The sequence below is a fragment of the Listeria sp. ILCC797 genome (genome assembly GCF_900186185.1).
GTDB lineage: Bacteria > Bacillota > Bacilli > Lactobacillales > Listeriaceae > Listeria > Listeria goaensis.
Map to the genome: position 1 here is coordinate 115344 of NZ_FYBS01000006.1, position 57671 is coordinate 173014.

At 40.0% G+C, this 57671-nt stretch carries 61 protein-coding genes and 1 pseudogene (2 of these 62 cut by a window edge); 6 read left to right on the forward strand and 56 right to left on the reverse strand.

The window, feature by feature from the left end; all coding sequences use genetic code 11:
* Together BN1609_RS07925 and BN1609_RS07930 are read right to left on the reverse strand one after the other, a co-directional pair.
* A protein-coding gene (locus BN1609_RS07925; protein ID WP_088838997.1) for a DegV family protein crosses the window boundary here: on the reverse strand, nucleotides 1–414 show its 5' end (the start). It extends 441 nt beyond the left edge of the window; the window shows 414 of its 855 coding nt (coding positions 1–414); the start codon lies at nucleotides 412–414; its stop codon lies beyond the left edge, outside the window.
* A gap of 18 nt (nucleotides 415–432) precedes the next feature.
* Complete coding sequence (locus BN1609_RS07930; protein WP_088809728.1) at nucleotides 433–1119, reverse strand: response regulator transcription factor; 687 nt, start codon at nucleotides 1117–1119, stop codon at nucleotides 433–435.
* Nucleotides 1120–1484: 365 nt separating this feature from the next.
* On the opposite strand from BN1609_RS07930, the gene BN1609_RS07935 reads away from it, so the two are divergent.
* The 3 genes from BN1609_RS07935 (at nucleotide 1485) to BN1609_RS07945 (ending at nucleotide 3939) form a co-directional block, all read left to right on the forward strand.
* Complete coding sequence (locus tag BN1609_RS07935) at nucleotides 1485–2117, forward strand: YigZ family protein (protein ID WP_088809727.1); 633 nt, start codon at nucleotides 1485–1487, stop codon at nucleotides 2115–2117.
* A gap of 4 nt (nucleotides 2118–2121) precedes the next feature.
* The gene (locus BN1609_RS07940; protein WP_088809726.1) at nucleotides 2122–2664 is read left to right on the forward strand and encodes a GNAT family N-acetyltransferase; all 543 of its coding nucleotides are present in this window, start codon (nucleotides 2122–2124) and stop codon (nucleotides 2662–2664) included.
* A 219-nt stretch (nucleotides 2665–2883) separates the two neighbouring features.
* Complete coding sequence (locus BN1609_RS07945; protein ID WP_088809725.1) at nucleotides 2884–3939, forward strand: LCP family protein; 1056 nt, start codon at nucleotides 2884–2886, stop codon at nucleotides 3937–3939.
* Nucleotides 3940–3975: 36 nt separating this feature from the next.
* On the opposite strand, the gene BN1609_RS07950 is transcribed toward BN1609_RS07945, so the two are convergent.
* From BN1609_RS07950 to BN1609_RS08080, 26 genes and pseudogenes are all read right to left on the reverse strand, one after another.
* Nucleotides 3976–5025 carry a glycosyltransferase family 4 protein gene (locus BN1609_RS07950; RefSeq protein WP_088809840.1) on the reverse strand — a complete coding sequence of 350 codons (1050 nt, stop codon included), beginning with the start codon at nucleotides 5023–5025 and terminating at the stop codon, nucleotides 3976–3978.
* A gap of 20 nt (nucleotides 5026–5045) precedes the next feature.
* A complete protein-coding gene (gene menC / locus BN1609_RS07955) occupies nucleotides 5046–6158 on the reverse strand; it encodes an o-succinylbenzoate synthase (RefSeq protein ID WP_088840728.1) in 1113 nt (370 codons plus the stop codon).
* A complete protein-coding gene (locus BN1609_RS07960; protein WP_088809723.1) occupies nucleotides 6155–6895 on the reverse strand; it encodes a WecB/TagA/CpsF family glycosyltransferase in 741 nt (246 codons plus the stop codon). The genes menC and BN1609_RS07960 overlap by 4 nt, the downstream gene beginning before the upstream one ends.
* A gap of 129 nt (nucleotides 6896–7024) precedes the next feature.
* A complete protein-coding gene (locus BN1609_RS07965; RefSeq protein ID WP_088809722.1) occupies nucleotides 7025–7387 on the reverse strand; it encodes a single-stranded DNA-binding protein in 363 nt (120 codons plus the stop codon).
* Between the two features lie 261 nt (nucleotides 7388–7648).
* The gene (gene fabZ, locus BN1609_RS07970) at nucleotides 7649–8080 is read right to left on the reverse strand and encodes a 3-hydroxyacyl-ACP dehydratase FabZ (RefSeq protein ID WP_088815780.1); all 432 of its coding nucleotides are present in this window, start codon (nucleotides 8078–8080) and stop codon (nucleotides 7649–7651) included.
* Nucleotides 8081–8093: 13 nt separating this feature from the next.
* Nucleotides 8094–9083: a rod shape-determining protein MreB gene (mreB, locus tag BN1609_RS07975; RefSeq protein ID WP_088809720.1), complete on the reverse strand. Its 990-nt coding sequence runs from the start codon at nucleotides 9081–9083 to the stop codon at nucleotides 8094–8096.
* A gap of 134 nt (nucleotides 9084–9217) precedes the next feature.
* Nucleotides 9218–10516, reverse strand: a complete 1299-nt coding sequence (murA, locus tag BN1609_RS07980) for a UDP-N-acetylglucosamine 1-carboxyvinyltransferase (protein WP_088809719.1) — start codon at nucleotides 10514–10516, stop codon at nucleotides 9218–9220.
* Nucleotides 10517–10695: 179 nt separating this feature from the next.
* Entirely contained in the window at nucleotides 10696–10929 is a 234-nt protein-coding gene (locus BN1609_RS07985; RefSeq protein ID WP_088809718.1) for a DUF1146 family protein, read from the reverse strand.
* 103 nt (nucleotides 10930–11032) lie between these two features.
* Nucleotides 11033–11434, reverse strand: coding sequence for a F0F1 ATP synthase subunit epsilon (locus BN1609_RS07990; RefSeq protein ID WP_088809717.1), 402 nt, complete (start codon nucleotides 11432–11434; stop codon nucleotides 11033–11035).
* 21 nt (nucleotides 11435–11455) lie between these two features.
* A complete protein-coding gene (gene atpD, locus BN1609_RS07995; RefSeq protein WP_088809716.1) occupies nucleotides 11456–12877 on the reverse strand; it encodes a F0F1 ATP synthase subunit beta in 1422 nt (473 codons plus the stop codon).
* Between the two features lie 55 nt (nucleotides 12878–12932).
* Nucleotides 12933–13805: a F0F1 ATP synthase subunit gamma gene (locus tag BN1609_RS08000; protein ID WP_088809715.1), complete on the reverse strand. Its 873-nt coding sequence runs from the start codon at nucleotides 13803–13805 to the stop codon at nucleotides 12933–12935.
* A 38-nt stretch (nucleotides 13806–13843) separates the two neighbouring features.
* The gene (atpA, locus tag BN1609_RS08005; protein WP_088809714.1) at nucleotides 13844–15358 is read right to left on the reverse strand and encodes a F0F1 ATP synthase subunit alpha; all 1515 of its coding nucleotides are present in this window, start codon (nucleotides 15356–15358) and stop codon (nucleotides 13844–13846) included.
* A gap of 27 nt (nucleotides 15359–15385) precedes the next feature.
* The gene (locus BN1609_RS08010) at nucleotides 15386–15925 is read right to left on the reverse strand and encodes a F0F1 ATP synthase subunit delta (RefSeq protein WP_088809713.1); all 540 of its coding nucleotides are present in this window, start codon (nucleotides 15923–15925) and stop codon (nucleotides 15386–15388) included.
* On the reverse strand, nucleotides 15922–16431 hold the full coding sequence (gene atpF, locus BN1609_RS08015) for a F0F1 ATP synthase subunit B (RefSeq protein WP_088840729.1): 510 nt from the start codon (nucleotides 16429–16431) through the stop codon (nucleotides 15922–15924). The genes BN1609_RS08010 and atpF overlap by 4 nt, the downstream gene beginning before the upstream one ends.
* A gap of 96 nt (nucleotides 16432–16527) precedes the next feature.
* Complete coding sequence (gene atpE, locus BN1609_RS08020) at nucleotides 16528–16746, reverse strand: F0F1 ATP synthase subunit C (protein WP_003723467.1); 219 nt, start codon at nucleotides 16744–16746, stop codon at nucleotides 16528–16530.
* Nucleotides 16747–16797: 51 nt separating this feature from the next.
* Nucleotides 16798–17514 carry a F0F1 ATP synthase subunit A gene (gene atpB / locus BN1609_RS08025; protein WP_088809711.1) on the reverse strand — a complete coding sequence of 239 codons (717 nt, stop codon included), beginning with the start codon at nucleotides 17512–17514 and terminating at the stop codon, nucleotides 16798–16800.
* Between the two features lie 6 nt (nucleotides 17515–17520).
* A pseudogene (locus BN1609_RS08030) lies at nucleotides 17521–17921 on the reverse strand (ATP synthase subunit I).
* Nucleotides 17922–18676: 755 nt separating this feature from the next.
* Nucleotides 18677–19816 carry a non-hydrolyzing UDP-N-acetylglucosamine 2-epimerase gene (gene wecB / locus BN1609_RS08040; protein WP_088809708.1) on the reverse strand — a complete coding sequence of 380 codons (1140 nt, stop codon included), beginning with the start codon at nucleotides 19814–19816 and terminating at the stop codon, nucleotides 18677–18679.
* Nucleotides 19817–19833: 17 nt separating this feature from the next.
* The gene (gene upp / locus BN1609_RS08045) at nucleotides 19834–20463 is read right to left on the reverse strand and encodes a uracil phosphoribosyltransferase (RefSeq protein ID WP_088809707.1); all 630 of its coding nucleotides are present in this window, start codon (nucleotides 20461–20463) and stop codon (nucleotides 19834–19836) included.
* Between the two features lie 136 nt (nucleotides 20464–20599).
* Nucleotides 20600–21841: a serine hydroxymethyltransferase gene (glyA, locus tag BN1609_RS08050; RefSeq protein ID WP_088840730.1), complete on the reverse strand. Its 1242-nt coding sequence runs from the start codon at nucleotides 21839–21841 to the stop codon at nucleotides 20600–20602.
* A 154-nt stretch (nucleotides 21842–21995) separates the two neighbouring features.
* A complete protein-coding gene (locus BN1609_RS08055; RefSeq protein WP_088809705.1) occupies nucleotides 21996–23024 on the reverse strand; it encodes an L-threonylcarbamoyladenylate synthase in 1029 nt (342 codons plus the stop codon).
* A 320-nt stretch (nucleotides 23025–23344) separates the two neighbouring features.
* Entirely contained in the window at nucleotides 23345–24202 is an 858-nt protein-coding gene (gene prmC / locus BN1609_RS08060; protein ID WP_088825730.1) for a peptide chain release factor N(5)-glutamine methyltransferase, read from the reverse strand.
* Nucleotides 24192–25268, reverse strand: a complete 1077-nt coding sequence (gene prfA, locus BN1609_RS08065; RefSeq protein ID WP_088809703.1) for a peptide chain release factor 1 — start codon at nucleotides 25266–25268, stop codon at nucleotides 24192–24194. The genes prmC and prfA overlap by 11 nt, the downstream gene beginning before the upstream one ends.
* A 16-nt stretch (nucleotides 25269–25284) precedes the next feature.
* Nucleotides 25285–25863 (reverse strand): thymidine kinase, encoded by a 579-nt coding sequence (locus BN1609_RS08070; protein WP_088809702.1) that lies wholly within the window; start codon nucleotides 25861–25863, stop codon nucleotides 25285–25287.
* Between the two features lie 190 nt (nucleotides 25864–26053).
* Nucleotides 26054–26488, reverse strand: a complete 435-nt coding sequence (locus BN1609_RS08075; protein ID WP_088840731.1) for a hypothetical protein — start codon at nucleotides 26486–26488, stop codon at nucleotides 26054–26056.
* 4 nt (nucleotides 26489–26492) lie between these two features.
* Nucleotides 26493–27884, reverse strand: coding sequence for a DUF2974 domain-containing protein (locus BN1609_RS08080; protein ID WP_088840732.1), 1392 nt, complete (start codon nucleotides 27882–27884; stop codon nucleotides 26493–26495).
* 63 nt (nucleotides 27885–27947) lie between these two features.
* On the opposite strand from BN1609_RS08080, the gene BN1609_RS08085 reads away from it, so the two are divergent.
* Nucleotides 27948–28376: a DUF1433 domain-containing protein gene (locus BN1609_RS08085; RefSeq protein ID WP_088840733.1), complete on the forward strand. Its 429-nt coding sequence runs from the start codon at nucleotides 27948–27950 to the stop codon at nucleotides 28374–28376.
* Nucleotides 28377–28559: 183 nt separating this feature from the next.
* Here the strand turns inward: BN1609_RS08085 and thrB are convergent, their stop codons facing one another.
* The 19 genes from thrB to BN1609_RS08175 all read right to left on the reverse strand — a co-directional run bounded on the left by thrB (nucleotide 28560) and on the right by BN1609_RS08175 (nucleotide 48722).
* The gene (gene thrB, locus BN1609_RS08090) at nucleotides 28560–29426 is read right to left on the reverse strand and encodes a homoserine kinase (protein ID WP_088825731.1); all 867 of its coding nucleotides are present in this window, start codon (nucleotides 29424–29426) and stop codon (nucleotides 28560–28562) included.
* Complete coding sequence (gene thrC / locus BN1609_RS08095; RefSeq protein WP_088809700.1) at nucleotides 29426–30481, reverse strand: threonine synthase; 1056 nt, start codon at nucleotides 30479–30481, stop codon at nucleotides 29426–29428. The genes thrB and thrC overlap by 1 nt, the downstream gene beginning before the upstream one ends.
* A 5-nt stretch (nucleotides 30482–30486) precedes the next feature.
* The gene (locus BN1609_RS08100) at nucleotides 30487–31773 is read right to left on the reverse strand and encodes a homoserine dehydrogenase (protein ID WP_088815787.1); all 1287 of its coding nucleotides are present in this window, start codon (nucleotides 31771–31773) and stop codon (nucleotides 30487–30489) included.
* A 203-nt stretch (nucleotides 31774–31976) separates the two neighbouring features.
* On the reverse strand, nucleotides 31977–32222 hold the full coding sequence (locus tag BN1609_RS08105; RefSeq protein ID WP_007476851.1) for a type B 50S ribosomal protein L31: 246 nt from the start codon (nucleotides 32220–32222) through the stop codon (nucleotides 31977–31979).
* 103 nt (nucleotides 32223–32325) lie between these two features.
* Nucleotides 32326–33597: a transcription termination factor Rho gene (gene rho, locus BN1609_RS08110; protein WP_088840734.1), complete on the reverse strand. Its 1272-nt coding sequence runs from the start codon at nucleotides 33595–33597 to the stop codon at nucleotides 32326–32328.
* Between the two features lie 100 nt (nucleotides 33598–33697).
* Entirely contained in the window at nucleotides 33698–34969 is a 1272-nt protein-coding gene (locus tag BN1609_RS08115) for a UDP-N-acetylglucosamine 1-carboxyvinyltransferase (protein WP_088809697.1), read from the reverse strand.
* An 82-nt stretch (nucleotides 34970–35051) separates the two neighbouring features.
* Nucleotides 35052–36095, reverse strand: coding sequence for a lysylphosphatidylglycerol synthase transmembrane domain-containing protein (locus BN1609_RS08120; protein ID WP_088809696.1), 1044 nt, complete (start codon nucleotides 36093–36095; stop codon nucleotides 35052–35054).
* Nucleotides 36096–36101: 6 nt separating this feature from the next.
* Nucleotides 36102–37121, reverse strand: coding sequence for a glycosyltransferase family 4 protein (locus BN1609_RS08125; protein ID WP_088839001.1), 1020 nt, complete (start codon nucleotides 37119–37121; stop codon nucleotides 36102–36104).
* Complete coding sequence (locus BN1609_RS08130; protein WP_088809694.1) at nucleotides 37114–38394, reverse strand: glycosyltransferase family 4 protein; 1281 nt, start codon at nucleotides 38392–38394, stop codon at nucleotides 37114–37116. The genes BN1609_RS08125 and BN1609_RS08130 overlap by 8 nt, the downstream gene beginning before the upstream one ends.
* A gap of 288 nt (nucleotides 38395–38682) precedes the next feature.
* Nucleotides 38683–39537 carry a class II fructose-1,6-bisphosphate aldolase gene (gene fba / locus BN1609_RS08135; protein WP_088809693.1) on the reverse strand — a complete coding sequence of 285 codons (855 nt, stop codon included), beginning with the start codon at nucleotides 39535–39537 and terminating at the stop codon, nucleotides 38683–38685.
* Between the two features lie 168 nt (nucleotides 39538–39705).
* A complete protein-coding gene (locus tag BN1609_RS08140) occupies nucleotides 39706–40635 on the reverse strand; it encodes a diacylglycerol kinase (RefSeq protein ID WP_088840745.1) in 930 nt (309 codons plus the stop codon).
* Nucleotides 40636–40937: 302 nt separating this feature from the next.
* A complete protein-coding gene (locus BN1609_RS08145; protein ID WP_088840735.1) occupies nucleotides 40938–42101 on the reverse strand; it encodes an ImmA/IrrE family metallo-endopeptidase in 1164 nt (387 codons plus the stop codon).
* A gap of 17 nt (nucleotides 42102–42118) precedes the next feature.
* On the reverse strand, nucleotides 42119–42847 hold the full coding sequence (locus BN1609_RS08150; protein WP_088840736.1) for a hypothetical protein: 729 nt from the start codon (nucleotides 42845–42847) through the stop codon (nucleotides 42119–42121).
* A 145-nt stretch (nucleotides 42848–42992) separates the two neighbouring features.
* The gene (locus BN1609_RS08155) at nucleotides 42993–44585 is read right to left on the reverse strand and encodes a CTP synthase (protein WP_088809690.1); all 1593 of its coding nucleotides are present in this window, start codon (nucleotides 44583–44585) and stop codon (nucleotides 42993–42995) included.
* Nucleotides 44586–44941: 356 nt separating this feature from the next.
* Nucleotides 44942–45484 (reverse strand): DNA-directed RNA polymerase subunit delta, encoded by a 543-nt coding sequence (gene rpoE / locus BN1609_RS08160; protein ID WP_088809689.1) that lies wholly within the window; start codon nucleotides 45482–45484, stop codon nucleotides 44942–44944.
* 117 nt (nucleotides 45485–45601) lie between these two features.
* Entirely contained in the window at nucleotides 45602–45751 is a 150-nt protein-coding gene (locus BN1609_RS13985; RefSeq protein WP_162859622.1) for a hypothetical protein, read from the reverse strand.
* A gap of 131 nt (nucleotides 45752–45882) precedes the next feature.
* Nucleotides 45883–47553: an arginine--tRNA ligase gene (gene argS / locus BN1609_RS08165; RefSeq protein WP_088815791.1), complete on the reverse strand. Its 1671-nt coding sequence runs from the start codon at nucleotides 47551–47553 to the stop codon at nucleotides 45883–45885.
* On the reverse strand, nucleotides 47550–47990 hold the full coding sequence (locus tag BN1609_RS08170) for a DUF1934 domain-containing protein (RefSeq protein ID WP_088809687.1): 441 nt from the start codon (nucleotides 47988–47990) through the stop codon (nucleotides 47550–47552). Before BN1609_RS08170 ends, argS begins: the two co-directional genes overlap by 4 nt.
* Nucleotides 47991–48065: 75 nt before the next feature.
* Nucleotides 48066–48722, reverse strand: coding sequence for a site-2 protease family protein (locus BN1609_RS08175; RefSeq protein WP_088825734.1), 657 nt, complete (start codon nucleotides 48720–48722; stop codon nucleotides 48066–48068).
* Nucleotides 48723–48796: 74 nt separating this feature from the next.
* Here BN1609_RS08175 and BN1609_RS08180 point away from each other — a divergent pair, with 74 nt between their 5' ends.
* Nucleotides 48797–48982: a 2-hydroxymuconate tautomerase gene (locus BN1609_RS08180; protein WP_088809685.1), complete on the forward strand. Its 186-nt coding sequence runs from the start codon at nucleotides 48797–48799 to the stop codon at nucleotides 48980–48982.
* A gap of 95 nt (nucleotides 48983–49077) precedes the next feature.
* Here BN1609_RS08180 and BN1609_RS08185 read toward each other — a convergent pair whose 3' ends face one another.
* The 9 genes from BN1609_RS08185 to BN1609_RS08225 form a co-directional block, all read right to left on the reverse strand.
* Nucleotides 49078–50394: an HD domain-containing protein gene (locus BN1609_RS08185; RefSeq protein WP_088809684.1), complete on the reverse strand. Its 1317-nt coding sequence runs from the start codon at nucleotides 50392–50394 to the stop codon at nucleotides 49078–49080.
* A gap of 15 nt (nucleotides 50395–50409) precedes the next feature.
* On the reverse strand, nucleotides 50410–51243 hold the full coding sequence (locus BN1609_RS08190) for a biotin/lipoate A/B protein ligase family protein (protein ID WP_088809838.1): 834 nt from the start codon (nucleotides 51241–51243) through the stop codon (nucleotides 50410–50412).
* A gap of 294 nt (nucleotides 51244–51537) precedes the next feature.
* Complete coding sequence (locus tag BN1609_RS08195) at nucleotides 51538–51720, reverse strand: hypothetical protein (protein WP_088809683.1); 183 nt, start codon at nucleotides 51718–51720, stop codon at nucleotides 51538–51540.
* Nucleotides 51721–51741: 21 nt separating this feature from the next.
* Entirely contained in the window at nucleotides 51742–52065 is a 324-nt protein-coding gene (locus BN1609_RS08200; RefSeq protein ID WP_088809682.1) for a YxeA family protein, read from the reverse strand.
* A 196-nt stretch (nucleotides 52066–52261) separates the two neighbouring features.
* The gene (locus BN1609_RS08205; protein ID WP_088840737.1) at nucleotides 52262–53911 is read right to left on the reverse strand and encodes a peptide ABC transporter substrate-binding protein; all 1650 of its coding nucleotides are present in this window, start codon (nucleotides 53909–53911) and stop codon (nucleotides 52262–52264) included.
* Between the two features lie 149 nt (nucleotides 53912–54060).
* A complete protein-coding gene (locus tag BN1609_RS08210) occupies nucleotides 54061–54675 on the reverse strand; it encodes an SdpI family protein (RefSeq protein ID WP_088809680.1) in 615 nt (204 codons plus the stop codon).
* A 23-nt stretch (nucleotides 54676–54698) separates the two neighbouring features.
* Nucleotides 54699–55331 (reverse strand): nicotinamidase, encoded by a 633-nt coding sequence (locus BN1609_RS08215; RefSeq protein ID WP_088825736.1) that lies wholly within the window; start codon nucleotides 55329–55331, stop codon nucleotides 54699–54701.
* A 2-nt stretch (nucleotides 55332–55333) separates the two neighbouring features.
* A complete protein-coding gene (locus tag BN1609_RS08220; RefSeq protein ID WP_088809678.1) occupies nucleotides 55334–55852 on the reverse strand; it encodes a dihydrofolate reductase family protein in 519 nt (172 codons plus the stop codon).
* Nucleotides 55842–56855, reverse strand: coding sequence for a zinc-binding alcohol dehydrogenase family protein (locus BN1609_RS08225; RefSeq protein WP_088840738.1), 1014 nt, complete (start codon nucleotides 56853–56855; stop codon nucleotides 55842–55844). The genes BN1609_RS08220 and BN1609_RS08225 overlap by 11 nt, the downstream gene beginning before the upstream one ends.
* Before the next feature lie 358 nt (nucleotides 56856–57213).
* On the opposite strand from BN1609_RS08225, the gene BN1609_RS08230 reads away from it, so the two are divergent.
* A protein-coding gene (locus BN1609_RS08230; protein WP_088809676.1) for a Crp/Fnr family transcriptional regulator crosses the window boundary here: on the forward strand, nucleotides 57214–57671 show its 5' portion. Its footprint extends 220 nt past the window's final position; only the first 458 of its 678 coding nucleotides appear in the window; its start codon is at nucleotides 57214–57216; the stop codon falls past the right edge of the window.

The following is a 57671-nucleotide window of genomic DNA, read 5'->3' on the forward strand; positions in this document are numbered from 1 at the left end:
AACCATTTGAGCGGCACTTAATACGATTGAGCCTTGAGCCATGCAAGCAATTCCCGAATCAATGCCGATAACTTCAATGCCGTCAACCGAGTTGCCTGCAGTCACTGCATTTTGGTAGGTCCCACTAATTCCACTTGTTAAGTGGATAGTAAGCACTTTGTTATAACCTTCTTGCTTGAGGGTTTCAAAAAGTGTAATGAAGTCCCCTGGCGCAGGCTGTGAAGACGTAGGGAAATTGGTTGATTCTTTTACCTTTTTATAAAAATCGGCTGTACTTAATTCTACTTCTTCTTTATAGGCAACGCCATCAATGATGACCGAAAGAGGCACCACATGAATTTGGTACTTTTCAATCAATTCGGCTGGTATATAGGCTGTGCTATCTGTGACAATTGCAATTTTTTCTTTTGACATGGCTTCCCCCTGAACCTTTTAACGGATGTAAACCCAGCCATTTTTTATGGCTGTTACAACAGCTTGCGTCCTATCGTTCACTTTCATTTTTTGCAAAATACTGCTAACGTGGTTTTTAACCGTTTTTTCACTTATAAATAGAGTTTCTCCAATACCACGGTTACTTTTTCCATCTGTAAGTAATTGGAGAACTTCGCATTCTCTATGCGTTAAAATATGGAGTGGCATTTTCACTTCGGGTTGTTGATAACCATAAATGCCTTGCGCTGTATTTGTGCTTGCTAAATGGCGATATTCACGAATAAGCTTAATTGCAGCTTTAGGGTGAATGTATGCGCCGCCCGCATCTACAATTTTAATGGCATCCACAAGTTCTTTTGCATCCATTTCTTTTAGTAAATACCCCACTGCACCGGAGCGAAGAGCTTCGGTAACATATTCATCTGAATCATGGATAGTTAATACGATTACTTTAATACTTGGAAATTGTCTTACTAACATTTCTGTTGCATCTAAGCCGTTAACTGTTGGCATGTTAATATCCATTAGGACGATATCTGGTTTGTATTCTCTAACTTTCGCAACGATATTTTTTCCATTTTCTGCTTCTGCAATGACATCAAACGAGTCTTCTAACTCTAAAATTCGTTTAATTCCTTCGCGAAACAATTGGTGATCGTCGACAATCATAATTTTGAGAGTCATATAAATACTTCCTCCTCTGATTTAACCAAAATTCATTTACCGTTTGTAATCATTGTTGGTTTTCTAGCCCTAAAGTATCCCCTTAAATACACCTATAGTAAGTTTCCTTCATCTGCTCTTAAAACAAATTCTATTACTGCTATTCATTATCCTTTTCCACTCTGAAGATATGTTTCATTTTGCCTATATGAAAAGATATTTTCAGCAATATCTCTATCTAAAGTAATAGTATAATTTATTATAACATGAATTTAATCCCGCTTCATCAAGAAGGATATCTTTGCTAAAAAAAAATTATATACAAGCTACTTTATTTCGGCTAAAATGAAAGCAACTATGAACTTCTATTTTGTTAGGAGGAAACTATGTTAGAACAATATTTAACGATTAAAGAACAAGGCGAATGCGAAACGATTATACAAAAATCACGCTTTATTTGTTATATTGCACGAGCAGAAGATGAGACCACGGCTCAAAATTTCATTGCGCAAATAAAAAAAGAACATTGGAATGCTACTCATAATTGCTCTGCCTACCTTATTGGTGCGAGAGATGAATTCCAAAAAGCGAATGATGACGGGGAACCAAGCGGAACAGCTGGCGTTCCAATGCTTGAAGTGTTGAAAAAACGACAGCTAAAAAACGTTGTGGCTGTTGTCACTCGTTATTTTGGCGGTACAAAGTTAGGTGCTGGCGGTTTAGTTCGCGCTTATGGTGGCGCTGTTAGCAAAACTTGTGATGAAATTGGTATAGTGGAACGCAAATTAGCTACTATTGTTCATTTTACAATCGAGTATAGTCAACTAGGTAAATTTGAAAATCTTCTAGAGCAAAGAAATTACCAGCTTATGGATAAGCAGTTTACAGAAATGGTAACGTTATCTGTGTTTGTTGACCAAGATGATTTATCTTCTTTTAAAGCATGGCTAACAGAAATTTCTAGTGGACAAGTTTCTTGTACAGAAGGAGAACAAAAATATCGTGAGAAGGATGTTTAATTAAATGCGTACAGATTTTTTTCAGGCTCTTCCAGCTATCATTCAAACAGATAGATTGCAGATGAAGCGAACGTCAATCATTGATGCACCTGCTTTATTTACAATTTGGTCAGATATGGAAGTCGCTGAATACATGAATATCGAACAATTTACAACTGTCCGTCAAGCCGAGGAAATGATAAAAGCCATTGAAGCCGAACCACATGCTTGCCGTTATACAATCTTTTTTAACAATCGAATTATCGGCTCACTTGGCATTAATGAATTCAATTCATTAGATAATACTCTCGAAGTTGGTTATGAGCTTGCTAAAGAATTTTGGAACAACGGTTTTATGACAGAATTATTAAAGGCTTTTTTCAAACAAATTCAAAACTGTTTAACCTTTTCTGGTGTTTCTGCAAAAGTTCTCCCTGAAAACACAGCTTCTATTTTCCTACTAGAAAAGCTTGGTTTTAAGCTCACTACCAAAACTTCGGAGCTTGATCTTTACACACAAAATGTAAGCCCAATTTTTATTTACAAGTTTTATTTTAGCCAAAAGTAAGCTTTCATTTATATTACATTTTTGAAAGCTTGTATGTTTTCGATGTTTTTTTCATAAATAGTTAGGTATAATGTAAAGATGAGTACTATAATTTCAAAAGACAGCTAAAATTTAGGAAATCTTAAATTTTATGTAACAAACTGGTTGCTTATAAATGGTACAATTATGTTTATGTTTGTTGTTAGCAAATGAAAACGACATTTTAAGGAGAAAAAGATAATGGATAATGGCTTTAACGGTCGCCAGCGTGCAACCAAATACAAACGCCGTCGCAGGATACTTTACTGGATACTCATACCAATTATGCTTGTCATTTTAGTTGGTGTAGGATATGGTACTTTCTTATTTAGCAAAACAAAATTAGCTGCAGATAATTCATACGATAACGTCCGAAACGGGCAGGCTTCAACTTTAAGAACAAAAGATATTGATCCGATTAAAGATAGTTTTTCTGTTTTAATTATCGGTGTCGACACAAGCGAAAAACGCGCCTCTGATGGTAATCCTCGAAGCGATTCACTTATTTTAGCCACAGTAAACGTTAAAGATGCTCGTGTAGAAATGACCAGCATCCCTAGAGACTCCTATGTTCATATTCAATCAGACAAAAAAGGCATTGACAAATATACAAAAATAAATGCTGCTCACGCTTATGGCGGTCCTGAGCTAACTATGCAAACCGTCGAAGAAAAATTCCAAATTCCAATTGATTACTATGTTCGTTTTGACTTCGATGCTTTCCTTAAGATTATCGATGCCCTTGGCGGCATCACTGTTGATGTTCCTGTTTCCTTTACAGAACAAAACTCAAAAGATGAAGCTGGTGCAATCACACTCGAAAAAGGTAAGCAACGTTTAAACGGGGAAGAAGCGCTGGCTCTTGCTAGAACACGCCATATTGATAATGATATTGAACGTGGAAAACGCCAGCAATTAATTATTGAAGCCATCGTTGAAGAAGCTACAAAATTCTCATCCATCAATAAATACTCAAGCATCATTGACGCTGTTGGCGAAAATATGAAAACGAACCTAACATTTAATCAAATGCTTTCTATTGCAAAATTCGGTATGACCAATTCAATTGAAATGAAATCTCTAAACTTAGAAGGGCAAGATTCTCCGCAAAACGGCGTATACTATTACGCTCTTGATGAGAATTCTGTGGAAAGTGTTGCAAATGAGTTTGCAAATGAACTAAGCATCACTTCCCCTTTCCCAAACGCTGCACCTTACAAAGATCCAAATGATAGTTCATCTTCTAGTAGCGAATAATGATAAAAATAACCCTGAGCCTCACACGGCTTAGGGTTATTTTCGTTTTCGATGAATTTTTTGAAGTACATTTAAAACAGGACGATAATCCTCACCGATAAGCCCGATAAATTCGACAACAATCTCAATACATACGAGAAGTAATGCAAGGAGGATAACAGAGCCCCATGTCGTTGAGAACGAAAATACAAATCCAGTAAGCGAAAATAGAAGCGCCATACAATAGATGAGCAGAACTGTTTGCCGTTCAGTGAAGCCCAGCGCCATGAGTCGGTGGTGAATATGCGAGCGGTCTGCTGCAGAAATCGGCGTTCTTTTTTTCAACCGACGAATGATGGCAAAAAACGTGTCGGAAAGCGGTACCCCTAGGATGATAAGTGGTACTAATAGCGAAATAAAGGTAACATTTTTAAACCCCATTAGCGAAAGCACCGCTATCATATAACCTAGAAAAAGCGCGCCAGTATCCCCCATAAAAATCGAGGCTGGAGGAAAATTGAAAAGTAGGAAGGCCAAAACCGCTGCAACGAGAAGCAGCGCAACTGGAGCTACAAACGCATCGTTTAAAATAAGTGCCATACCAGCGATTGTCATTAATGCAATGATTGAAATCCCACTTGAAAGCCCGTCAAGACCATCAATTAAATTTAACGCATTTATAATAGCAATAATCCAAATCATAGAAATCGGAATCGCCAACCAACCAAAATCGAGTTGTCCATAAAACGGAACATTAATAAATTCAATAACAACATTTCCCCAGACCGTTACACAAAACGCTGCAAGTAGCTGCCCTAGAAGCTTCAGCTTAGGTGACAATTCAATAATATCGTCAATAATTCCCGTAGCAATAATGATTAAAGCCCCTATATATACTGGTAAAAAGCCCGTTTTATCAATTGGCGCTAGAAAAAAACCGATCGAAAAGCTTATAAAAATTGCAAGACCACCAAGTGTCGGTGTCACCTTTTTATGGCTGTGTCGTTCCCGCGGCGCATCGACCGCACCTATCCAAATTGCAAATTTACGCACAATTGGAATTAAAATAACCCCCATCAAAAAAGTTACGATACCCCATATGAACAAATCTGTTTCAGCTCCATTCTCTAACCTAGCAAAATCTCCCATTCGGCTTGTGTAAATCGTTGCAAGTTTTTCTCGTCTATTTGAACTCCAAGCCCGGGACCACGCGGAACTTCAATTTCTCCATCTACAAGTTCAAAATTCTCTTTTATTATATCATGTTTAAAATAACGTTTGGTAGCTGAAATATCTCCTGGAAACTGAAATTCTTCCCGAGCTGCCAGTGCCAAATTATGCGCACGTCCGACTCCTGCCTCAAACATCCCTCCGCACCATACAATTAGTCCGTTTTGCTTACAAAACTTCGTGATTTCAAGCGCCTCAGTATGACCACCGACACGCGCCATCTTGAGATTAATTGCTTTCGCACTACCAAACTCATGCGCTTGAAATAAATCTGCTGTAGAACGAATATTTTCATCCAAACAAATAGGTGTTCGAATTTGTTTTTGTAAAAAGGCATGATCCGCTAAATCACGCACGCCAAAAGGCTGCTCAATCATGGCAAGACGAAGTTCATCCATCTTTTGAAAAAGCGACGTTTCAGCACGTGTATAAGCCGAATTGGCATCGGCCATCAGAATTAAGTCCGGAAAATTCAATCGTACTGCTTGTAAAAATTCCAAGTCTGAACCCGGTTTAATTTTCACCTTCACACGTTTATATCCCTCGTCTACATATTTCTGAACAAGCGAAACCAGTTCTGACGCCGAGTTTTGAATACCAATACTCACGCCAACTGGAACTACCCTTCGCTTCGCACCTAAATAGGCAGCTAGCGAAACGCGACTACGCTTAGCAAACAAATCATAGCACGCCGAATCAATCGCAGCTTTAGCCATTTCATTCCCTTTTATCCAAGAAAAAAGTTCACGTACATCACTTGGCTTTGTTAGCGTTTTTCTTTTCAGCCCTGGGAGTAAAATCGTTCGAATAATGTATGCAGCTGTATCTAATGTTTCCTCGGTATAATCTGGCAAAAGAAACGCGTCTAGCTCTCCGTATCCAGCCATTCCATTTTCATCCACTAATTTTATAAGAAAAAATGTTTTCTCCTCCAAAATGCCATAACTTGTTCGAAATGGCTCGTTAAGTGGTAGACTTACTTTAAAAAGTTTCGCGCCTCGAATTCTCATTTTCGCACCCTCTTATTTTCACGATTTACAGCTCGCATAAATTGCGGAATTGCAAAAAAACGACGCCATCTTGATGGATTAGTTACAAAGCGATATATCCACTCAATTCGGAGTTTTATAATGATTTTTGGGGCCCTTTTAATTGTTCCAGACAAAATATCAAAAGAACCTCCTACACCCATAAATATCCCTTTTTCAAACATACTGAAGTGCGACATAATCCATTTCTCTTGTGCTGGCGATCCTAATGCCACAAAAATAAAATCAGCATTGGATGCTTTAATTTCTTGAGCAATTTCCGCACTTTCTTTCAAGTTAAAATAGCCATGTCTACAACCGGCCACTGTTAGTTTAGGAAAACTATTCTTCAATTTTTCTTTAAGTGCCTCATTCACTTCTGGCTTAGCGCCTAAAAAATACACTTTTAAGCCATGATGTGAAGCTTCCTTTAAAACACCTTGCATCGTATCAAATCCCGTCACCCGTTCAGGTAGCAGGCTTCCTTGACGCTTAGCGGCCATAATGATTCCAACACCATCCGGCGTAATATAATCCGCCTTTAACACAATTTGCTTAAAGTCAGCATCACTTCTCGTGTTCATCACGATTTCAGGATTCGCCGTCACGACAAAGCGCTTTTTATGTTCTAAAGAATCTTGTAAAAGTTGCCTTATGAAATCAGCTTGTGTTGTATGTATAAAGGGGATTCCTAAGATTTCAACATTTTTTGCGGTCATAATTTCTAACTCCTGTTTTATTGAAGATTATACTTTAGTTTACCATAAAAGCTGTTGAAGTCCTATACTGATAGCGGAAAAACCACACACATATTTGCATGTGGCTTTAAACCATTGCAACTGCTTAGATTATTGTGTTGTTTCTGTGGAGGATTTCTCTAGAAAATTCGGTCTATTGGAATTTAAGTACCGTATTTTTCTAGTTAACACTTCCATGACATAAATTCGATTTTCATCTTTATTGACATAACTTCTTGTTTGCAACTCCCCCACAAGCCCAATTAGCATGCCCTTTTCGCAGTAGTTACACATTTCTTCTGCTCTTCTTCCCCATGCGACACACGGCACAAAATCAGCGTCCTGATCAAAGCGCTTCGCTTTTCCAAATCGATTTAATGCCAAAGTGAAATTTAGTACCACTTTGTCATCAGAAGTTATGCGCAATTCGGGGTCCTTCGTAAGTCTGCCTACAATCGTTACTTGATTTATCATTCTCAAAATACCTCATTTCCTAATTTTGAACTATCATACAAGACCTCACTTTTTTTGTAAAAACATTAAAATTACATTTTGAGCAACTAAAATGTCAAAATCAATTGATTTTCTTACGTATTTTTTAATTTTCAAAACTTTTTACCCCTTCAAATTATCATTTTAGGTATTTTTCATTTTTTTTATTTCGTGCTACGATAACTACAGAAATTTATAGCATAAGAAAAGCCTAACTTTTTAAGGTTAGACTCTTCTCTATCATTATTCGGCGTCGCTTAGTGCAACCATAATCTCGGCTTCACAAACGACATCGCCTTCAACTGTGGCTTTTACATTTGCCTTAGCAAGTGCCCCGCGCAATCGCGTGATTTCAGCTTCTAATTTCAACTGATCTCCAGGAACAACTTGACGTTTAAAACGGCATTTATCGATTCCTGCAAACAAACCGATTTTCCCTTTGTTTTCAGGACCTTGCACAATCGCAATTCCACAAGTCTGCGCTAATGCTTCAACAATAAGAACTCCTGGCATTACAGGATATTCAGGAAAATGCCCATTGAAAAAGGGTTCATTCACAGAAACATTTTTTATTGCTACTACTCGTTTGCCGGCTTCCATTTCAACAACTCGATCAACAAGTAAAAATGGATAGCGATGTGGCAAAATTTCTTTTATTTGCTTTATATCTAACATAATTAGCACCTTTCTAACCGCGTTTCTTTTTACCTAGTGATTCTAGAAGCACTCCTGTTCCAATTGCTACAACATCAAGTGGACTTTCAGTAATTAAAACTGGCACCTTTAATTCTTCTGACATTAAATCAGCTAAGCCATGGAGCAATGAACCCCCACCTGTCATGATGATTCCTCGATCAATAATATCCGCGGATAATTCAGGTGGTGTTTTTTCTAATACTTGTTTAGCAGAGTGGATGATATTTTGCAATGACTCGTGCAATGCTTCTTCCACTTCGTCACTTGATACTGTGACCGTTCGAGGTAGCCCACTAACTAAATCGCGACCACGAATATCCATAGTTTCTTTTTTCAAATCTTTTACTGCAGTTCCAATAGTCATCTTCAATGTTTCTGCAGTTCTCTCACCAATTAATAAATTGTATTTTCGTTTTATGTACTGAAGGATATCTTGATCCCACTGGTTACCTGCAACTTTGACTGACTGACTTGTTACGATATCACCCATGGATAGAACTGCTATATCCGCTGTCCCACCACCAATGTCAACAACCATATTTCCACTTGGCTCAAAGATTTCCATACCTGCGCCAATTGCCGCAACTTTCGGTTCTTCTTCTAAAAAGACTTGTTTCCCGCCACTTTTTTCAGCAACTTCTCTGATTGCTTTTTGCTCCACAGAAGTAATATTTGTTGGGCAACAAATTAAAATACGTGGTCTGGAAAAGAATGTTTTTAGATTTAATTTTTGTAAAAAGAAACGTAACATTTCTTGAACAATATCAAAGTCTGCAATAACGCCATCTTTCATTGGCTTAATGGCGGTAATATCACCTGGTGTACGACCAACCATATTATAGGCTTCTGTTCCTACTGCCAAGACTTCCCCAGTTTTATTATTTACGGCTACTACCGCGGGTTCATTAATTACGATACCTCTACCTTTTACATGAATTAATACATTAGCTGTTCCTAAATCGATTCCAACATCTTTAGCCAAAATTTATTACCCCTTTCTCTGTTGTCTAACAGTCACTACTCTCACATTTTGAATTATAGCATAATTTACTTCTAGTCGAAAACTTTTTTTAAAATAAAAAAAGAACTTTCCAGAAGAAAGTTCTCACTCAGCAATTATTTTGCAAAAATAGCTTCTAACCCTTTTTCATTAATAACTTCATTTGAAACACGTTCAATGTCTGCGCCTAAGCTTCTCAACTTACCATGGAAGTCATTATAACCACGATCCAAATATTTTAATTCCGTTACTTGTGTATAGCCATCTGCAACAAGTCCAGCTAAAATGAGGGCAGCAGCAGCACGTAAATCTGTTGCCGCAACTTCAGCTCCTTGAAGCTTTGCAGGACCATTAATAATAACTGAATGCCCTTCAATTTTCATATCTGCATTCATACGACGCATCTCTTCCACATGCATAAAACGATTTTCAAAAACTGTTTCCGTCATCACGCTAGTTCCTTCACTAAGCATTTGAATGACCATCATTTGCGACTGCATGTCTGTTGGAAACCCTGGATGCGGCATTGTTTTAACATCGACAGCTTTTAATTTTTCCGGACCAATAACTCGAACGCCGGTTTCTTCTTCAATAATTTGCACACCCATCTCTTCAAGCTTAGCAATAAGTGAGCTAATATGTTCTGGAACAGCATCTTCAATAAAAATATTACCTTGTGTAATGGCTGCTGCAATCATGAAAGTGCCTGCTTCAATGCGGTCTGGAATGATAGAATGTTCTGTTGCAGTCAATTCTTGTACACCTTCAATACGAATAACTTCTGTACCGGCTCCGATAACACGTGCGCCCATTTGGTTTAAAAAATTGGCTAAATCAACAATTTCAGGTTCTCTCGCAACATTTTCAATAACTGTTGTTCCTTCAGCAAGCGTTGCCGCCATCATAATATTTTGAGTTGCACCAACACTTGGGAAATCTAAATAAACTTTTGCACCTTTTAAGCGGTCAGCAGTAGCCTCAATATATCCATTTTCGATTTTCACCGTGGCTCCCATAGCTTCAAAACCCTTCAAATGAAGATCTACAGGGCGTGAACCAATTGCACATCCGCCTGGAAGTGCAACTCGTGCACTACCTGTACGCGCTAATAAAGGACCCATAACAACAATGGATGCTCTCATTTTACGGACATATTCAAAAGGAGCATCAGATGAAATTTCACCTGTTGCATCAACAGTCACAACATCGCCTTCAAACGTTACATCTGCTTGTAAGTACTTCAACACTTCATTAATTGTATATACATCCGATAAACTAGGAACATTCGTTAACACACTTTTACCTTTACTCGCAAGGAGTGTAGCAGCAATAACTGGCAATACAGCGTTTTTCGCGCCTTCAACTTTTACGCTACCAGTTAGCTTTTTCCCTCCACGTACAATCATTTTTTCCAAAATATATCCCTCCGCGTTAGTCAAACTTCAAAAAATCTATTTTTAATTTAATTATATGGAATTTAATACACATCTAAATCATTTTAACATCATTGCCACTCAAATATCAACATAATTTAACTAAAAAACAATCTATACTCTATGTTTATTTACCGATTTCACAATTTCTAAACATTTCATTAAAGTAATTGCGTAAGTTGCTTAAATGCTGATAAAAACTCTAAGAAGAAACTGCTTAATAAATAACCAATAACAATAGAGAGAATTGCAAATAAGAGCCTTGCTTGAATCACTCGATTTTTACTGATAAATTTCTCATACCGAACAGCTTGCAATGCCCAAAATACGATAACAATGAACAAGAGATGAGAAATAATGATAGTTGCTGGTTGTTCCATGACAACGTTGTACAAATTAAACACACCTTTATTAAGAAAATAAACACTTGTTCATCTTACCAAAAAAAGCAGTAAAAAGACACGAAAAAGCCCCATTTAATAATGGGACTTTACAGATTTAATGTTTTTTCGCGTGAATTCGGTTAATGGCTTTTTGCAAAGCAACTTGAGCCATGATTTCATCCACTTTTTGATCTTTAGCTTGTTGTAATCGTTCTTCCGCACGCGTTTTCGCACGCTCTGCACGATCAATATCAATATCTTGTTCACGCTCGGCAGTATCAGCCAGAATATTGACTTCCTCGCCGTTCACTTCCATAAAGCCACCATTAACAGCAATCCATTCTTCACCTGACTCTTGCTTCAATCGAACAACATCGATTTTAAGTGGTGCTACAAGTGGTACGTGACCATGTAAGATACCGAGTTCACCGGCCTTGGTTCTGGCGATAACCATATTTGCTTTACCTTCATAAACAGGGCCATCTGGAGTAACGATACTAACGTTTAGTTCACTCACACGTATCTCCTCCTGTTTTTATTAAACTTCGATTCCTTGAGTTTTAGCTTTTTCCAAAACTTCTTCGATACGTCCTACTGAACGGAAAGTATCTTCAGGAATGTGGTCATACTTACCAGCTAAAATATCTTTAAAGCCTTTTACTGTTTCATTTACAGGAACGTAGGAACCGGATTGACCTGTAAATTGTTCAGCAACATGGAAGTTTTGTGACAAGAAGAATTGAACGCGACGCGCACGTGCAACAGCTTGCTTATCTTCATCAGATAATTCATCCATACCTAGAATCGCGATAATGTCTTGCAATTCTTTGTAGCGTTGCAATAATTGTTGTACTTGAGTTGCAACCTCATAATGCTCTTCTCCAACAATTTCTGGAGAAAGCGCACGTGAAGTAGAAGCAAGCGGATCTACCGCTGGATAAATACCTTGTTCAGTTAATTTTCGTTCAAGGTTTGTTGTTGCATCTAAGTGGGCAAAGGTCGTTGCCGGAGCCGGATCCGTATAGTCATCGGCTGGCACATAAATCGCTTGAATAGAAGTAACCGAGCCTACATTTGTAGACGTGATACGTTCTTGAAGCTGACCCATTTCAGTTGCCAAAGTTGGTTGATAACCTACGGCAGATGGCATCCGACCTAACAAGGCAGAAACCTCTGAACCAGCTTGGGTGAAACGGAAAATGTTATCAATGAATAATAGAACATCTTGGTGTTCTACATCACGGAAATATTCAGCAATTGTTAAACCTGTTAAAGCAACACGCATACGCGCACCAGGTGGCTCATTCATTTGGCCAAATACCATGGCTGTTTTTTCAATAACACCAGAATCTTTCATTTCAAAGTAAAGGTCGTTACCTTCACGCGTACGTTCTCCAACACCAGCGAATACCGAAATACCACCATGTTCTTGAGCGATATTATGGATAAGCTCTTGGATTAGTACTGTTTTACCTACGCCGGCTCCACCGAACAAGCCGATTTTACCACCTTTTACGTATGGTGCTAATAAATCTACAACTTTAATTCCTGTTTCAAGAATTTCTGTTGTTGTGGATAGTTGGTCAAAAGTTGGTGCTGAATGGTGAATTTTGTTGCGTACAACGTCATTCGAAATTGGGGCATCTAAATCAATTGTATCTCCTAAAACATTAAATACACGACCTAGCGTGATATTCCCAACAGGTACCGTAATCGGGCTGCCTGTATCCACTACTTCCATACCTCTTTGAATTCCATCAGTGGATGCCATTGCAATTGTACGAACGACATCATCTCCTAATTGGATAGCAACTTCTAAAGTAAGATGATTTGTAGCTTGTTCTTTTGACTGAGTTTGATATTCCACTGTAAGGGCATTGTAGATTTCAGGCAAATTTCCGCCATCAAATTTAACGTCTACAACTGGACCCATTACTTGGATTACTCGTCCTTTCGTCATGCGATTTTTCCTCCTTACTTACGGTTTCGCAGGTTAAGTCGTTTCAAATAGCTTACTATTCGAGCGCGGCTGCACCACCAACGATTTCGGTAATTTCTTGTGTGATCGCAGCTTGGCGAGCACGGTTATACTGAAGTGACAAGTCACCAATTAAATCTTGTGCATTATCAGTCGCGCTTCTCATTGCAGTCATTCTAGCAGCGTGTTCAGCTGCCTTGGCATCGAGTAGCGCCCCGAAAATTAAGCTTTCTACATATTGAGGTAGTAGAACTTCTAGAATTTCTTGTTCGGAAGGTTCAAATTCGTAGACGGTTAAATCTTTTTCGGTTTCTGCGCTTGCATCTTTGAACTGTGTGAGCGGAAGTAATTGCTCACGGCGAAGCTCGCTTGAAATCGAGTTAATGTGATGATTGTAGTAAACAAATACTTCATCATACACACCGTCTTCAAACATTTGAACGGCATTACTTGCAATATCTTTGATTTCAGCAAATGCTGGATGATCTGAGATTCCTTGAACTTCAAGGACAATATTCATCTGGCGTGTTTTGAAGAAATCACGGGCATTACGCCCTATCGCGATAATCGCATATTCTTCACTAGAACTATGCTTGGTCGAAATTTCTTGGAATACTTCTTTAATTACAGAACTATTGTACGAGCCAGCGAGCCCTGTATCAGAAGTAATCACGATGTAACCTGTTCGCTTGACAGGTCTTGAAACTAGCATGGGATGGTCGGAACTGTTTCCTGTCGCAGCAATATGCGTGACAACATCATGGATTTTGGAAACGTAAGGCGCATAAGCACGAGCATTTGATTCCGCTTTTCCAAGTTTCGAAGCCGATACCATCTGCATCGCTTTCGTAATTTGACTGGTTTTCTTCGTCGATGTAATTCGTTGTTTTATATCAATTAAAGATGCCAAAGATTTTCACCACCTTTTATATTCCAATTCGAAAAAATTTATTTTTCCTCACTTGGAACAAAAGTATTTTTAAATTCATTTAGTGCGCTATCTAGTTTTTCTTCATCAGGAAGAGATTTTGTCGTACGAATCTCTTCTAGTAATTCAGAACGATTATGGTCGAACCATGTATTCATTTCGGACTCAAAACGGAGAACGTCATGAACTGGAATATCGTCCAGATAGTTGTGCACCAATGCATATAAAATTAAAACTTGTTTTTCTACTTTTAAAGGTTTGTGTAAATCTTGTTTCAACACTTCAACTGTGCGTTTACCACGTTCTAGTTTGGCACGCGTTGCTGCATCTAAATCTGACCCGAATTGTGAGAAGGATTCTAGCTCACGATAAGCGGCTAAATCAAGGCGAAGTGTTCCGGCAACTTTTTTCATAGCTTTAATTTGCGCTGATCCACCAACACGGGATACTGAAAGTCCGGCATTAATCGCTGGTCTTACGCCCGAGAAGAATAGGTCAGATTGCAAGAAGATTTGTCCATCAGTAATAGAGATAACATTTGTTGGAATATAAGCGGAAATATCCCCAGCTTGTGTTTCAACAAACGGAAGAGCTGTAATGGAGCCACCACCAAGTGCATCACTTAGTTTTGCTGCACGCTCTAACAAACGGGAATGCAAGTAGAAAACATCCCCTGGATAAGCTTCACGACCTGGAGGACGACGAAGTAGCAAGGAAAGTTCACGGTAAGCTGCCGCTTGTTTGGATAAATCATCATATACGATTAAAACGTGCTTGCCGTTATACATGAATTCTTCACCCATTGCTACACCAGCATAAGGAGCTAGATATAGTAAAGGCGCTGGTTGTGATGCGGCCGCGGTTACTACAATTGTGTAGTCGAGCGCACCATGTTTACGTAAAGTTTCAACAGCTGTACGAACTGTTGATTCTTTTTGGCCGATTGCGACATAAATACAAATCATATCTTGGTCAGCTTGGTTTAAAATGGTGTCAATGGCAACGGATGTTTTACCCGTTTGACGGTCACCGATAATAAGTTCACGTTGTCCGCGACCAATTGGCACAAGGGCATCAATTGCTTTAATACCAGTTTGCAGTGGCTCTGAAACTGATTGACGTTGCATAACGCCTGGTGCAACTGCTTCAATTGGACGGGTACCTGTTGTTTCAATTGGGCCTAGGCCATCAACTGGCTGCCCTAGTGAGTCAACAACACGCCCGATGAGCGCATCACCAACTGGTACTTCCATAATTTTACCTGTACGACGAACTTCATCGCCTTCACGAATTTCAGTGTAAGGGCCTAAAATGATGATACCGACATCATTTGTTTCCAAGTTTTGGGCCATACCCATTACACCATTTGAGAATTCTAATAGTTCTCCGGCCATTGCATTATCAAGTCCATGAGCACGCGCGATACCATCACCGATATAAGTAACAGTTCCTACTTCACTTACTTTTAATTCGCTTTGATAGTTCTCGATTTGCTGCTTAATAATGGAGCTGATTTCTTCAGCCTTAATGCTCATCAATTTCACCCCTCGTTAAAACGGGAACTAGGCTTTTATTTGCCGTTCCATGTCCTTTAATTTCGTTTTTAGACTATCATCATAAATACGGGTTCCGATAACCACACGGATGCCACCTAATAAGGATTTATCTACATGATTTCGAATATGAAGTTTGTTCTTATTTAATTTTTTCGCAAAAGCTGCCGAAATAGCTGCTTGTTCTGCGTCAGAAAGTGGGACAACAGAGTAAACATCTGCTTCCGCTATACCTTCTAAATCATTTACACGCGCCGCGTAGACGTCGGCAATGACCATTAAATAATCTTCACGACCACGATCAATTAATAGAAAGATAAAATCTCGAAGCGTTTCGTTAACATCTTTAAAAACGGCGCTGGCAAGACTTTTCTTTTGCTCAGTCGTAAGTGTCGGATTTTCAAGTAGTTTTACAAAATCTGGATTCGTCGTTAAAGCTTCTTTCACGGTGGAAAGTTCTTCTTTAAACTGCGCAACAAGATTCTTTTCTTCAGCTACTTGAAAAATAGCCGTGGCATAGCGACTTGCAACTTCCAAATCCTTACTCATTTGTCATCGCCTAACCTTTCGATGTAATCTTGAATCAAATCGCTTTGTGCTTTTTCATCCAGATTTTTCTCGATAACTTTCGATGCAATTAGAACGGATAGAGAGCCGACTTGTTCACGAAGTGCAGAAATAGCATCTTCTTTTTCGCGAACGATTTCGGTTTTGGCTTCTTCTTTTAATCGTTCTGATTCTTGACGTGCCGCTTTAATGATTTCTTCGCGCTCTTTTTCACCAAGTTGCTTGGCATTTTCAATCATAGTTTGCGACTCAACACGTGCTTGTTTTAGTACTTCGCGTTGTTCTGCAAGTAAGCTTTCCGCTTGTGTGCGACTTTCTTCTGCAGAATCTATTTCTGAAGCGATGTGTTCTTCCCGTTCTTTCATCACATTCATAAGTGGTTTCCATGCAAAAATACGAATGAGAACCAATAGAAGTGCAAATGTGAATAACGTAAAGAAACTATCGCCGACTGTAAAACTACCTAAGACTATATGTGGTTGTAACACGTCTGTTTCACTCCTTTCCAAACATTCGCTAAAAACCTCGCATTTCGTTTACTCAAAGAAACGGGGTGAGATTCCCCGATTTTCTTTGATGACTGATTATTTATTCAGTACCATGAACGCAATTACGACTGCGATGATAGGAAGGGCTTCAACCAAACCGATACCGATAAACATGATTGTTTGTAGCATGGAACGAGCTTCTGGTTGACGAGCAACCCCCTCGACTGTTTTAGAAACAATAAGACCATTACCAATACCTGCACCCAGTGCACCTAAACCTACTGCGATTGCAGCTGCAATAACACCTAAAGACATAATTAATATCCTCCTCAAATTCTTGTTTTATTTTTAATTTATACGAATTGCTTAATGTTCATCACTAACTTTGTGTGACATATAAACCATTGTTAACATTGTGAAAATATAGGCTTGGATTGCTCCGATGAATACTGAGAACCCTTGCCATGCAAGTGCCGGAATAATAGCAAGAACTCCGGTAAACACATTAATATGCGCAAGTTGTGTTGCGATAATAGTAAGCAAAACTTCACCGGCAAATATATTACCGTAGAGCCGCAATCCAAGTGTTAATGTGTTGGCAAATTCTTCCACTAATTTTAATGGAAATAGAAATTTCATTGGGCTAAAGTATGTGCCCACAAAATAATGTTTGAATCCTCGCATTTTAACACCATAATAATGAGTTAGTGCCAATACCATAATGGCAAGTGTTAAAGTTACAATTGGATCAGCTGTGGGTGAACGCCACCATACTTCATCGTGAACAGAAACGGAAGTAATAACCCCCAGCATATTTGCCACGAAAATAAACATTATTAGAGTAATACCTAACACATGAAATCTTCCACCAGTTTTCCAGTCCATATTACTGTTGATAATACCGCGCACAAAATCCATCACCCATTCGATGAAATTTTGTTTTCCTGTAGGCCGGCGTTTTAAGTTCCGTGTACAGAGAATAGCAATTGCTAGAACGATAATGCAAGTAATAGAAATCATTAGGACATTAGATAAATTGAAATCTAATCCTAAGAAACGGACCACGGGAAAGTTTTCTTCCAATTTGGTTCACCCCTCTCTTTTTGTTAACTTTTTTTTCTCCGATATAAGGAATAGAGTATGAAATCTAAAAAGATGACTGCATAGGCAATCCCTAGACCAATTATCACGCTATAGATATGAAAGTATTCAGGAATTTGAGTTGCGATCATTGTCGCAAGTACCATACTCCCCATTCTTGCTGTTGTTCCCATACCATAAAATCTTTTGTTTTCAGCCAGTGCCCTTGTCATTGCCTGCGTCCGTCTCATGAGCAGCCAGTAATTAAACCAGCCAACGATTAGTCCCAGTTTTAGCCCTAAGAAAATATGTACATATGGCGTGAGAAACCATCCAATGAGGCATAGAGCAATAAAAATAACAAGATACTTCTGATGACGATGGTACATTCCTATTAGCGATTCTAACATGTAGTTGCAGTCCTTTCTGTTTCAGTTGTATTTCCCAAATTGCTTCATCATTCGGAGCAAGTTGTAAAACTTTGTGAAAACAGACACATTTTACAACTATTTTTATTTCCTCGCGACACATGAAAGCCTTATCAGCGTGTCAGTTCTAAGAATACAACAGAAAAAAGGGAAAAGTCAATATACTTTCACAAAACCATCATATTCTTACTAGATAATAGTACCATAATCTAGCGAAGGCATAAAATATTTGACTGCGTTTTTGTTAAAAAAAGCTAAAAATCTCATTTACAAGGAATCTACCAAAAATAAACACCTCCGATTCGCTGAAAAGAACCGTGCTATAATTTGATTTCGTATCGTGTTTATTTTCACAAACAACGCTAAAATAAAAAAAGCTTTCACCTATATTGGCAAAAGACTTCATTATTTTGCAAACAACGCAAACCAAAAGTTCTTTCCCAATAAAAGAACGGAAAAAACCATGATTCATCATCCTAATTATATAACGCCCAAGCATCCTCTAAATTCTGTCAGCACAAGTGCCGGCGGGATTCGTATGAATGCTTTACAGCGTTCTATCCCTAGGTTAAATGAAAAGCTAGTTTTTTGGGCTCTCTAGTTTATAACATTGAACATCTTATCACATGTTCACCAAAACCTCTAGTCAAATCTGATCATGTAACACATCTGTAACAATAATGCGGTTTCATTTTGTTTCTACATCAAAGCGACCACAAAACGTAGTCGCTTAAATCTTATATTTTAAAATCAGTTGGGCGCTTCGTCCCATTAAAATGATGCGAAATTGCTTCTAAAATCCGTTTGGAGGCTTCTCCGTCACCATACGGATTGGCCGCTTGACTCATTTTATCATGTGCTTCTTTGGAATCGAGCAAAAGAAGAGCTTCCTTGATTAGCGATTCTTTTGCGGTACCAATTAGCTTTAGCGTGCCGGCTTCGACTCCTTCGGGGCGTTCAGTTGTATCGCGCAGGACTAGGACGGGAACGCCCATGCCAGGCGCTTCTTCTTGGACGCCGCCGGAATCTGTGAATACAAGGTAGGCTTTCTTTAAGAAGTTATGGAAATCAATTGCGTCAAGCGGTTCAATGAGGTGGATTCGGTCGTGGCCACCTAAAATTGCCATTGCTTTTTCGCGCACTGCAGGGTTTTTGTGCATCGGATAAACAAGCTCAACATCTTCTCTTTCCTCGACGATTTGGCGCACTCCTTCAAACATGCCTTGCATGGGGGCACCTAAATTTTCGCGACGGTGCGCGGTCATAAGAATAAGACGGTTGTCGCCTAATTTATCCAGAATCGGATGACTGTAGTTGTCTTGAACGGTAGTTTCCAGTGCATCGATTGCGGTATTCCCTGTTATGAAAATCGTTTCTTCTACTTTATTTTCGCGTAAAAGGTTTTCTTTCGATGTTTCTGTTGGTGAAAAATGCAAGTCAGCCATTACGCCCGTTAGCTGGCGGTTCATCTCTTCTGGAAAAGGTGAATATTTGTTCCATGTTCTTAGGCCTGCTTCAACGTGTCCGATAGCGGTTTGCTCATAAAAGGCTGCTAGTGCCGCCGCAAAACTTGTCGTTGTATCTCCGTGAACGAGCACGATATCGGGCTTTTGCTCGCGAATAACCTCAACCAGTCCAGATAGAACGCGCGACGTGATGTCGCTAAGTGTTTGGCCTGCTTGCATAATGTTTAAATCTATGTCTGGCTTTACTTTGAAGATTTCAAGTACCTGATCTAACATTTCTCGATGTTGCGCGGTAATAACGACCGTCGACTCGAATTTTTCGGGTGCGCTTTCTAATGCTAAAACGAGCGGCGCCATTTTAATCGCTTCTGGTCGTGTTCCAAAAACACTCATGACTTTAATCTTTTTCATCATACAGACTCCTTAGGTTATTTCGTTCCGAATAAACGATCTCCTGCATCGCCCAAACCAGGTACGATGTAGCCTTCTTCGTTTAGTTTTTCATCTAATCCAGCAATGTAGATTTCCACATCTGGATGCGCTTTTTGCAAGGCTTTTACGCCTTCTGGTGCAGCGACAAGACACATAAATTTCATGTTTTTAGCCCCACGTTTTTTAAGTGCATCAATGGCCATAATTGCGGAGCCACCTGTTGCAAGCATTGGATCCACGACGATGAAAAGTCGTTCCTCCACGTCAGATGGTAGCTTAACAAAATATTCAACTGGCTCAAGTGTGTCGTGATCGCGGTATAGACCGACGTGTCCGACTTTCGCTGCTGGAATCAGTTTTAGAATGCCATCTTGAAGTCCTAGTCCTGCGCGTAAAATGGGGACTACGCCTAGTTTTTTCCCTACAAGTGATTTCGCTTTTGTCACTTGAATTGGCGTTTCCACTTCCACTTCTTCCAGTTCCATATCGCGCGTAATTTCATAAGCCATTAAAGTTGCCACTTCGTCAACAAGTTCACGGAACGCTTTTGTCCCCGTATCTTTATCTCGAATAATCGTTAATTTGTGTTGGATAAGTGGATGATTTAAAACATGTACTTCCGCCATTTTCTTCTCTCTCCTTTAAATTCAAAAATTACCTCTACATTATTGTATCAGAACATCGCACGAGTGCAATACAAAAAACTATTACTTTTTAACAAAAAAAAGAAGCAGACCGAAAAGATCCACTTCTTTATACTGTTTAAAGCTCCGGATAGAGCGGGTATCGGCTTGTTAATTCGCTTACCTGCGTTCCGACTTCCTCTAGGACACTTTCGTCCTCTAAGTTATGCAAGACCTTGGCAATAAGCTCACCGACGATTTGCGTTGCGGCCGTGTCAAAGCCACGTGTCGTGATTGCTGCTGTCCCAACACGAATGCCGCTCGTTACAAACGGACTTTCCGTTTCAAATGGAATGGCGTTCTTGTTGACCGTAATTCCAACGCTATCAAGCGCCTCTTCGGCTGCCTTGCCTGTAATTCCCAACTGATTTAAATCAATGAGTAATAAATGATTATCCGTGCCGCCAGTTAAAACTTGAACCCCATTTTCCTCAAGCGTCTTAGCAAGCTGTTTCGAATTTTCAATAATCCGTGCCGCATACGTTTTAAATTCTGGTTGAAGTGCCTCGCCAAAAGCAACCGCCTTACCAGCAATGACGTGCATTAGCGGACCACCTTGAATGCCTGGGAAGATGGCTTTATTAATTTTTGCTTCCCATTCAGCTTTCGCCAAAATAAGACCGCCGCGTGGGCCACGCAACGTTTTATGTGTGGTTGTCGTTACAAAATCGGCATATTCTACAGGATTTTGATGTAGGCCTGCCGCCACTAAACCAGCGATATGCGCCATGTCTACCATTAAGTATGCGCCCACTTCATCCGCAATTTCACGGAATTTCGCAAAATCAATGGCGCGCGGATAAGCACTTGCCCCTGCGACAATCATTTTTGGTTTGTGTTCTAACGCTGTTGCTCTTACAATATCATAATCAATTTGCTTCGTTTCTTTACTCACACCATATTCAACAAAATTGTACAATAAGCCACTAAAATTAACTGGGCTTCCGTGCGTTAAATGTCCACCGTGCGCTAAATTCATCCCTAGAACAGTGTCCCCAGGCGTTAATACAGCTTGATAAACGGCCATATTCGCTTGTGCTCCGGAATGCGGTTGCACGTTGGCATATTCAGCACCAAATAATTGTTTGGCACGATCTCTTGCTAAGTCCTCCACAATATCCACGTACTCACAACCACCATAGTAACGTTTACGCGGATATCCTTCTGCATACTTGTTTGTCAGTACCGATCCCATAGCTTCCATCACTTGTTCGCTAACAAAATTTTCAGATGCAATTAACTCAATGTTATTTCTTTGTCTTCCAAGTTCTAAACGAATCGCATCAAAAACTTCCTTGTCTTGCTTTTGCAGATAAACCAATACGAGGACCCCCATCCTTTTTTTATTATAGTGTGAATTTTTGTATTATCCATAATATTACTTGAATCTGGATGAAAATCAAGTATTTTTTGCGATTTTTTAGTAAATTTTGAAAGTGAAGCGTTTCACTCAGAAAAACCGCTCCACAACTCATTCAGTTAGTTAAGTATTTATTGCCAGCTGCTTTTTCTAAACGGTTCATAATCGCTTCACCAATTCCATCTCTGTCATATGGTTCTGCTAAAATGAGCGTTACGTCTGTATGATCAAAAAGACGTAAGCCGTCATATAAGCGTCTTGCGATATCTTCCATTTTTTGTTTGCTGCCGATTTTAATTATATTTACGGACGCATTAATTTCGCTGGCGAGTTCATCTGAAACTAGCAAGCCAACACTTTCGCCATTTTCCTCAGCCTGTTTAATTTGCTCTTTCCAAAAAGCAATATCGCCTTTTACGAGATAAACTGGTGCTTCAGGGGCGTAATGGGTATATTTCATGCCCGGTGCTCTTGGGGTTTCTTCTTTTGTTTCAATATTTTTAGCTGATTTCACTTGACCGATAACTTTTTCAATTTGTTCGATTGATACGCCACCAGGGCGCAAAATAGTTGGTATTTCTTCTGCAAAATCGATAACAGTTGATTCTAAGCCTACGCCTGTACTTCCGCCGTCAATAATGGCGGCAATTTTTCCGGTTAAATCTTCTTCTACGTGCCGAGCGGTTGTTGGACTTGGACGTCCAGAACGATTAGCACTCGGGGCAGCTACTGGGCGCCCTGTTAGGCGAAGCAATTCTAAGCCTACTGGATGAACGGGCATCCGCACACCGACTGTATCTAATCCAGCGGTCGCATTTTTCGCAATACTACCTTTTTTCATTGGCAAAATAAGCGTAAGAGGCCCTGGCCAAAACACATCAATTAATTTTTGTGCTTTTTTAGGAATTCGCTCGATGAACTCGTCCATTTGGCTCGCACTCGCAATGTGGACAATAAGCGGATTATCAGACGGGCGTCCTTTTGCTTCAAAAATTTTCTGTACGGCTTTTTCATTTGTTGCATCTGCTCCTAAGCCATACACGGTTTCTGTCGGGAATGCGACTGTTTCGCCGTTTCTTAGAAGCTCTGCTGCTTCGTTATAAATCTGTTTGCCTTGATCAATATTCCAAAGTTTCGTTTCCATCTTTGAAAAACTCCTTTTTTGACTTCTATTCTCTATTTTAACCGTTTTAAAGCTTTTTTTCACCCGTCTAACTAAAAAAATCGGCATATTTCCGATGAAACTGGGAAATTACGCCAAATATAAAACTAAATCAGTTATCCACATTCTGTGGATAATAATTTTGTCAATGGGGATAAGTTTTTGTGAACTTGTGGATAATGTTAATAAATGTGTTGATAAGTGGATTTTTAATATTAAAATTTGGTTAAAAATATTTTTTTGCACAAATTGTTATCCACAGATAAAAATAAAATTTAAGACGCACCTTCGCAGGAACGTCTTTATACCAACATGTTTGAGCAAACCACAATGCGATCTTTATTGTTAATATCTTTGTGGATAACTACTTCTGCTTGTGGAAAACTTTTTTGCAATAATTTTTGGACGGCTTTGCCTTGTGCATAACCAATTTCAACTCCAATCCAAAACTTTTCATTGACTAGCTGGGGTAAATCATTAGCCAGGCGCTCATACATTGCTAAGCCTTCGTTTTCGGCGAATAGCGCAAGCTCTGGTTCATTTTTCAACACATAATCGGACATTTCTTTTCGCTCGACTTCCGCAATATACGGCGGGTTGGCAACAATCATATCAAAAGTTCGGGCTGCCGCCTTGAACGTCGCTACTAAATCGGTCTGGACGAACTCCACTTTCGCTTCTAAAACTCGACTATTTTTTTCTGCTACTAAAAGAGCTTCTTTGGATATGTCTGAAGCCGCTACAGTGAGGCGTGGCACGCTTTTTTTCAGCGCGACAGCAATTGCTCCACTTCCTGTACAAATGTCTAAAACCGTGCGTATCGCTTCTTTCTGGGCTACTCGTTCTGCAAGCAAAACGAGTTCTTCCGTTTCCGGACGTGGAATAAGCACGTTTTGATCCACATAAAAATCAAAACCATAAAATGGCGCTGTATTTAAAATGTACTGGACGGGCTCGCCGTCTAAATAACGTTTAAAATCCGCCTGAAACTGCGCTTCGCTTTCAGCAGAAAGCCCATCCGAAAGGCGCGTCCACAATTCTGACCTGGTGTATTCTAGGCGTGTTTCAAGTAAAATTTCAGCGGCATTTAGATCTAAATGCCGCTCTTCTAAAATTTGTTTTGCTTCTTTTAGTACCGAAGAAATTGTTTTATTCTGCATCGTTTAAATGCTCCAGCTTGCTCGTTTGATCTTCCAAAATGAGCACATCGATAATTTCATCCAATTTCCCTTCCATAATTTGGTCGAGTTTTTGAATCGTTAAGCCGATGCGGTGATCCGTCACACGATTTTGCGGGTAGTTGTATGTCCGAATTCGCTCCGAGCGGTCGCCTGTCCCAACAGCCGATTTACGCGTTGCATCGTATTCTTCGCGCGCTTCGCTTTCAAACTTGTCAAAAACACGTGCGCGTAAAACTTTCATCGCTTTTTCTTTATTTTTAATTTGTGAACGTTCATCTTGCATGGACACCACAATCCCAGTCGGAATATGTGTTAATCGAACGGCTGACATCGTCGTATTGACACTTTGTCCGCCAGCCCCAGTTGAGGCGAATGTATCTGTGCGAATATCTTTATCTTGAATATCAATTTCAACATCTTCCGCTTCTGGTAAAATTGCAACGGTTGCCGTGGACGTATGAATGCGCCCGCCAGATTCGGTTTCTGGGACACGCTGAACACGGTGAGCGCCGTTTTCGTACTTTAGGCGAGAATATGCTCCGTCACCTGTAATCATGGCGATAACTTCTTTGTAGCCACCAATTCCGGTTGGGTTTGCGTCCATAATTTCTACTTTGTAGCCACGCGATTCTGCATAGCGACTGTACATTCGGAATAAGTCACCAGCAAATAAAGCCGCCTCATCGCCGCCCGCCGCCCCGCGGATTTCCATGATAACGTTTTTATCATCATTTGGATCTTTGGGTACAAGTAAAAGTTTCATTTTTTCTTCGAGCTCTATTTTTTCTTCCTGCAAGCCAGAAAGTTCTTCCTTCGCCATTTCGCGCATATCGTCGTCGAGCTTTTCCGAAAGAAGCTCTTTTGTTTCCTCAATTTGACTCGTCACTTCTTTATAATGACGATAAGTTTCAACCGTTTCAGCAATTCCCGACTGTTCCTTTGACAAATCACGCAAACGCTTTGGATCAGATACAACTTCTGGATCACTTAAAAGTTCATTTAGTTCCTCGTAGCGGTTTTCCACCGCTTGTAATCGGTCATACATATTCTTAGCACCTCACTTAATCTGCTATCGGCGGATGAGCGTGACATTTCCGACAAACTGGATAGTACTGGTCATTTCCACCAATTAAAATTTGTTCTCCTGTATAAACAGGCTTCCCTTGGTCGTCTACACGTAAAACCATCGTTGCTTTTTTGGCACAAAACCAACAAATCGTTTTCATTTCTTCGATTTTATCCGCATAGAGTAGTAAATATTTCGATCCTTCGAAAAGCTCATTTTGAAAATCATTCTTCAAACCATACGCAATAACTGGAATCCCTAATTCATCCACAATATTGGCCAGTTCAAACACATGATGTTTTTCTAAAAACTGCGATTCATCTAAAAGCACACAAAATGGTCGTGGATGCATCCTTTTCACTTCTTCAAAAATATTCGTATCCGAGAAAACCGGTGTCGCATCACGTTTTAAACCAATACGGCTAGAAATCACGCCCACCTTATCACGGTCATCAATTCCTGATGTAAAAATCACAACTGGTTTATTTTGCTCTTCATAATTATGAGCCACTTTTAAAATTTCAATTGTTTTACCGCTATTCATTGCCCCGTATCTAAAAAATAACTGCGCCATCACCTTTGCCCCTTTTCTTAAACTCTTTTCCTATTCTAACACAGCCGAAGAAAAATTGGGATAATGAACAAAAAAATCGAGTCTAAGACATAAATAATAAATAAACATAAATCCAATAAAACCACTCTTCAAAATGATGTTATTACTGGGTTTATGCTTTTTTATTATTACAGGACAACATCCCTGAATTTTAGATAAGTGGCAGCAAAGGATGGCTTGGGACACGAATCACACTATCCATACTTGGTGCTAGACTGTCAGGCGCTTTTTTCAGTTCTTCCTTTCGCACATGTTCCGCGATAATTTCGCCTGACCGAGCGAGAGCTTGAATTGCCTTTCCTTGATGATTTTCCTTCATTTCTTTGGTGTGCTTTTGAATGGCATAACGCCACTCGTCCGTTAAATTTTCGACACGCGCCACTACTAGCGTTCGTTCCGTCGCGAAAACCTCTTGATAGTAGGGTTTCATTTTGCGCTTCAGTTGGTAGTTTTGTGCTTCTCGTTTTGCTTCCCTTACCTGCATACTTAGTTCAAGTGGCAATGCCATTTGATTGGCACGTGCTGTTTGAACCGCTTGAAAAGGAGAAAGTCCCGTTAAATCAGGCTGTTGTTTTGGTGGCTGCATATCTTCACCTCAAGTCTATTTTTCTTGCTAATTCTTCATCGAGCTTTAAAAATTCTCGCGCTAATTGGTGTGTATCTCTCACGAATTCATTCGTTTTCTTTTTCATCCAAGTGAGCGTGTCTAAAGCTTTGTCTACTTCATTTTTTCGATAGAAATGGCCAGGCTCTGTTTCTAGTTCATGATGGAAGGCTTCTACATCTCCCGTATTCAGTTCGCTATATTCCCCGTAACCAACTAAACTCATAAACATTTGCTTGGCTTGGTTTGCTACTACATTTGCTGTTTCTGGCACGTCCCAAAGAATTTGCTCAAGTTGCTTTAAAACTTGTAAACACTCCGTTTCAGTGCGATTTGCCATATTTGTAAGCAATTCCCCGCGAATTAAAAGCATCGGTGCCGAATATTCACTCATACCAGAAAAAGTGAGATAGTGACGCATTTGTTCTAAGTCTTCTACACCCCATGATTGGCTAGAAAACAATTGCAAAGTACCATCAGATTTAAAGTGGTATCGATCTAAACTGTGATCCGCAAATGTCGCTAACATCAGATAGGATAAACTGGGATTAATGACTTTCAAGCCTTTATCAAAAGCCATAAGGCCACCAAATTTAGTATACGTTTGATTCATACTCGCTAGTAAAGGATATTTATTTATGTCAGTTGCCATGTCCTGATGTTGCATGTTAAACTTCGCTTTTGAATCATAAATAATACGTTGTGTCCCAAAGGAAGGTTCATCACGATTTAAACGAGCTAAGCCATCAGTTAGATTAATATAATCAAAAATTTTATCGTTGAGTGCGCCTGTTCGCACGTATTTTTGACCGTCTTCAGGTAAACACGGATAAATATTCGGCCCTTCAAAACTATATGCTTTATCCACTATGTGAGGATACTGGTATGCGGCATACTTCACTTCGCTACCACCTAAGGAGTGACCGGTTAAAGTAAACGTGGCATTCGGGAATTGACTTTGAAGATGTTGCCCAACATAGTCCGCTGATAGCTTAAATGAATTCGTTCCTCCGCTTTCAAACGGTTTTTTCTGAATCAAATACTGATAATCCGTTCCAAGCCAGTCATATAAAACTTCACCGACCCCTGTATCAAAGCCTTCCTTGCCTCCTCCGTAATCTTTCATTCGCTTTTTAATATCCATCGGTTCTGATCCACGGTAAGCGACAAAGGCATGTTCGATTTTCTCAGGATGACCATTTTCCAAATTATAATAATCCTCTTTGGTACCATATGTAACAGCATTGACACCCGCATCTATTCGGTCAAGTACATAGTAAGTATTCCCATTAACAGATACTCTAGAGCTATTAAACTCTTTAATATTATAAGCTTTTCTTGATAAATCCCAGGCTGTCTTTTCTTCTGTTCTATTCAACGTATTCACCTCTTGCTTTTCTTTATGATATAATTATCATACAAAAACAGAAAGGACAAAGCAATGAATAAAATACAATTTATCACCAGCCTGCTTATATTAAGTATTTTAATAAGTGCATGTGGAAAGGACAACGGGAGCATGAGTGACCAACAAAAAGCAGAAAAATTTGCTGATCAAATGAAACCTAAAATAGAACAACGCATCTATGCTGAAGATTATAATGATTTTGTAACCAGCATTCAATTTGAGGAAACTAAAATAGATCCACTTGGAGGAATTCAAGTAGAAGGATATGTGAATCAAAATCCAGATTATTATTTTGTCATGGATCTTACTTACAATGATACTTCTGTACCTGATAGTTTTACTTTTTCAGATGCTTTATCCAAAAAAACAGGAAATTTTGATAGAGAAAAAGTCGCTCCCTTACCAAGTAATGAATCTACTTCAGATGAAAAACACCCTGGCACTTCTCTCAAAAGTATATAGAGTAGTTTCTACTCACCATACTAATTTTAAAAACTAGGAGCAGGAACCCTGTCTCGCTCAAAAAACAGGATAGAAAATTTTTCTACCCTGTTTTTCTTATTGGCAAAACTTAATTCATTTTACAAGTAAGCACATGGCATTTTGATGAGCCAAAATGCCAGATGCTTTTCTCATTACTAGAATTTATTCAAATACAAGCGAGCCGCTCCCCTCAACTTCAAGCGCAAGCACATTCGCCTCCGCATCAAAGCCTTGAAGCACACTCATTAGGTTTGTTTTCTTGTCATGCGGGGCAAAAATTAAAATCGTCGGACCTGCACCACTTAAACAAGTCGCGTAAGCACCTTCTGCGCGCGCAATTTCGCGAATTTTAACAAGATGAGGCACTAGCTTTGCACGATATTTTTCGTGCCATAAATCGCGCTCCATCATCTCTCCCGCAAGCGTCATGTCATTTTGGAGCACGGCCGCAATCATCACGTTCGAAATCGCGCTCGCAGACACCGCCTCTTTATACGCAAGCATTTCGGGCAAAACATTACGACTCTCACTGGTTAAAAGCTCCGTTTTAGGAATAAACGCTAAAATCGCGCAATTTGGAAACAGGTGACGCACATAAAAATCAGCGTCCTTAAGTTTTGCGCCTACGACCAAGTTGCCGAGCACGGCTGGCGCCACGTTATCTGGATGCCCTTCAATTTCAGCCGCGATTTCAACTTTCCGTTCTTTCGACAAGCCAAGATTTCCTAGAAAATTCGCGAGTTCAATTCCCGAAACAACAGCAGCCGAGCTACTCCCCAAACCGCGTGCAGTTGGAATATCGCACGTCATTTTAAGCGCATGCGGCGTTAAATCTGGCACAAGCGATAACGCCGTCGAGATAATGACATTCGTTTCGTCATTCGGGATGCCGTCGCCTAAGTCATGCTCAATATGCCATTTTGAGCTAGCTTCCCCAATTTCAAGCGTCAAGTAAAGAGTTAGCGCGAGACCGCACGAATCAAATCCCGGCCCTAGATTGGCAGTCGTTGCAGGTACACGGATACGCATTAGGCGTTCACTCCGTTTTGCAGGTGCGCGCGCATTTCATCGACGTTTTCAGCATGAATGATGTTAAAATCATGCACACTCATCGCCGTGTCAGGGTCTTTAAGGCCATTTCCAGTAAACACACAAACAACGGTTTGACCCGGCTTGATTTTACCATTTTTCACATGTTGAATGACGCCTGCAAGCGATGCGGCTGAACCCGGTTCGATAAACACGCCGTCTTGCCTAGCCACTTTTTTGTATGCATTTACAATTTCATCATCTGTCACGGAGTCGATATAGCCATTTGATTCGTCGCGTGCAGCTTCTGCCAAACTCCAACTCGCAGGATTCCCAATTCGAATCGCCGTCGCAATCGTTTCCGGATTCGCAATTGGTTCGCCTTTTACGATTGCCGCTGCCCCTTCCGCTTCAAAGCCGTGCATCGCCGGACGTCCAGACGCGAATTTGTCGTCCCATTCTTTGAACCCTTTCCAGTAAGCCGAAATATTTCCCGCATTGCCAACTGGGATGGCCAAAACATCTGGTGCCTGTCCAAGCTGTTCGCAAATTTCAAACGCAGCCGTCTTTTGACCCTCTAGGCGGTAAGGGTTGACTGAATTTACGAGAGTCACCGCTTCCGTTTCTGCTAATTTTCTAACCGAATCAAGGGCTTCGTCAAAGTTCCCCTGAATCGCGATGATGTCGGCGCCGTACATAACAGCCTGTGCGAGTTTCCCGAGTGCCACTTTGCCGTCCGGGATAACGATGTATGCTTTCATACCCGCACGAGTTGCGTAGGCTGCCGCTGCCGCTGATGTGTTCCCCGTCGAGGCGCAAATAACCGCCTCAGCACCTTCCTCTTTCGCTTTCGCAACCGCCATGACCATGCCACGGTCCTTAAACGAGCCCGTCGGATTTAGTCCTTCGTATTTGCCGTACAAGTTCACACCCAACTCTTTGGATAAATGAGGCAAAGGAATAAGTGGCGTATTGCCTTCCGCAAGCGAGATGAGCGGTGTACGTTCTGAAATCGGTAAAAAATCTTTATATTTATCAAGAAGTCCTTTATACATATTACTTAACCCTCCACAACTGCATATTTAGTCAAAATGCGTATTTCTGGTTCTTCTTCTGCGCGGTTTAGTGCCACACTTAGTTGCGCCTTGCTAATTGAATGCGTCACGATCACAACCGTTGCCGTGAATTCATTGAGTGGCTCCTGAATAATTTTATCAAATCCGACGCCAGCTTCAGCAAAAATTTGCGTTAATTTTAAAAATGTCCCCGTCTTGTCGTCCATTTCCAAACGTAAATAATACTTGGAGTAAACTTTTTCTTTTGGCGTATGTTTCGTTTCGTGAATGAAGCTATTAAACGCGTTTCCGTTTGTGCCAAGCTTACTATTTTTCGCCACCGTAATTAAATCGCTGACAACGCTAGTCGCGGTTGGCAATTCGCCAGCGCCAGGACCGTAAAACATTGTTTCGCCTACTGCTGCACCGGTTACAAAAACCGCATTATTCTCATAGTTCACTCCCGACAACGGGTGTGCTCTTGGAAGCAGAACTGGTCCAACGTCAACACTTACCGAACCGTCTACTTCTTCCGCACGGCCAACAAGTTTCACCTTGTATCCTAATTGATAGGCTGTCGAAATGTCTAGCGGAGAAATTCCACGAATACCCGTTGTTTCGACATCATCTAAACGAACATTCATACCGAACGCTAGTCGTGTTAAAATAACCATTTTGCGCGCCGCATCAATTCCGTCCACATCACTTGTTGGATCAGCTTCTGCAAAACCTAGGTCTTGCGCTTCTTTTAAAACATCATCATAACTTTTATTTTCAGTAGTCATTTTTGTTAGCATGTAATTGGTCGTCCCGTTTACAATACCCATCACTTTTTGTATTTTATCTGCCGCTAAGCTGTTTACAATTGTTCGTAAAATCGGAATGCCGCCTGCCACACTTGCCTCATAAAATAAATCGCAACCATTTTCCTGTGCAACCGTAACAAGTTCATCTCCGTGGATAGCAATTAAATCTTTATTCGCTGTTACAACATGTTTCTTGGCTTTCAATGCGCGCAAAATATACTCACGTGCAATATCAATGCTACCCATAACCTCAACAACAACCGCAATTTCTGGATCTTCAAAAATATCATCCGGTGTGGTCGTAAGTGTAAAACCTTTCGTCTCGTATCTGCGATTTTTTTCAAGATCACGAACAAGCACTGTTTTAACGGTAATATTGTAGCCCGTCACTTGACTAATTTTTTCTTGGTGTTCTTCTAAAATATGAATGACGCCACTGCCGACTGTCCCAAAGCCTAGCACGCCTACTTGTAAATTTGCTTTCACATGAAAACCTCCTTATTAAATTGTTCACTTTTCAAAAAAGTAATTAGTGCTATTATACGCAAATCCTGACATAAAAGTAAAGCTCATTTGCGAACTTTCCCATTTTTTTAATTTAACTGACAACTTTTCGTCAAAAAGAAAAACACACCCCATTAAATGAGGTGTGCGCAGTATTTCGATTATTAAGCTTCCAACATACAGAATTATTTGATTCCGTATTTTTTGTTGAAGCGGTCCACACGTCCGTCGGCAGTCGCGTGTTTTTGTTTACCAGTATAGAATGGGTGTGAATCAGAAGAGATTTCGACACGTAGTAACGGATATTCGTTACCATCTTCCCATTGAATAGTTTCACTTGAATGTTTAGTAGAACCAGACAAGAATTTGAAATCAGTACTAGTATCAACGAAAACAACTGGACGGTATTCAGGATGAATTCCAGCTTTCATTTCTTTTCAACTCCTTCGCCCTGAATCATCTGAAACAGAGTAATTAACTGCAGAAAACACACAGTACAATAATTATAACAAGCACAGCGAAAACAAGCAACAGTTATTTTTTAAACATTTGTTCTTGTAACAGCTCAAAAAAGGCCTGATTCGTATCTGTCTTTTTCATCGAACGAATAAATCGCTCTGACATATCTAGCGAGTCCCCTTGAAGCGGCATTGTTTTTCTGATTTTCCAAAGCTTCTCTAATTTTTCTTTTGGAAGCAGCAACTCTTCTTTACGCGTACCTGAACGGCGAATATCAATCGCAGGGAAAACACGGCGCTCAGCAAGTTGACGGTCCAAATGAAGCTCCATATTACCCGTGCCTTTAAACTCTTCGTAAATCACATCGTCCATTCGCGAACCCGTATCAACTAAAGCAGTTGCCAAAATCGTCAGACTCCCGCCTTCTTCAATGTTACGCGCCGCTCCGAAAAAGCGTTTCGGACGGTGGAAAGCCGCTGGATCAATCCCACCTGAAAGCGTTCGGCCACTTGGCGGAATAACCAAATTATACGCACGCGCCAGACGAGTAATGCTGTCCATCAAAATAATGACGTCACGCTTCTGTTCTACAAGACGCATCGCACGTTCTAAAACGAGTTCGGCCACTTTAATATGATTTTCCGGAACTTCATCAAATGTTGAACTAGCAACGTCCGCTGAGACCGACCGTTCAATATCCGTTACCTCTTCTGGACGCTCATCAATTAAAAGTACGATTAGTTCGGCTTCCGGGTGGTTCATCGTAATTGCATTCGCAATTTCCTTAAGCAAAATCGTCTTCCCTGCCTTAGGTGGCGCAACAATTAGCCCCCGCTGACCAAAACCGATGGGCGCAACCATATCAATCATTCGCATTGAAATTGGGAATTTCCCTGTTTCAAGCGCCATCTGTTTATCCGGATAAAGCGGCGTCAAGCCAGGAAAATGCACACGTTCTTTCGCCACTTCAGGATTCTCACCATTGACTGCTTCTACGTGTAGCAAACCAAAATAGCGTTCATTTTCTTTTGGCGGACGCACCTTTCCAGAAACTTTATCACCTGTTCGTAAATCAAATCGTCTAATTTGCGAGGCCGAAATATAAATATCCTCCGAACTTGGCGAATAATTAATTGGGCGCAAAAAACCGAACCCTTCAGAGGGAATGATGTCTAAAACGCCTTCCATGAAGAAAAATCCCTCTTTCTCCGCATTCGATTTCAATAGCGCAAAAATAAGTTCTTTTTTCGTTAATTTGCTATAATACGCAATCTTGTGTTCTTTCGCAAGCGCATAAATCTCTTTGATTGTCAGGCTCTCTAAATATGCTATGGACAGTTTAGCCATATGTGTACCACCTTTTTTTATTTTTGTTTAAACTAGGGATTTGAAATAAATGGAAGGAAAAGACGGGACAGAGGAATTGCCCCGCTTTTGTTTTAGAAGGCTATGCCAAATTGCTTTCGGCGATTTCTTTATAAATATCCGCTCCTAAATCGGAGAGTTTTTGAATAATATTCCCGTAACCGCGCTCAATATGCTCAACGCCTAAAATTTCCGTTTGGCCTTCAGCAAGCAAACCAGCGATTACAAGGGCGGCGCCCGCGCGGAGATCGGTTGCCGTTACGCGTGCACCAGAAAGGGGTGTTTTCCCGTAAATAACAGCCGTTCGTTCATTTTGTTTAAACTGCCCGCCCATGCGCATGAGCTCGGCGATATGCTTAAACCTGCTCGGGTAGATTGTGTCCGTCACAATGCTGTCCCCGTCCGCTTGTGTTAAAAGCGTCGTAAATGGTTGCTGCAAATCCGTTGGGAATCCAGGGTAGACGTAGGTTTTCACGTCCACTTTTTTAAAGGCAATGGCTTTTTTGACTAAAATGGAGTCTTCTGAAATCTCTAACGGAACGCCCATTTCGGCTAATTTCGCCGTAATCCCCTCCAAATGATCTGGAATGACATTTTGAATCTCAACGCCGTCGCCTATTGCGGCCGCTGCAATCATATATGTCCCCGCTTCGATTCTGTCCGGAATAATTGTGTGGTGACAACCGTGTAGTTTCGGCACGCCAGTAATGCGAATAGTGTCCGTTCCGGCCCCTTTAATGTTCGCGCCCATATTAGACAACAAGGTAGCAACATCAATGATTTCCGGCTCTTTTGCCGCATTTTCAATAATCGTCTTACCTTCTGCTAAAACAGCAGCAAGCATAATATTAATGGTGGCACCTACACTGACAACATCCATGTAAATTCGCGCGCCACGCAATTTGTCGGCACGCAAATAGATTGCGCCTTGCTCGTTAGTTACCGTTGCGCCTAGCGCCTCAAAACCTTTAATATGCTGATCAATTGGTCGCGGCCCCAAATAACATCCGCCTGGCAAACCAACAACCGCCTTTTTAAATTTACCAAGAAGCGCGCCCATCAAATAATAAGAAGCACGTAATTTTTTTACATTTCCATTCGGAAGTGGCATATCCACAATAGTACTAGGGTCAATAATCGCGGTTTGGCTATCCGACTTCACTGAACCACCTAGTTCAGAAACAATATCATACAATGTATGAACATCAGAAATGTCTGGAAGACCTTCAATCGTCACTTCAGAATCTGCCAAAATAGCTGCTGGAATTAAAGCTACCGCGCTATTTTTAGCCCCATCTACGACAACTTTTCCAGAAAGTCGTTTTCCCCCATTAATTACTAACCGATTTTCCATGCCAATCCCTCTTTCTTTTAATCTCACTTGCTATTATCTCTAAATCCTAACACGTTTGCAAGCTAATCGCCACTAAACCCGCTTACTGCTCGGATTTCTTCGTCATTTTATTTTTATCCGGAATAGCAATTGCAATTGCACCAAAAACAATACAACTATAATACGTAATGATGCGCCACAAAAGTAGCGCCGTTAAAAGTTTCACGGAAACGAGCAGCGGCCCAAACAATAGCGTAAAGGTATATTCCGCACCACCCGTTCCACCAGGCGTCGGCACAACTGTCGCAAACATCATAATAAACGCATGGAACGTTATCACCATAAAAAGATTTAAATTCGAAACCCCTATTCCTAGTAAAATAAAATAGGGAATGACGAAATACGCCCAAAGTTGCAAACTCGTATATATGCTCGCACTCCAAATGAGCTTCCTATCATGACTAATACGCCCACTTTCTTCATGAAAAGACGCAATTTTATCATCGACAACCGCTTGAATTTTTTGGATCCGTTCTTTCTTCATGAACCAACTAAACGGCTTCAAAATAAGGTGAACCAATTTCGCAGTGAAGCGGTAACTTTTCCCTACTAAGATAAGTCCAACGACTACCGCCAAATGCACGGTGAAGCCAATTAAAACCAGATATTTAACTTGTGGGAGAGCGCCTGTTAATAAATAGTGAAAACCAAAAATGAGGACGACGATGAAATTGATTACAATCATCGCCTGATAAATGATGAATTTAAATAATAAGATGGAGCTTGCGACACCAATGTCTAGCCCTTTCTTTACGAGCGCGTATAATTGCGCGGGTTGTCCGCCTGCTTGCATCGGGGTGATTGTATTGAAGAACTGACCAATCATCGTAATGCGGAACGAGGAAAAAAAATTTTCTTTTTGGAAAGTAGGCAAAATGCTTTTATGTAACACAACCGCTTCAAAAAGCCAGTAAATCAGCATAAACAAAAATGCAACGAGCAGCCACCATACATTGACGTTTTTAATTTCTTGGATAAATTGCTCCATATCAACGCCGCGAAACTGCCAAATGATAAAAGCGCTACTAATGATGAGAATTAAAAAGATGTTCAGCCAATTCTTACGCGCATTTTTGCTTAACTTCACCTAGGTTCACTTCCTTACTAAATCATGATAAAATTCATCCCAAATCGCTGTCAAACGGTCCTCCGAATAAAATTCCGCGCCGCGCTCTGCTTTTTCTAGCAGCGCTGCATATTTATCGTCATTCGCTTTTAATTCTGCAATTTTAGTAATGAAATCCGTATTATTTTGCCCTTCTTCATAATAACCAGACAAAATTTCTTTGTATAAATCAAGGTCGCGAAGCAGTACTGGAACGCCTGTACTCATCGCCTCCAAAATCGCCATGGGGAAAAGTTCATTGTACGACGGCATAAAAAATAAATCTGCCATATTGAAGCAGCCATTCATTTCCGAGCGGTCAATGATCCCAATGAATGTCACATTCTCAGGCGGGTTGTCATAAATTTTTTTCAGCTCCTCATAGCCCGATGTAATCTTCCCAAATGAAAAGCCCCCCGCCCAAACAAATTGCACGTCAGGCAATGATTTTGCGACTTCAATAAAGTCAAGCACACCTTTTCGGTGCTGTACTTGTCCTACACCAAGCACAACAAATTTATCAGCGGGAATTTGATATTTTTTGCGAAACATTTCTTTTTGTTTTTCATCCGAAAAAAATGTTTTTTTAGAAACAAAATTAGGGATATAGTGGATTTTTTCTGAAGGAATGTCATACGCTTCTAGTTTTGGTATGAAAGAAGGGTTTACAACGACAATCTCATCCATTCTCTTATAAAAAGAAATTAAATATTTATAAAAAACAGCACGGGCAATTCCCGGTAATTTTAAGCTACCTTCCATCGTTTCTGGTAAGAAATGGACATAGCCAACCCGAACCCCGCGCTTTTTCTTGAAAAAAGTAGATAAATAAAAATGAAAATCTACCGTATGATAATGTGTAATCTCCGTTTTATGAAATTTATTAATCGACATCTCGATTTTATCTTTCAGCCGTTCATCAAGCAGATTAACAAGTTCTCTGTAAGCAGAGGCTACACCTTGCCCTTTCACTTTTTCTGCCGATGAAAGCATAGTTAGCTTAATCACGACGCGATGACCTACCTTTCCGTATATGCGTATTCGATGTTAACGAAAAAACTTGCGATGCCATTTTACTCTTAATGAGCGTTCGTTGCCTGTTCAGCCGCTTTTTGTTTTCCACCGAATAATAAATATCATATATTTCTGCATAGGTTGCTTCAATTCGCTCACCAAAATGGTCTGCGGAATAATTATCTACTTGTTTAAGTGCATTTTTCGCTAGCTCTCTTGCCAGCTCTTCATTTTGAAGCGCCATAATTAATGTTTCGGAAAGCTCATCGTCTGTTTCAAATAAAAATCCAGTTTTTTTATCCACTAAAATGTCTTCGATGCTTTCATCCTTTTTCGCGACAACCGGCAACATTGAAGCCATCGCCTCTAAGTAGGTTAATCCTTGTGTTTCAGAAGTTGAAGCACTCACAAAGAAGTCACCAAGCTGGTAGTAGTCGCCAACTTCACTCCACTCCACTGCGCCCGTAAATATGACCGCATGCGAAAGCGAAAGCTCTTCCACCAACTCTTCTAATTCTTTACGAACTGGACCATCACCAACCACTACTAATTTGGTAAAAGGGAGTTCAGCTAAAACGCCTGGCATGGCTTGAATAATCGCATCAATATTTTTTTCATGCGCCACACGTCCCAAAGAAAGGATAACCGCATCCTGCTCTCCGATACCCAACTGCTTTTTCATTGCCGCTATTTTGCCTGAAGAGGCTTGATCGCACATTTGAATGTTCGTGCCAGTTGGAATCGTATAAATATGTTTATAAATTCCGCATTCCTCTAGATGATGGCGCACTTTTTGCGTCGGTGCAATAAGTGCCTCATAACTATCACAAAAAGATTTTGTCATCTTGCGCACCATTTTTGGTGTTAAAATTTTACCATTAGCAATATAATGCAAATAATCCTCATACATTGTATGGTATGTATGAATGGATGGAATGGAGTATTTTTTAGCAATTTTTTTACCGAGTAAACCTAAAGAAAACTCCGTATGCGTATGAATAATATCTAACTTTAATTCGCCAACAAGGCGGATAAACTTGTTCATGCCCGCAATCGCAATTCTTCTCTCCGGGAAAAACACAAATGGAATACTTGGCAACCTAAACACGCGTCCCTCTTCGCTTTCTCGATCAGCATTAGGGTCGGTTGTTGTAAATATATATACGTTATGTCCTCTTTTTCTTAACTCCGTCTCCATTGTTAAAATGGACGTAGCGACCCCGCTGATTTGCGGACTGTAGGTATCGGTAAAGATTCCTATATTCATTACTATCCCTACTCTCTTTCCGTGTTGGTTCATTCATCAAAACGTTCTTTAATCTATCATCATATATTATACATGTTTATTAATAGCTTTTTCATGCGCCCTTAGAACGATTTTTTTCTAAGCATTTCTAGAAGCTAATGATAAATTTTGCAATTTCCACCCCTATAACTGTTTTAATGATAACATAATCTACTTACTTTCACACAAAATATAGTTTTTAACAGGTTTTAAGGAACAAAAAAGAAGCAGAAAGATTTCTGCTCCTTCCATAACCATTCAATTTTTGATTTACGCTTTACCGTTAGAACCAAATTCTTGAATTTTTTCAGTAACTGTTTTAATGATTGCATCAACACCAGGTCCGATAACTTTACGTGGATCGTAAACTTTATCGTCAGTAGCTAATTTTTCGCGAACAGCTGCAGTCCAAACAATTTGGCACTCAGTGTTTACGTTGATTTTGCTGTGACCTAATTCAATTGCTTTTTTAATTTGGTGTTCAGGAATTCCAGAACCGCCGTGAAGTACAAGTGGAGCACCTGTAAGTTCGGAGATTTCTTTCATTTCATCAAAGCCAAGTTTTGGTTCGCCACTATATGGACCATGAACAGATCCAAGTGCAGCTGCTAATGCATCAATACCAGCTTCTTTAACAACGCGCAGACATTCTTCAGGATTAGCGTAACTAATTCCGCCTGTAACGCCGTCTTCAGTACCACCAACAGTACCAACTTCAGCTTCTACAGAAACACCTTTAGCGTGAGCATAGTCAACAACTTTCTTAGTCATTGCTACATTCTCGTCAATTGGGTGATGCGATCCGTCGATCATTACGGATGAGAAACCTGCGTCGATTGCTGCTTTACAAGAATCAAAGCTTGAACCATGGTCTAAATGGATAGCAACAGGTACAGTGATTTTAAGATCTTCAACAAGACCTTGTGTCATCTTAACAACCGTATTGAATCCTCCCATATATTTAGCAGCACCTTCAGATACTCCTAGGATGACTGGTGATTTTTCAGCTTCCGCAGCTTTCAAAATAGCTTGAGTCCATTCAAGGTTGTTGATGTTGAATTGACCTACAGCATATTTCCCAGCTAATGCTTTTTTCAGCATGTCTGTCATGTTAACGATAGGCATAATACAATTTCCTCCCTCAGGAATTTAAAATTTGAATTTCCGCCGCGAAAAATAGTGGCAGCTATTTTTCCCTAACACGTCTATAATAACAGATTTGTGATTCATTTACCATAAAAGTTGCGAATTATTTTCTGAAAACGCTTTAGCCCCTAGGGTTTAAAACGCCCTCTAATCTTCCTTCCTATAAAGCCTAGCGCTCGCCACCTCTTGATTCGCAAAAACGCGCAAGGCTTCCGGTAAAACTTCCAATTCATACGGCGCATTTCCGCCATAAACGCCGTCATAACTAATATTTAAAACTTCCTTAGATTCCAATTTGACACGTTTCACTTGGCGATGGATTACGTGCGGGCTTTCAAGATGCGTTCCGCGTTTTAATAGCAGAAATAGCGAAAACAATTTGGCTGGTGATACCTTTTTTAGAATCAGCAAGTCAAAATAGCCATCATTAATTTTGGCAGGCGGACAAAGCGATTCAAGCCCACCGACCGTGTGGGAATTGCTCACAAAACAAATTAGCATCTGACCCTTGAAGCGCTCGTCGTCAAATGTAATTTCGACAGGCGTCGCTTTGAGATTTGGCAGCATCTTTAAGCCATCAAAAAGGTACGCCAGACGCCCATAACGATTCTTTTTCGCCTCCGGCACCGCGTATGTAATTTCCGTAATTTTTCCAGCAGCTACATTATTAATAAAAAATTCGTCCTGATTCGCCTTGCCAATATCGATGCCAACAGTCTCGCGATTAATAATGCTGTTTAGCGCTTCAAGCGGATCTTTATTCACGCCCAAAGCCCGCGCATAGTCATTCGTCGTTCCCATCGGTAAAATTCCTAAAACGGGGCGTTTAGACGACTGCATGATTCCGTTCACAACCTCATTCACCGTCCCGTCACCGCCAGCCGCAATGATGGCCGAAACACCAGACTCCGCTGCTTTTTTAGCAAGCTTCAAAATACTTTTAGGCTTACTTGTAGACGACACAAGCGTCACGTCAAAATCCGCCTCATTCAACTTCTCTTCAACGAGCGGCATCCACTTCCGGAACTTATTTTTTCCAGCCGCTGGATTGTATATTAACACTATTTCTTTAATCAAACCTTCCCCTACTCTCCCTTTTATGCTAAATTCAGTTTGCAATACACGTAGGGATATTGTCAAATTTAAAAGCCTCCTAGACATAGAAGGCTTCAGACTAATAAAAAACGGACATTTTCGGAGTTCTTGCCTGCGCTTCGCCTCACTTCTCACATGGTCGGACAAACTACGTCCTCCCTGTTTTCAGTTATCATGTACTCGAATACACGCCATCTCAACGTTTGTCATCAGCCTGATTGTGCGTGATACGTTTTGTTTGGCTTACGTGTTTGGCGTTTTTCTACAAGGCTCGATTTAACGTATTAGCGAAACTTTGGTTTCAAGACATTATTGTAACTTGAAAAATCTTCCTTCGCCTGATATTTTTCGAAAAAAGCTGGCTCAATCGTAAACAATCGCTCTAAAAACAGTGTTTCAACTTTGAACATCGTTTCGAGTTCAGCCAAACTAATCACTTGATTAGATAAAATGAGCTCCAAAATATTTCGGATTTTCCCAGGCCGTTTAAGTGGGATTTCTGAATCAAGCGGCTCCACAAGTTTATATTTTTTTTTCGCAAGCTGTCTGTAAAAATAACTATTTTGCTGCGGCGTAAGAAAACCTAATCGGTATGCTCGCATTTCTAAAGCTTGAATTGATACATTGTATTTCGCCTTAAGTTCCATATAGGAATCTGGATTAGAAATATGCCGAAGTTCTTGCAAATCTTTAACAATATTTTTTTCCGGTAATAAGAAACAAGCGGCAAATAAGTTGGCTTCATTTTCAATTTTATTATAGTCTTCTTTGTCTAAAGCTAGCATATCAATATTGTTATGCATCAACAAGTGACCTAGTTCATGCGCCAAATCAAAATTTCTTCGCACTGCCGATTTCTTTATACCGAGAACAATAATGGGTATTTGACTAGCTGACCAAGCACTATAGGCGTCGGTTTTGTCGCCTACCTCCTTCTCTACAATATGAATGCCAGACTTCTCAAGTTGAAGCAGCAAATTTGCATTATCATCTGTTACACCAATAAATTCTTTTGCTAGTGCAGCGATTTCCTCAATACAATTTTTTGATTCGCTTCTCTGATAATACATCTTCAAGCATTTTTCTCTTAGACTTAAAATAGTACTCTTAGGCGAACTCAGGAAGCTTTCTAGCGATGTAATAACCTCGTGAACAAAATTCAAATATTCCGTCTCTGAAAACGCCCGCTTTCGGCTAGTCATATCGGCTGCACGATAAATAATTTGTTCTTCTTTAAACACACTCGGAACTTTTAATTCTTGTAAGAAAAACTGTGTTTTTACTCCAAAAAGTCTTTTAAGTTCAACAACGATTTCAAATTTAGGGTTCGTTACTTGATTTTCAAACTGCCAAACAGCTTGTTCAGAAACCCCAAGCTTCTCTCCTAGTTCTTTTCGTGACAAGCCGTACAAGGCTCTGACCCTTTGAAGATTATCACCTCTAAACACAACGATTTCCTCCTCATTTAGTTTCCAATTTCTTCGCCTTCTTCTGGTAGCGTCGTATATCCATAATCCTCAACACTACCAAACTCAACTTCACCAGAAATCGATTCATATTCATTTTCCTGGATAATGACATCACTGCTTTGTAAATATGATGATAGTTTCTGTACACTATGTAACTCCCCAGTTTCAGCATCTGGTGCTACAATTTCTACACTTATAATCTCTTTTGTATGGCTATCCGTTTCATATGTCACAATATAAAATTCCGAAAAATTTCTTTCTCGGATTTCTTCTGTTTGCTCCCATTTTTCAAAATCCAAAAACTGTAATTGGATAGAAACGCCTTCCATTTTCACCCGTCCTTGACGGAGTTCCTGAATCCATGGATTATTTACTTTCGCTAAGTCTACTAGATATTGGCTTTTTTTATGCGAACTTTGGAACGTTCGTTTCAGCCGCAAAATATTTTTAACAATAAATAGACACTTGTTATCTTTTCTACCAAAAGCAAATTGAAGATATTCCCAAGATTCACCCGCTTTAGCGAGTTGGTCTTTTTCAATTAAGCCCGTGAGTTTTCTTGAAACAGCATCATCAATATGGTTCCCTTTAACAAAAGCATAACTTGCCGAAACTTTCAATTCTTCCTTTTTTTGTCTACGTATTTCTAAATAGTCTTTATATCCTTGTAAGATGCCATCTACAATGGCTTGAGCTTGTTGTTCATTCACGATTTCTCTATTCATTCTCATACCTCCTACAATGTTGTTATCTAACATTATAGCACCAAGCAATCACAAAAATAAATCAAAAGCTACATTTTTTTCTTTTTTTATAAAGTAATTACACAAAGAATGCAACTCAGCCTGAACCTGAGTTGCACTCACATAATTATTTAACTGCCGCGCCGATAAAGCCTTTGAACAAGCTTTGCGGACGATTTGGTCTGGAAATGAATTCTGGGTGATATTGACAAGCAACAAACCACGGGTGATCTTTTAACTCTACCACCTCAACAAGACGGCCGTCAGGGCTAGTTGCTGAAACAATCATGCCTGCCTGCTCCATTTGTTCACGGTAGTCATTATTGAACTCATAGCGATGACGGTGACGTTCCTCGACAATCGTTTCCCCATAAGCTTCTGCCGCTTTCGTGCCTTCCTTAATTCGTGCAGGATAAAGCCCCAAGCGAAGCGTTCCACCCATGTTTTCGATATTTTTTTGCTCTGGGAGTAAATCAATGATATTATGTTTTGCTTCGGGGTCGATTTCAGCGGAATGCGCCCCGTCAAGCTTAAGAACATTTCGCGCAAACTCAACTGTTGCCAGTTGCATACCAAGGCAAATTCCAAAGTACGGTACTTTGTTAACGCGCGCATATTCAACAGCAAGAAGCTTTCCTTCAATTGCCCGGTCGCCGAACCCTCCGGGAACTAAAATCCCATCTGCATCTTTCAAAAGTTCCGTAACATTTTCTTTTGTGACTTTTTCCGAATCAATCCAGTCAATTTGAATCTCCGCATCATGTGCATACCCAGCATGCCGTAACGCTTCCGCTATAGAAAGATACGCGTCTTGTAAGGAAACGTATTTCCCAACGAGCGCAATCCGAACTTTCTTCGATAAATTTTGCACGCGGTGTACAAGCTCCGTCCACTCAGTCATTTCAGCAGGTGGCGCGTCTAATTTCAAATGGTCGAGCACGATTTGATCCATTTTTTGTGCTTGTAACGAAAGAGGCACGTTATAAAGCGTATCTTCATCGCGGCTTTCGATAACTTCGGATGCTTTAATATCACAGAAAAGGGCAATTTTTTCCTTCATTTCTGTGGAAACGGGTTGTTCTGTGCGTACCACAATAATATTTGGTTGAATGCCTAAACTACGCAGCTCTTTAACACTGTGCTGAGTGGGTTTAGTTTTCATTTCGCCTGCTGCTTTAATGTAAGGAATGAGTGTTGTGTGGATATATAGGACATTTTCAGACCCAACATCGCTTTTGATTTGGCGAATCGCTTCAAGGAACGGAAGTGATTCGATGTCCCCCACGGTTCCGCCAATCTCGGTAATGATAATATCTGAATTTGTCATTCTTGCCGCTCTAAACACGCGGTCTTTCAGCTCGTTTGTGATATGCGGGATAACTTGAACGGTTCCGCCAAGATAGTCGCCGCGGCGTTCTTTTTTAATGACCTCTGAGTAAACTTTACCTGTTGTGACGTTGCTATATTTATTTAAATTAATATCGATAAAGCGCTCATAATGCCCCAAATCTAAATCCGTTTCGGCACCATCATCTGTTACAAAAACCTCACCATGTTGATACGGGCTCATTGTTCCCGGGTCCACGTTAATATATGGATCGAATTTTTGAATTGTCACACTTAATCCGCGGTTTTTCAGCAGTCGCCCAAGTGATGCTGCTGTAATCCCTTTACCAATAGATGAAACTACGCCACCTGTTACAAAAATATACTTCGTCATTAAAAAATCCGACTCCTTCCTTTTCCAAAAAATAGCGGTTAAATGGACTTAACCTTCGGGGTGAACTCTATTACTTCAAAACGTCCCTACAAATAAAATCACCAAATGCAATTAAATGTGCTTGCACTTGGTAATTAGGAAATATTTTATTCAGCTTCCGCCAAATAAAAAACGCTCCTACTTTCATAAAAAGTAAGGGAGCGCTAACTGAACATATCCGTCCCAATTAAGGGAGCCCAAATAAAATACTACATATGAAACAAGAATAAGTCAAGTGTTTATTTTTTGTAAGCGACATCATCGCTTTGTACGTCCTAAAAAAAATCACCCGAATAATTTTCGGGTGATTTTTCATTTTATTCTTCTGGATCTTCCGTGTAATCTCCGTCGCTATAGTCATCTTCTACTGTAGCAAGTTCGCCTTCAATCCCGTCAGGCAAGTGGTCATCTGCGTCCTCGTCTTCATCGACTAGGCCGTCTGAGAGTGAAATTTCTTCTTCTCCGAGTTCTTCCACTTCGTCATCTTCTTCGTATTCGATATCGTCATCCATGATATCTTCAACCTCTTCATCTTCATCATCGTCGTCATCTTTTTTACGTTTTTTCTTCGGTTTCGTTTGTGTTTGAACTTCTTCATCAATGGCATCAATTGGATACCAAGCGCGAAGCCCCCAAGTGTTGTTTCCTAGTGAAATAAAATTACCGTCGATGTTCATATCTGTATAAAATTGAACTAAACGCTCTTTCATTTCGTCATCTGTCAACTCTAAAAAGTTTTTAATTTCTTCAACTAATTCTTTAAAATTAATAACTTCTCGACGATTTTCTAAAACATAATGCGCGACTTCAATTAAAGATACTTCTTTCCGCTCTTCTTGAGATAAATTACTTAAATCCAAAGCTGGCACGCCCTTTCGTTAAACTACATTTATTGTTTCTTTCATCATTTACTTTTTATTCAACTTAACCATTTTACATGTTATCACTGGCAAGCACAACCATAAATTTTACATCTGTCAACTTTTCTTTACGATTTGATACCCTATGTAGAAAAATAAAATGGCCATTAATAAAATCGGAATCGAACCAAGTTGAAAATTATACAAAATATAAATTGCGATGCACAGAAATACAAAAAGCAGCGCTAAAGTTACTATTCGCTTCATTTTAGAATCTCCCGTCATCAAAATGCCTCCGTGATTTAACTTTAAAACATTTTGTTATTCTCGTCAATGACTAGGCTGGAAGAAAAAGTTCGGCAAGCGATACACCGCCTGAATGCCGAACTTCCATTTCATTACATCTTTTCAGGAGCTGAAACACCAAGTAGTTTAAGGCCATTACGAAGCGCAATTTTAACTGCTTGAATTAAAGCTAGTCTTGCTTTTGTCAGCTCAACAGCTTCTTTATCAAGAACCTTATTGACATTATAGAAACGATGGAATGCACTAGCTAAGTCATTTAAATAGCGTACAATTCGGTGCGGCGCGCGTTTTACTGCCGCTTCAGAAACGACATCTGGAAAATCACCAAGCACTTTTAACAAATCAAATTCCGTTTCGGTTTTTAACAAACTTACATCGGCGGATTCTACCGCACGAAGATCTTGCTCTTCACCTGATCTTAAAATGCTAGCAATTCTGGCATGCGCATATTGCACATAGTAAACTGGGTTTTCGTTGGACGTGGATTTCGCTAAGCCCATGTCAAAATTCATATGCGTATCTGAGCTTCTCATCGCGAAGAAGTAGCGCGTTGCGTCAAGGCCAACTTCTTCAATCAAATCGCGCATTGTTACTGATTTCCCTGTGCGCTTACTCATTTTAACTTGCTCGCCATTTTCATAAAGGTGAACGAGTTGGATGATTTCTACTTCAAGTTGTGTCGGCTTATAGCCTAACGCTTCAATTGCAGCTCTCATACGTGGAATATACCCGTGATGGTCGGCTCCCCAAACATCAATCAGCACATCAAATCCGCGGCTCAATTTATCTAAATGGTAGGCAATATCCGGGAAGAAATACGTATAACTGCCGTCCGACTTAATGAGCACCCTGTCTTTATCGTCATCAAAGTCCGTGGTACGTAGCCACGTTGCTCCTTCTTCTTCAAAGACATATCCATTAGCCTTTAACTTTTCAAGAGCAGGAAGGATTTTATTATTTTCATAAAGAGAAGTTTCAGAGAACCAGTTGTCGAAGTGCACCCTGAACTCGTCCAGATCCGCTTTTAATTTCGCTGTTTCAAATGCAAGTGCATCTTTCTTAAACACCGCATGGCGCTCTTCCTCGCTTGTTTCCACATATTTATTGTCGTATTTATCCGCAAGCTCTTTCCCGAGCGCAATAATATCTTTTCCGTGATAGCCATCTTCTGGAAACTCTTTTTCAAGCCCTAGCGCCTCAAAGTACCGCGCCTCAGCGGACAGCACAAGGTTATTAATTTGATTTCCCGCGTCGTTAATATAATATTCACGCGAAACATTAAACCCTGCCATGTCTAAAATATTGGCCAAAGAATCGCCAATCGCCGCTCCGCGAGCATGACCAAGATGGAGATCTCCGGTTGGATTGGCGGAAACAAATTCAATTTGAATCTTTTCCCCTTTCCCAAAGTCCGATTGACCATACTTTTCATCCTCATTCAAAATGACCGGCACTAAATTGGTTAGGTAAGAATTATCCATAAAGAAATTAATGAATCCCGGCCCAGCAATTTCAACCTCTTTAATCAGCGCATTATTCGTGCCGATTTCAGCCACAATACTTTCGGCAATTTGACGCGGCGCTTTTTTAGCCACACGCGCTAATTGCATCGCGATATTGGTTGAGTAGTCTCCGTGTGATTTTTCTTTTGGTACTTCAAGTAAAATATTAGGTATGCTATCTTCATCAATCGCAAGGGCCGCGATTACAGCTTGCTTAATCCCCGCGATTAAATCATTTTCGTTTTTTTGAATGATGTTCATTCGTTCATTTCCTCCTCTATTCGCATGTTTACTTCGTATGAGCCGATAAAGGCTCCACCACTAAGTAAATCGTACTGAAAAGCAATTTTTCCGCTGAGCGGATTTTTTTCAAACGCTTCCGTGTAGCCAATCAATTCTGACTCAAAAACTAGCTTTCCAGCCCCGGAATCTACTGAAGCAACACTTCGCTTTTTATCTTTAAAAAAGTGCATGCGCATACTTACAGCGCCACTGCGGAGCAACAAAAGTTCTTCCTTAGAGATTTTAAGAACTGAACGTATTACACCAGCAACTTGTTTTTCTTCATAGTGAAGATAATGACTGTTTTCATCTTGATAAAAAACACCAGATACAGACATTTCCGTTTTTTCTTCTGCATTCATCTGTCTGACAATATTTGTAATATGAATTTTTACGGGCGTGCGTGTTTTCGTCATTTTTATGACACCTTTCCAAACAGACGTGTAGACGTACTATATTATAGTTAAAAAAGACTGGAAAATCAACCTAACTCAAAATAAAATGCCTGTCCAAAAGGTCATCATAAGTTCCAAGATTTTAGGAATGAAAATATTAAAAATCGGACCAATTGTAATCGCATAAAGTGGCGTTAAGGCGATAATTAGAAAAATTAAAAATGCATATTGCTCAAGTGGTTGGATTTTCGCACGCAATCGATTGGGCAAAAACTCCACTAACACTTGATAACCGTCTAGTGGTGGAAACGGGATTAAATTGAACACAAACAACACGAGGTTTAGTTGAATAAAAATCGTCAAAAAGATCGACCAAATGGCATCGATTTCGCCAATTCCTAATCCTCCCGTAAAATAAGAAAAAATGCCCACTGCTAAAAAAGCCAGTAACAAATTACTAATTGGTCCAGCAAGAGAAACGATAATACTTCCTAATCGGCGTTTCTTTAATTTAAATCGATTTACTGGTGTCGGCTTTGCCCAACCAAATCCAACAATAACCACCATCAAAAGACCAATTAAATCTACGTGGACTAGCGGATTAATAGAAAGTCGCCCTTCATTTTTCGCCGTGTCATCTCCAAACGCGAGTGCGGTAATAGCATGAGCCCATTCATGAACAGTAAAAGCAATCAAAATAGTGACCACAACGTATGGCAGCATTTCTAACGGATAGGCTAAAAAATTACTCATTTAAATTTCCTTTCGAAAGTGAATTTTTTGATATATAATAATGATAAATAAAGATGATATCGAGGTGATTAAACGTGCCCATCATAACTATCAAATTTTTAGAAGGTCGAAATGATGACCAAAAACGCGACCTAGTGAAAGACGTGACAGATGCTGTTTCTAAAAATCTAAATGCACCTAAAGAAAATATTCACGTCATTCTAGAAGAAATGAAAAAAACAGATTACGGCGTCGCCGGCGTGCGCAAATCAGACTCATAATCCACCTGCAAGCTTGTCTGATTATGTGAAAAATTAGGCAGAGCGCAGGGATCGCCGTTTGTCATCAGTCTGGAAAGCCCTTTTTAAAGGGCTTTTTAGCTGTTCTGCTTTTCATGAATTAACGTGACCATTTCTTCTGCGATTTCGGCTGGAATACGACCATTTTCAATAAAATCAAGCGGAAAATATAGTTTGATATCGGTACGGATTTTCCCGCCAATGGATTCAACAATTGGTGATTCCGTAGATAATTCTTTTAAATCTCCGTTGGGTAGAAGAAGTTGAATAGGCGATTTTCCTGAACTAGCGCCTGGTTTATAGAGATCATATGGTAAATCAGATGAGGAGTCGACAACTAAATAATAGGCTGGATCAACTTCAGCTTTTTCAAGACAGCCTTTTAAACGATTGTAGAAATCGGCATCCTTAGATGGATCGTAATCCACGTAACGAAGCAAACGTCGGTTTAAGAAGCGATTGCATAAGTCACTCAAAATCTCATCATTTTCATGCTGCCAAACAGAAAAATAAAACGTTAAAATCGAATCGTCGAGCGCAATATATTCCTCTAAACACACTTGTTCTTTTAAAAAAGGGATGATTTGTACGGGCGACATTTTGAATTCATAGCCCGCTAAATAAAGCGACTTGGCGCGATTTAAAATCTTCCACAGTAAAACCTCACCACTTCTACTTACAGGATGGAAATAAACTTGTTGGTACATTTGATAACGGCTCATTAAATAGTCTTCCACAGCGTGCATGCCAGAATATTTAATGATGACACCATTTCCATCTGGGCTTGGACGTAAAACGCGTAGAATTCGTTCCATGTCAAACTTTCCGTAGCTAACGCCCGTATAATAAGCGTCACGCAATAAATAGTCCATTCTATCGGCATCGAGTTGACTTGAAATCAATTTTACAAGCGTTTGGTTTTCGTGAGTCTTATTTATGATAGAGGCTACTAGGCTCGGGAAGTCGTCTCCAGCCCGAAGCAGAACTTCTCTTACCTCGGTTTTTCCCATAATAATCTTTTGGGTGTAAGCTTCATGGTCGGTATGAAAAACTTTCTCAAAAGCGTGCGAAAACGGGCCGTGTCCTAAATCATGAAGTAGCGCTGCGCATAGAACCGTCATGCGCTCCTCGTCTGACAACTGATACTCACCTGCAAAAGTAACATCAATAATTTGGCGTACAATCTCATACACGCCTAAAGAATGGTTAAAACGACTATGCTCAGCCCCGTGAAACGTTAATGAGGTAGTGCCGAGTTGCCGAATTCGCCGCAAACGTTGAAATTCCTTTGTTGCAATTAAATCCCAAATCATTTGGTCAGATACGTGTACAAAACCATGAACGGGATCTTTAAAAACCTTGCCTTCATCTAGTTTCTGATTCACATAACCCATATTACGTCACACCCCTTACATAATCTTTCTATTTCTCTCTAAAATACGCTCATAATACGTCGGAAGCATATCCAGTTCTTCCGCAGAAAGCGTACTTGAAAACAAATCGTCCGCATAAAATCGCATGCTGTTCAGTAAACGCAATACGACATCATTTAAACTGAGTTCCGTATCTAACAGCTTTGAAAGTGTACTCATGACACGTTTATCCACATCTGGAAAATGATATTTATCTTGCAAATCTTTTCCACTCTTTTGGTAAAAAGAACGAATTAATTCGGCGCGCTCATCTTGATTTCCGTCTATGCCTAGATAAATTTGTACCGCGACCCCTCTTGCCATGCGGCGCTGAGAAATACCAGCAAATTTCTTTCCATCTATGCTTAAATCATAACTCCCCGGGCAATAGGAGTTTTCAATTTCATAAGCTTTAATAACTTGATTAAAATCTGCAAACATATCTTGGATTAATGTGAGCATAGTATCGTAGCCACGATTAATTGCAATGCCTTTTCGAACATCTGGTAAAACAAGAGAGAGATTTAAAATGTCTCGATCCAAGACGACGGCAAGACCGCCTGAATTCCGAAGCACTACTCGGTAGCCTTCTTTTTCCAAAAAACGAATCCCTTCTTGCAAGTTCGGAAGCTTTGTATCTTGTATCCCGATTGAGACTGTTTTCTCGTGCACCCAGCCGCGAACTGTCGGTGGACTTAGTTCAGCCCCGATAAAACGGCAAAGCGTGTCATCCGTTGCATATGATTGAAGTGCATCAAAAGCCGGATTTGGCGTAGTCTGATCTAAAAAACGCCATTTTTCTTGCTTAAGTAAAGTATTTTCTAAAATCATCACCCACTGAAAACCTCCACATTCTTTTTTGTCATTATAACATAACCAATTTAATGTGTGGGTAGAACGGCGGAAAATAGCTCTTTTACTTCACTTTTCTTGCTTTTATAAGCAAAACAAAAATCCCCACCGTTATTCCGACCAATAATTTTATTATAGGTTGCTTTTTCAAGGAAATCCCTCCAAAAACCCGATTTTTATTTTAGTTCCCATATTTTCTGTTCCAAAACAAAAAAAGAACGAGGCTTGTGCCTCGCTCAATATATGAAAAGCTTAGGGAGCTTTTTAGAAATTTTAGTAATCGTAGTGATTACGTTTTGGTTTGCCATTCCAAATCTTGTTAATCAAGAACACAATCCCTGCTAAAATAAGGATTGGGAGCAAGAAGTGTAAAGTAACTCCAATAATTTTAAAAACAATGTTTAAAGCAATAATCGCTAAAATAATTGTGAAGAAATATTTCCAAAATTGATTCATATCTGTTCCTCTTTTCTAATTTTATTTGGCCGATACAACGGTCGTGTCGTTTAATTCTTTTGTTTGCGTAACCATGTTGTTGTCTTGAATCACAAGACGATATGCCTTGTCTTCTTTTAAAGGTTTATTTGAATAAAACCGAAGTTTCATTGTTTTCCCTGTTGCTGTTTTACATTCTTCATTAAAAGCATAGCCTTTAAAATTGGATTTTGTAACTTTTTCGCCTGGGTTTGTGATGGACACAGTATATGTATCTGCTGCTTGCGCAAAGGGCGAAGCAAGTTCAACAAACACCATTGTGATGACAAAAATTGCGGCTAAGACGCCAAACCAACCCTTTTTCATAATTTGTAACCCCTTTTGTTTAACTTGATAAATTGATTATAGTTAAAATTTCATTTCTTTACGAAAGGCTGCAGGCTGAAAATTTGTACATCGCCAGACTGATTTCAATTTCAGCCTAAAAAACCCCCGCATTTAATGCCGCGTCCTCCAAAAGTTAATTTTTTTTGGAGAATCGCTCATAATGCGGGGGTTTTACTTATTGTTTAGCTATCCATTTATAATTTTCCGCGCCGATTGGGTAGGTAATGTAGTCTTGTAAATCGGGATTTTGTAAATAGGCACGACCGCTTTGGTATAGCGGGATTAAGACGGCATTTTCTTTCAATAAGATTTGCTCGGCTTGTAGCAGGGCATCAAATCGTGCGTTTAAATCATTGGAAAGTTTTCCTTTTGCGCCTAGAACAAGCTCATCGTATTTGGCATTACTAAAACCTGTATGATTACCAGGGCTGTCTGTCAAAAATAGATTCAAGTAGGTGAGCGGGTCTTGATAGTCGCCGCCCCAGCCGCCTAATAGCAACTCAAAATCTTGCGTCACATCTGCTTTAAAGCTCACTTGCGTAGGCACATTTTTCAATTTGATCGTTAAGCCCGGCAAATGGGTTTCCAACTGATTTTGAATGAACTCAGATTGTTTCTTTTGGAGCGATGTGTCGCCAGCTGTTAGCGTTAACGTAAGATTATTTTTGCCAATTTCTTTTAATCCTTTTTCAAAATACCGTTTCGCTTCTGCTTGGTTGTAAGGAATTAGGCTTCCATTAAGTTTACGGAAGTCTTCGCCATTTTTAGGACTGAACATGATTTCACCCGGAACAACTCCGTCAAGCGGTTTCGAACCGTTGGCAAGAAGTGTATCCACCATGCTAGCTTTATCAATCGCTTCCGCAAGTCCGCGGCGAATATTTACGTTAGCTAACTCCGTTTTCACACCGTCCTTGCCTTGGTTCATTTTCATGTAAACAGAGCGCCCCGTAAGTGATGTATGGAAATTTTTATCGCTTTCAAACTGCTTAACAAAATCGCCATCAAGCTCAATACGATCTAGTTTGCCAGTATTATATAAGTTTAAAGCTGCGTTAGTGTCTTTCACAACCGTTACATGAATTTTATCAGTACGCACATTTTTAGCATCCCAATATTTCGGATTCTTCACGTAATCCCAACTTAGCTTCGTACCGTCCCAATTTTCCAGAGTATAAGGTCCGTTTGAAAGCAATGTTTCGCTTGATGTGCCGTAACGGTTACCTTGTTTTTCAAGCCACGCTTGTTTTTGCGGGAAGAAAGTTCCCGTTGTTAAAAGCTCTTTGAAGATGGGCACAGGGTTTTCCAATTCGACTTGAAGCGTCTTATCATCAAGCGCTTTAACGCCTAATTTATCCGGACCCATTTCGCCCTTTAAAATTGGCGTGGCATTTTTGACGATTTCTTCCATTTGTGGCCCATAAGCTGCCGCCGTTTTAGGATCCACAACGGTTTTCCAAGCGTATTCAAAATCTGCCGCTGTAACTGGGGAACCGTCTGACCAATTGGCCTCTTTTTTTATTTTAAAAGTAAGGGTTTTGCCATCATTTGTTACGTCTGGTTCGCTTTCAGCCAGCGCGAGTTCTGGCTTCCCTTCTTTATTTAAACGATAAAGTCCTTCGAAAACTTGATTGATTGCCCGAAAACTTACACTGTTGTCTGCTAAAATTGGGCTTGCATTTGGAATCGCACTCGTTTCCATGATATTCACTGTTTTGCTTGTTTTTTTGTCAGCAGATTCCCCCGTATTGTCCTTTTCTGCTCCGCAAGCAACGAGTAGCGCTAAACTGAGTAACAACAAACTTATAACGACTTTTTTTCGCAAACTTTGTTCCTCCTTTTTATCGTATCTCTCCTTTTGGAAGCGCTTTTCTTCACATCAAAAAAAGACGGTGCGCTGTCATCTATGTACAGAACTTCCGCCTTTTATTATATATGGAACTGTATTACTTGTAAATAAAAACTGTATCACTTTTACTTCTTATTAAGATAAACTCCGGAACCTACTACGATGACGCACATGCCCGCAAACATACTTATCATCAGGAAGCTTGGGTCATTTGTCATGAAAATTGCTAAAATTAAACAGGAAACACCAGAAACAGTAAGTGTCACAATGGTAATTTTTTTCCATAAGTTTTTAGAATAGGCATCCACTTTCTTGAAACCTAACATTCTTAAAAACAAAAACACCTTTTTTGAGTAGGATAAATACGCGGCCACAAGAAGCATGAATGAGCCTGCGGCAATAAGTGCAAAGCGGCCGGTAGGGATTTGATAGCCGAGTCCATACGCGATAATGCTAAGCTGAATGATGGCCAACAAAACAAGGAGCAGCCTAAAACAATATTCGAATTCTAATTTACTTTCTTCTTTTACTTTTTCTTTCCCATAATATTCGGTACCGGTAAACATAATCATCAGAAACGGCATTAGGACGAGTCCCAGCCATTTTTGCATAAACATGTCTGGAGAGAAATCGCTTCCGAAATGTACGGCTATTTCAGTTGGGAGTAGCGGATAACACGCGATGGAAGCGACCACCGTGATAAAAATTATCATACTTGGAAAAGTTCCGACTTTCTTCATTTCTCTCACCTTCTTTTAAAAAATTAGGCTAGGTAGGCACTCAATTCTTCGCGATTTTCGAGTATTTTCACGTTGGGCGTGGCTTCTAATTCAGCTTTCGTTTGCTTGTAGCCTTCTTCTGTGAGCGCACGCGTTGCGGGTAAATAAATGGCCACGGAAAATCCAGCTTTAACCAATTGAAGAGCAGTTGTTTTGACACAAAAATCAAATGCGAGCCCGCCGATTAGGACGGCATCAAATTCGTTTTGGCGAAGGTATTCGATGACGCCGGTTGAGAGTTCTTCGCGGATATCGTGATAACATGCCCCGTAAGGATGGAGATTTCGCTCCATACCCTTCCAAACGAAATAATCATATTCGGTGGGCGCTGGTAGTCCTTCTAGGAGCTCAAATCCTTTCGTGCCGGGTTCGCAGTGTCTAACCCATGTTAAATCGGCATTCGGGTAATCAAGCGGTTTTAACATATCTGACGGGTTCTGGACAACCCAGACGGCGTTTCTTGGGTGGGCATCTTTGCTACCAATTCGGGCAGCGCCAAATTTGGCCATGTATTCGAGTTCTGGGACGATTTCCTCGGCGTTTGGGACGGGCAATTCATTTGGGCAAACTGGACTAAACCCATTTTGTGCATCCACATCAAAGGTTGCAAGTTTCATTTTTATTCCTCGTTTCTATAAACTAATTGTGCAAATTGACCAAAGCGTTTGACATCCTCTAAGACGAGATTATGGCGGTCATCGGCTTCAAAAAGCGGAATGCCTTCGCCAAGTATGATGGGCGCAATGGTTATCACAAATTTATCAATAGCTTTTTCTTTTAAGAATTGCTTAACGAGTTCGGCTCCGCCTACAAGCCAGACGTGCTCCCCATCAATTTCGTTTAGCCATGAATTAATATTTCCGGAAACAAAATCGGCGTATTCGTCTGCCGTACCCGCTTTTTTATTCGAAAAAACATATACGTCTTTCTTACTATAAGGGAATGAGTCCGTTAACGAAAAAATTTGTTTGTACGTGGTACGACCCATAACGACTGTGTCAACGTTATCAAAGAAAGCTTGGTAACCTGCATCGCCTTCGCTATCAATACTTTCAAGCCATTCTACACTCCCTAGTTTATCAGCAATATAACCATCTAGGCTAGTCGCAATATAAAGCGATACTCGTTTATCTGTCATCGTAATCAAATCCTTCCACAACTAATTTTCCAACCATATGTCCTTCTTCAATGATTTGGTGCGCTTTTCGAAGTGTTTTCGCATTTATTGGCGCAAGTACCTTGTTCAACGTGGATTTCAATTGGCCTGTTTCTAAATAAATAGCGGCTTGCTCTAGAATTTCGTGTTGTCTCATCTGATCTTTTGTTTGATATTTCGACCGTGTAAACATGAACTCATAACTGAAAGTAGCGCTTTTATCTTTTAATACACTCATCTGAACTGGCTGCGTAAGTTCAACGATGGAACAAATTTTCCCTTGCGGCGCAATCGCCTGCTCCATGAAATTAAAATGTTGATAGGTGTCGTGTAAACATAAAATGTAATCCACCATTTGAAAACCCACTTTTTGGAGTTCTTCCAGCATATTTGCTCGGTGATTAATAACAAAGTCGGCGCCGTGAGCTTTCGTCCAAGCTATCGTTTCTTCTCGACTTGCGGTGGAAATCACAGTTAGCCCCGCTATTTTCGCTAGTTGCGTCGAAACAGAACCCACACCACCTGCACCATTTATGATTAAAATGGATTTTCCTGCTTCAACTTGCAAGCGGTCGAACAACGCTTCAAATGCGGTGATGGTCGTAAGCGGCATTGCGGCCGCTTCTTGGTTCGTCAAATTTTTAGGTTTGTGTCCCGCTAATCGCTCATCAATTAGTGCGTATTCGCCGTTACTCCCCTGCCTAGTCACATCACCAGCAAAATAAACTTCTTCGCCAATTTGGAAAAGCGACACCCCGCCGCCAATTGCTTCCACAGTTCCGACTGCATCAAATCCTAAAATTTTCGGTTCTTTTTCAACTTGACTTTTTGGGGCGCGAAGTTTTGTATCCACAGGATTGACTGAAACGGCTGCAATTTTAACAAGCAAATCATGCTTTCGGGGAGCCGGCAAAGGCATTTCTACATCTATTAAACTTGCTTCATCAGAAATTGGTAAGTAGCGATATAGACCAACTGCTTTCATTTTTATCCACCTCTTCTTGGTTACCTATTCCCCGATATTTCAAAAATAAAGCGTAATTCATTTAAAATTTTGATTACAAAAAAAGCGGTTAAATTTGGCAAATTGTTAATAATTACACGAACTCCTCTCACGCTTACGGCGAAAACACATAGATGTAAACGCTATCCATTTTTCAAAACAATAATGTCTAAATTGTTCTTTTATATGTTCCTTTTTCTCCATAAAAATTAGAGAATGATGAGGTGGTTGTCAAAAAGTTGTCACATTTAGACAGTAGTAATAGGGTCTATTAACACAAAAATTTCTGTTCTTTTTTTGTATACTAATTAAGAATACAAAGGAGGCCTCTAATTCATTTATGGAGTATATAAGTTCGGATATCTCGATACAAAGCATGCTAGAAGAACTAAATATTAATAAAGTTTGTGAAGCGCATGTCGTTAAATTTATGGCAAAAATGGGACAAACTATTTTTGACTCAAACAAGAGTCAAACTTCTGTTTTATTTGTCGTAAGCGGGTTGGCAAAAAAAATAAATACAGATTATCAAAGCGAATTTATTATTAATTTATTAAAAACTGGGAATGTAATTGGACTATATAACGGGTTAACCAATCAAGCTCACTCAGAAGAACGAGTTATTGCCATAACCGCATGCACTGTTATTAGCGTAGATAAAGAATACTTGCTTAACTACTTAGCCATCCGACCCGCTTTTATGGAACTACTAATTCGAGACATGTCAACTACTATTACAAAAACTCACAAACGTATGATGTATCTTTCCAATTTATCACGCGAAGATCGAGTTGCAGC

Coding starts and splice junctions, on each gene's coding strand:
- BN1609_RS08210 (WP_088809680.1), bottom strand. CDS start 54,675: ATGAAGAAAGTCGGAACTTTTCCAAGTATGATAATTTTTATCACGGTG.
- BN1609_RS08055 (WP_088809705.1), bottom strand. CDS start 23,024: ATGGAAACGAAACTTTGGAATATTGATCAAGGCAAACAGATTTATAAC.
- BN1609_RS07960 (WP_088809723.1), bottom strand. CDS start 6,895: ATGACCGCAAAAAATGTTGAAATCTTAGGAATCCCCTTTATACATACA.
- argS (WP_088815791.1), bottom strand. CDS start 47,553: ATGAACATCATTCAAAAAAACGAAAATGATTTAATCGCGGGGATTAAG.
- prmC (WP_088825730.1), bottom strand. CDS start 24,202: ATGCAGAATAAAACAATTTCTTCGGTACTAAAAGAAGCAAAACAAATT.
- BN1609_RS07940 (WP_088809726.1), top strand. CDS start 2,122: ATGCGTACAGATTTTTTTCAGGCTCTTCCAGCTATCATTCAAACAGAT.
- fabZ (WP_088815780.1), bottom strand. CDS start 8,080: ATGTTAGATATAAAGCAAATAAAAGAAATTTTGCCACATCGCTATCCA.
- fba (WP_088809693.1), bottom strand. CDS start 39,537: ATGCCTATCGTTAACATGACAGACATGCTGAAAAAAGCATTAGCTGGG.
- BN1609_RS08170 (WP_088809687.1), bottom strand. CDS start 47,990: ATGACGAAAACACGCACGCCCGTAAAAATTCATATTACAAATATTGTC.
- upp (WP_088809707.1), bottom strand. CDS start 20,463: ATGGCGGAAGTACATGTTTTAAATCATCCACTTATCCAACACAAATTA.
- BN1609_RS08070 (WP_088809702.1), bottom strand. CDS start 25,863: ATGGCGCAGTTATTTTTTAGATACGGGGCAATGAATAGCGGTAAAACA.
- BN1609_RS08130 (WP_088809694.1), bottom strand. CDS start 38,394: ATGAATATAGGAATCTTTACCGATACCTACAGTCCGCAAATCAGCGGG.
- BN1609_RS13985 (WP_162859622.1), bottom strand. CDS start 45,751: ATGAAGCGAATAGTAACTTTAGCGCTGCTTTTTGTATTTCTGTGCATC.
- BN1609_RS08085 (WP_088840733.1), top strand. CDS start 27,948: ATGAATAAAATACAATTTATCACCAGCCTGCTTATATTAAGTATTTTA.
- menC (WP_088840728.1), bottom strand. CDS start 6,158: ATGAGAATTCGAGGCGCGAAACTTTTTAAAGTAAGTCTACCACTTAAC.
- BN1609_RS08075 (WP_088840731.1), bottom strand. CDS start 26,488: ATGCAGCCACCAAAACAACAGCCTGATTTAACGGGACTTTCTCCTTTT.
- BN1609_RS08195 (WP_088809683.1), bottom strand. CDS start 51,720: ATGAATCAATTTTGGAAATATTTCTTCACAATTATTTTAGCGATTATT.
- atpE (WP_003723467.1), bottom strand. CDS start 16,746: ATGTCTTTAGGTGTTATTGCAGCTGCAATCGCAGTAGGTTTAGGTGCA.
- wecB (WP_088809708.1), bottom strand. CDS start 19,816: ATGAAAAAGATTAAAGTCATGAGTGTTTTTGGAACACGACCAGAAGCG.
- prfA (WP_088809703.1), bottom strand. CDS start 25,268: ATGTATGACCGATTACAAGCGGTGGAAAACCGCTACGAGGAACTAAAT.
- BN1609_RS08010 (WP_088809713.1), bottom strand. CDS start 15,925: ATGAGTAAGGATTTGGAAGTTGCAAGTCGCTATGCCACGGCTATTTTT.
- BN1609_RS08115 (WP_088809697.1), bottom strand. CDS start 34,969: ATGGAAAATCGGTTAGTAATTAATGGGGGAAAACGACTTTCTGGAAAA.
- BN1609_RS08190 (WP_088809838.1), bottom strand. CDS start 51,243: ATGATTTTAGAAAATACTTTACTTAAGCAAGAAAAATGGCGTTTTTTA.
- thrB (WP_088825731.1), bottom strand. CDS start 29,426: ATGCGTATCCGTGTACCTGCAACGACTGCCAATCTAGGGCCGGGATTT.
- BN1609_RS08105 (WP_007476851.1), bottom strand. CDS start 32,222: ATGAAAGCTGGAATTCATCCTGAATACCGTCCAGTTGTTTTCGTTGAT.
- thrC (WP_088809700.1), bottom strand. CDS start 30,481: ATGTATAAAGGACTTCTTGATAAATATAAAGATTTTTTACCGATTTCA.
- BN1609_RS08155 (WP_088809690.1), bottom strand. CDS start 44,585: ATGACGAAGTATATTTTTGTAACAGGTGGCGTAGTTTCATCTATTGGT.
- BN1609_RS08150 (WP_088840736.1), bottom strand. CDS start 42,847: ATGAATAGAGAAATCGTGAATGAACAACAAGCTCAAGCCATTGTAGAT.
- BN1609_RS08225 (WP_088840738.1), bottom strand. CDS start 56,855: ATGAAAGCAGTTGGTCTATATCGCTACTTACCAATTTCTGATGAAGCA.
- rho (WP_088840734.1), bottom strand. CDS start 33,597: ATGGCTAAACTGTCCATAGCATATTTAGAGAGCCTGACAATCAAAGAG.
- BN1609_RS07965 (WP_088809722.1), bottom strand. CDS start 7,387: ATGATAAATCAAGTAACGATTGTAGGCAGACTTACGAAGGACCCCGAA.
- BN1609_RS07945 (WP_088809725.1), top strand. CDS start 2,884: ATGGATAATGGCTTTAACGGTCGCCAGCGTGCAACCAAATACAAACGC.
- atpA (WP_088809714.1), bottom strand. CDS start 15,358: ATGAGCATTAAGGCTGAAGAAATCAGCTCCATTATTAAGCAGCAAATC.
- BN1609_RS08215 (WP_088825736.1), bottom strand. CDS start 55,331: ATGAAACTTGCAACCTTTGATGTGGATGCACAAAATGGGTTTAGTCCA.
- BN1609_RS08200 (WP_088809682.1), bottom strand. CDS start 52,065: ATGAAAAAGGGTTGGTTTGGCGTCTTAGCCGCAATTTTTGTCATCACA.
- BN1609_RS08220 (WP_088809678.1), bottom strand. CDS start 55,852: ATGACAGATAAACGAGTATCGCTTTATATTGCGACTAGCCTAGATGGT.
- BN1609_RS08185 (WP_088809684.1), bottom strand. CDS start 50,394: ATGGGTTATGTGAATCAGAAACTAGATGAAGGCAAGGTTTTTAAAGAT.
- BN1609_RS08175 (WP_088825734.1), bottom strand. CDS start 48,722: ATGAGTAATTTTTTAGCCTATCCGTTAGAAATGCTGCCATACGTTGTG.
- atpD (WP_088809716.1), bottom strand. CDS start 12,877: ATGACGAAAGGACGAGTAATCCAAGTAATGGGTCCAGTTGTAGACGTT.
- BN1609_RS07935 (WP_088809727.1), top strand. CDS start 1,485: ATGTTAGAACAATATTTAACGATTAAAGAACAAGGCGAATGCGAAACG.
- BN1609_RS07930 (WP_088809728.1), bottom strand. CDS start 1,119: ATGACTCTCAAAATTATGATTGTCGACGATCACCAATTGTTTCGCGAA.